The following is a 56,536-nucleotide window of genomic DNA, read 5'->3' as shown; positions in this document are numbered from 1 at the left end:
ACCGCGAGCACGCGGCGAACCGCGTCCGGATGATCCTTCAGGAACTGCTCGCGTACATTGAGAATACCCCATGTGTTGGCGTCGGGCTTGCGGAAGAACAACTTGGCGCCCTCCTCGACTTCGGCCTGCGCCATCATCGGATCGAGGCCCGCCCAGGCGTCGACGTCGCCGCGGATCAGCGCGGTCTTGCCGTCGGCGTGCTGCAGCAGCACCGGGGTGATGTCCTTTTCGGAGAGGCCGGCGCCGAGCAGCGCGCGCACCAGGAAGATGTGCGGATCGGTGCCGCGCGTCACCGCGACGCGCTTGCCCTTCAGATCGGCGATGCTGGCAATCTTGGAGTCCTTGCCGGTCACCAGCGCGGTCCATTCGGGGCGCGAATAGACATAGATCGACTTGATCGGATTACCGTTGATCTTGGCGACCAAAGCGGCCGAGCCCGCGCTCGATCCGAAGTCGATCGATCCGGCGTTGAGAAATTCGAGCGCCTTGTTGGAACCGGCCGACTGCACCCAGACGACGTTGACGCCGTCCTTGGCGAATTCCTTTTCCAGCAGGCCCTTCTGCTTGAGGATCATCGACACCGGGTTGTAGGTCGCCCAGTCGATGCGAATTTCCTTGAGCGGGTCGGCGGCGAAGGCCGCACCGGGAAGCAAGGTCGAGGCTGCAATAACAGCAGCAAACGCGCGTCGTGAAATCCTGGACATTCCCTGGTCTCCTCATATCCCCAAAAACTGTCTTTTATTTCAATGAGTTAAACCGCAAGGTCAACCAGAAAATAGCTGCCGCGAAAGCTGCGCCCTGAGAACAGGTTTGTCCAAAGCAACGCGAATCCAGCATAGAACTACTGTTGCCTCACAATCATCCGTGACAGCGTCTGCGCCGTCCGATATCGGGATAGATCATGGACAGCGTTGTGACCGAGGACCGCCCGGTGGCGGATGACCGTTTTGATACCGCGCGGATCACCGCCGCGATCGATGCGCTCGCCGAAAAAAATGCCGGCCGCGAGGACGTGTTCCGCTCGGCGATGGCGCAACTGCTGAAGGCCGAGTTGATCGCGGCGCGAAAAACCGCGCAAGCGGTGTTGCTGAAGGACCGTCACGGCCGCCGCTGCGCCGAGCGGCTGTGCTTCGTGCAGGACGAAATCATCCGCATTCTCTATTCCGCCGCCACGCGGCACCTCTATCGCTCGCATGTCCGATCGGGCGAAGAGCGCATGTCTGTCGTCGCCACCGGCGGTTACGGCCGCGGCCTGATGGCGCCGGAATCCGACATCGATCTGCTGTTCATCCTGCCCTACAAGCAAACCGCCTGGGGCGAGCAGGTCGCCGAGGCCATTCTCTATTGCCTGTGGGACATGGGGCTGAAGGTCGGCCACGCCACGCGTTCGGTCGATGAATCGGTCCGGCAGGCGCGCGGCGACATGACGATCCGCACCGCCATCCTCGAGACCCGGTTCCTGACCGGCGACCGGCCGCTCTACGACGAACTGGTCGCGCGCTTCGACAAGAACGTCGTGCAGGGCACCGCCGCGGAGTTCGTCACCGCCAAGCTCGCCGAGCGCGAGGAACGCCATCGCCGCGGCGGTCAGTCGCGCTATCTGGTCGAACCCAACGTCAAGGACGGCAAGGGTGGCCTCCGCGACCTGCACACGCTGTTCTGGATCGCGAAATATGTCTATCGCGTGCGCGAGACCGATGAACTGGTCGAGCGCGGCGTGTTCGACGCGCAGGAATACCGCACCTTCCGCCGCTGCGCCGACTTCCTGTGGTCGGTGCGCTGCAATTTGCATTTCGTCTCCGGCCGCGCCGAAGAGCGGCTGTCGTTCGACATGCAGCGCGAGATCGCGGTTCGTCTCGGCTATACCTCCCATCCCGGCATGCAGGATGTCGAGCGCTTCATGAAGCACTACTTCCTGGTCGCCAAGGACGTCGGCGACCTCACCGCGATCCTGTGCGCCAAGCTGGAGGACGAGCAGGCCAAGCCGGCGCCGGTCTTGAGCCGCGTGGTGGCGCGGTTCCGGCCCGGCATCAAGCGCCGCCGGGTGCCCGACAGCGACGACTTCATCATCGACAACAACCGCATCAATCTCGCCGCGCCCGACGTCTTCAAGCACGATCCGGTCAATCTGATCCGGATCTTCCGCCTCGCACAGAAGAACAACCTCGCCTTCCATCCCGACGCCATGCGCACGGTGACGCGCTCGCTGAAGCTGATCAACACCGGCTTAAGGGAAAATCCAGAAGCCAATCTTCTGTTCATGGAGATCCTGACGTCCGACAACGCCGAGACCGTGCTGCGGCGCATGAACGAGACCGGCGTGCTCGGTCACTTCATCCGCGCCTTCGGCAAGATCGTCTCGATGATGCAGTTCAACATGTACCACCATTACACGGTGGACGAGCACCTGATCCGCTGCGTCGGCTTCCTGCAGGACATCGAGCGCGGCGGCAACGACGAGTTCACCGTCGCCAGCGACCTGATGCGCAAAATCCGCCCCGAGCACCGCGCGGTGATCTACATCACCACGCTGCTGCACGACATCGCCAAGGGGCGGCCCGAGGACCATTCGATCGCCGGCGCCAAGGTGGCGCGGCGGCTGTGCCCGCGGCTCGGCTTCAACTCCGCCGATACCGAGACGGTAGCGTGGCTGATCGAAGAGCATCTGACCATGTCGACGGTGGCGCAGTCGCGCGACCTGTCGGACCGCAAGACGATCGAGAATTTCGCCGCCGTGGTGCAATCGGTCGAGCAGATGAAGCTCTTGACGATTCTCACCACCGCCGACATCCGTGGCGTCGGTCCCGGTGTCTGGAACGGCTGGAAGGCGCAATTGCTGCGCACGCTGTATTACGAAACCGAACCGGTGCTGACCGGCGGCTTCTCGGAAGTGAATCGCGCCCAGCGTATCGCGGTGGCGCAATCCGAATTCCGCGCCGCCTTCACCGAATGGCCGGAGCAGGAGCTCAACGCCTATATCGCGCGGCATTATCCGGCGTACTGGCTCAAGGTCGAACTGCCGCGCAAGATTCGCCACGCGCGTTTCCTGCGAGCCAGCGAACAGGCCGGCCACAAGCTTGCGATCAATGTCGGCTTCGACGAAGCGCGCGGCGTCACCGAGCTGACGATCCTGGCAACCGACCATCCCTGGCTGCTGTCGATCATCGCCGGCGCCTGCGCGTCGGCGGGCGCCAACATCGTCGACGCGCAGATCTACACCACCACCGACGGCCGCGCGCTCGACACCATCGCGATATCGAGGGAATACGACCGCGACGAAGACGAGGGACGCCGCGCCACGCGAATCGGCGAGATGATCGAGCAGGTGCTCGAGGGTAAATTGCGCCTGCCCGAAGTGGTGGCGCGCAAGGCGGCCGCGCGCGGCAAGGTGCGGCCCTTCGTGGTCGAGCCTGAGGTGACCATCAACAACCAGTGGTCGGACCGCTACACCGTGATCGAGGTGTCCGGCCTCGACCGCCCGGGCCTGCTGTACCAGCTGACGACGGCGATCTCGAAGCTCAACCTCAACATCGCCTCCGCCCATGTCGCGACCTTCGGCGAGCGCGCCCGCGACGTGTTCTACGTCACCGATCTGCTCGGTGCGCAGATCACCGCGCCGACGCGGCAGGCCGCGATCAAGAGCGCGCTGCTGCACCTGCTCGCAAGCGAGGACAACGCCGCCCAGCCGGCGGCGTAATCCGTCGCTCTTCTCTCAGAACTGCGTGATCGGCTCCAGCTTCTCGCCCTTGCGGAACGAGCGCAGCGGCGCGGTGTCGGTATAGACCCGCTCCTCGATGATCTTGCCATTCTTGATCCGGAACTTGTCGACGCCGCGCCATTCGAACCTTACGCCGTTGACGTTCCGCGTGGTCTGCCATTCGATGATCACTACGTCGCCGCGCGAGGTCCAGTCCAGCAATTGCCAGACGAAATCCGGCGCCGCCGCCGTCTGCACTTCCATCAGCCGGTCGAGTTCGTTGCCCGCCACGCGCCGGCCCACCAGCGGCGTATGCAGTGAGCCTTCGGGGTGCCAGAGATCGAGAAAGGCTTTTCCGTCCCGCGCCGCCCAGGCGGCGGCAAATCGCGTCACAAATTCCTGAATTTCTGCGTCCGTCATTGGTCGTCTCCGTGGTTGGAATGTGGGAGACGCTAGGGGCCGTGCATGAATCTGTCTGGCGGTTTACGGACGTGACATGTGAGGGCTGATCGGGTGGGCAAAGCGAAGCGTGCCCACCATTCACGACGACAACGCAAGATGGTGGGAACGGCGCAAGAGCGCCTTTGCCCACCCTACGTTCTCACTTTTTCAGCATTACCCCCTCATGCTCCAGCAACCACCGCTTCCGCTCAAGCCCACCGCCATACTTGACCAGCGCACCGTTGGCGCCGATCAGGCGATGACAGGGCACGACGACGCTGATCGGATTGGAGCCGTTGGCATGACCGACCGCACGCATGGCCTTTGGCGCGTTCAGCATCGCTGCCAGTGCGCCGTAGCTCATCGTTGTACCCGCCGGTATTTTCGGCAATGCGGTCCAGACCTTTTGCTGGAACGGCGTACCCGCGACGCGCCACTTGATTGCGTTGAGGCGATCGAGATCGCCTTTGAAATACGCCGTCAGCGCCGTCTTCAACTCTTTCGGTGACTGCGCCTCTTTCAGATCGACCGGACCATATTGCAGCCGCAGCAACTCCTTTATGCGCGGCCCGTGCTCTTCCCAATCCAGCGCACGCAGCAGACCGCCGGCATCGGTTACCAGCAACGCGGTTCCGATCGGCGTTTGCAGCCGGTCGAGATGGAAGGTTTCAGGCGGCTTCGCGCTCATCGATTTTTCCGGACAAGGCGGGATGCGGTACGCCCGCGGCCCACAGATGCAACGCCGCATAAGCGCGCCACGGCCGCCAGCGCTCGCTGCGAACAAGCAATTCCGCAGGCGACGGGCGGCGCCCTTCACTGTCGGTCATCGCGCGGAGTAAACCGATGTCGGCGGCGGGGAACGCATCGGGTTCGCGCAGTTCGCGCATGGCGATGTATTGCGCGGTCCATTCGCCAATTCCCGGCAGCGCCCTCAGTTTCACGATCGCATCCTCAAGGCTGGCGCCGCGGCTGAAGATCGCGGGATCGGCCGAGATCGCCTGCGCCAGCGAGGTCACCGCCATCGCCCGCGCACCTGATATCCCGAGCGTTGTCAGATCGGAACTCGCAATCCGCGCCGCAAAAGGAAACAGATGGCTGAGACCCTCGCTCTCCGTCATCGCAGGCGGCAGCGGCTCGCCAAAGGCCTGCACCAGTTTGCCGAGCAGTTTGGTCGCGGCAGGAACCGTGATCTGATGGCCGAAGATCGCCCGCACCGCGAGCTCAAAGCCGTCCCACGCCCCGGGGACGCGCAAGCCTGGCCGGGCCGCGACCAGCGGCGCTAGCACGGGATCGAGCGCGAGATGCGCTCCGATCGTATCGGGATCGGCGGCGAGATCGAACACCCGGCGCACCCGCGCGATGATCTGCGGCAAGACCGCCATGTCGGGAAAGCGAACGCGGACGTCGATCCGGTTCTTCGGCGCAGGCACGACGCTGATCACGCCGCACTTGCCGCCGATCGCAATCGTGCGGCGATAGCTATCGCCGGCGACGACCTCGACGCCGGGAATGGCGCGGGCGGCCAGGAACGACATCATCGCGTCCCAATCATAGGGCGGCCGGTACGGAAGACGAACCGACAGCGCGCCGGCCTCACGCCTGGTCTTGTCGCGGGAACGCCGCAATGCGGCCGGCGGACGCCCGAACAGCGCCAGGAAGGTTTCGTTGAAGCGGCGCACGCTGTTGAAGCCGGACGCCAGGGCGACCTCGGCCATCGGCAGCGACGTTTCGTGGATCAACTGCTTTGCAAGCAGCACCCGTCGGGTTTGGGCCACCGCAATCGGCGAAGCGCCGACATGCTGACGGAACAGCCGCCGCAATTGCCTCCCGCCGACGCCGAGCCGGCTGGCCAGGGTCTCGACATCATCGTCATCGAGCCCGCCGGATTCGATCAATGCCAGCGCGCGCGAAACCGTGTTGGAGCTGCCGCGCCAGAACGCGAGGTCAGGCGACACTTCCGGCCGGCAGCGCAGGCAGGGACGGAAGCCGGCCTCCTGGGCTGCGGCCGCCGAGGCATAGAACGACACGTTCTCGAATTTCGGGGTGCGCGCCGGACAGATCGGCCGGCAATAGATGCCGGTGGTTTTGACGCCAACAAAAAGCCGCCCGTCGAACCTGATATCCCGGGTCGAAATCGCGCGGTAGCAAGCGGTACGGTCCATATCCATCAGGAAATCATCCAATATCGTGCAGGGCAGGTCCCGCGCTTTGCGCGCGGATACCCGCTCAGTTCTCGAAAATCAGGCAAGTCGTGGTGCCGTGCGCGAGCAAACGTCCCTTGCTATCCGTGATGCGTCCTTCCGCGGTGCCGACCCGCCGGCCGCTGCTGAGCACGATGCCCTCGGCCCTGATCGTGCCGGTCTCGGACGTAATCGGTCGCACCAGCGAAATCTTGAACTCCAGCGTCGTCGAGCCCAGACCTTTCTCCAGGGTCGACTGAATGGCCAGCCCCATGCAGCTGTCGAGCAGCGTGGCCGAGAAGCCGCCATGCACGGTGCCGGCCGGGTTGAGGTGGTCGTCACTCGGTTCGGCGGTGATGACCACGCGCCCGCTCGCGGCTTCGGTGACATCGTAGCCCAGTGTGCGCGCGATCGTGTTGAGGGGCAGCGTGCCATCGGCGAGCCCCTGGACAAATTCCAGGCCACTCATTTCCTTGCGCCTGACGACACTGACGGTGCCGTATGTTCTGTCGGTACGCATTCCCATTGATTCTCCGCGCTGTCGCTCGATCGAAGCATCTGATATCGCGCCCCGCCTGTCTCGCGGTTTTCGGACCTCATCATTTTCTGCAAAATATCGGCACGCCGCAGCACTTTTCACGCTGAGCGTGCTAGCGTCCACCCGAATTCCGCTGTCGGTTTGGGCCGCCACATGATGCTTATCGCCAATTGTCTGGTCGCGGTGGTCGCCGCGCTGCATCTGTACTTTCTGGCGTTGGAGATGTTTCTTTGGGAAAAGCCGCTCGGCCTGAAGACTTTCCGCAATACGCCTGAGAAGGCGAAAGAGACAGCGGTGCTGGCCGCCAATCAGGGCCTTTATAACGGCTTCCTCGCCGCCGGCCTCGTCTGGGGCCTGATCCATCCAAACCCGGGCTTCGCGTTCCAGATCAAGGCATTCTTCCTGCTCTGTGTGATCGTGGCCGGTGCCTACGGCGCCGCGACCGTCAGCCGCCGGATCTTGTATGTACAGGCGGCGCCCGCGGCGCTCGCATTGATCCTGCTCTGGTTGGCGTAAAGTGCATTTGCCGGCGGTGTCTTCGGTATCCCGTGCGGGTTCCAATTGCCCGCATCGTCTCATTCCGGAACGCGACCAAGACTTGTGGATTCGTTTTGTGCAGTCCGCGTGGCTGCCTTCGGTTTAATCTCGATTGACCGGGACTTGCGATAGTCGACCTTTTCGCAAGCTCGCCTTGCATTGCAGCATCCGTTCCGCCACTATTGCAACCAGCGATGGCGTCCATCGGGTCATATTAAGTCCCAAGACAAGATCATCGGCTCAATCAACACATGAGGAAACGAACAATATGAAGAATGGTATTTTCCATTTGGTCACCGGCACGGCGCTCGCGATCGCCCTGTCGGCTTCGTCGGCCTACGCGCAGAAGAAATACGATACCGGCGCGACCGACACCGAAATCAAGATCGGCCAGACCGTGCCGTTCTCGGGCGCCTATTCCGTCTATGCCAATATCGGCAAGACGCAGGCCGCCTACATGAAGATGATCAACGACCAGGGCGGCATCAACGGCCGCAAGGTCAACCTGATCCAGTATGACGACGCCTACAGCCCGCCGAAGACGGTCGAGCAGATCCGCAAGCTCGTCGAGAGCGATGAAGTCCTCCTCACTTTCCAGGTCATCGGAACCGCGGCGAACGCCGCCGTGCAAAAGTATCTCAACGGCAAGAAGGTGCCGCAGCTGTTCGCCGCCACCGGCGCGTCGAAGTTCACCGATCCCAAGAACTTCCCCTGGACCATGGGCTACAACCCGAACTACTTCGTCGAGGGTCGCATCTACGGCACGTACATTCTGAAGGAACATCCGGATGCCAAGATCGGCATCCTCTACCAGAACGACGATCTGGGTAAGGACTATGTCAACGGCCTGAAGGCCGGTCTTGGCGACAAAGCGGCAAAGATGATTGTGGCCGAGGCTTCCTATGAAGTTTCCGACCCGACCATCGATTCGCAAGTGCTGAAGATCAAGGACGCCGGCGCGACCCTGTTCTACAGTGCCACGACGCCGAAGCAGGCGGCGCAGGCGATCCGGAAGATCCACGAACTCGCCTGGAAGCCGGTGCACATCCTCGACATCAACGCCAGTCCGGTCAGCGCCACGCTGCAGCCGGCGGGCCTCGAAGCGTCGAAGGGCGTGATCAGCGTTCAGTACGGCAAGGATCCGGCCGATCCGACCTGGAAGGGCGATCCGGGCCTGCAGAAGTATCTCGACTTCATGGCGAAGTACTTCCCGGAAGGCGACAAGATGAACACGGTCAATACCTATGGCTATTCGACCGCACAGCTGCTCGTGCAGGTGCTCAAACAGTGCGGCGACAACCTGACGCGTGAAAACGTGATGAAGCAGGCGGCCTCGTTGAAGGACGTCGTGCTCGACCTCGCCCTGCCGGGCATGAAGATCAACACCGGCCCCAACGATTACCGCGTCAACAAGCAGCTGCAGATGATGAAGTTCAATGGCGAGCGTTGGGAACTGTTCGGCCCGATCCTCGAGGACGCCGGCCCGGCGGGCTAGCCTCAACGTCCATCGATACGAACGATCGGCGGTCCCTCGGGGCCGCCGATTTGTTTTTTTAAGGGCAGTCGTCATTGCCGGGCTCGACCCGGCAATCCATCGTTCTTCATTTGAAGCTTCGCTTGATGGATGCGCGGGTCGTCTAAGCGCGAAGACGCGCTTCGCGCTTCTGCCCGCGCATGACAAGTGGTGCAAACGGCGCCCCAGCTACGGGATCTCCCCAAACGTCTTGCCAACCGGCAACACGGCGTGCCGGATCAGCCGCGAATCCTCGACCGCGGCCTGGCGATGTTTCACCGCTTCCCGATAAACGGGGTCGCGGATCATCTCGGCGAAGGCGGCGACACTTGGATATTCGGCGATGAAGCAATGATCCCAGCGCTCTTCCGCCGGCCCGATCAGCATCAGTTCGAACCGCCCCTGCCAGACGATCCGCCCGCCGAGCCGTTCGAACACTGGCCCGCTTTCCCGTCCATACGCCGCATAGGCTTCCGCGCCTGACGCCTTGCGCCCGTCGGGATAGGCAGCTTGTTCCCGCAGACGAACCAGATTGAGCATGTGGATCGGCCCCGGCCGGTCGTTGGCCCGAAATTGCGCGAACACTTCCTTGGTCGGATCGATGTGGCCCATGGCGGGGTCTCCCTGCTGATTCTGCTCTCTTTTTTTGACGCGTTTTCTACCGCAGATAAGTATACGCAATCTGCGTAAACTTGATTGCTATGCGAACCGGGATCCACTTCGCTTGAAAACGCTACGTTACCACGCGCCGCCGCACCTCCTAATCCCGCGTTAACCTCTCCGTAACCGACCCTTAAACTGCGGACGTTAGCTTGCGGCGGGCGGGATGTGAGCAGCGTTTGCGTATGGCGTGGGGACGGAAAAAGACCGGCGGCCGCAAGGAACCGCAATTCGGGCTCGCCGCCGCGCTGAGCGAATTGCGGCTGTCGCCGCAGGACCGCGTCGCTGTGAGCGACGACAGGCCGAAGAAATCATCAGCCAAGCGCAAACCCGAAAACGAAGACGACGAGCCGCCGCGCGAGCGCAAGCCACGCGCAGGCCGTAGCGGCGCCAAGCGCCAGTCGAAATCGCGTGGCGGATTCCGGATCGGACGCTTGTTCTATTGGGGCGCGGTGCTCGGTCTGTGGGCCGCGATTGCGGTCGTCGGCGTCGTGATCTGGGTCGGCGCGCATCTGCCGGCGATCCAGTCGCTGGCGATTCCGAAACGTCCGCCGACCATTCAGATCGTCGGCGTCGACGGCAGCGTGCTGGCCTCGCGCGGCGAAATGGCCGGCGCCAATGTCTCGCTGAAGGACTTGCCGCCCTACCTGCCGAAAGCCTTCATCGCCATCGAGGACCGTCGCTTCTATTCGCATTACGGCGTCGATCCGATCGGCATCGCGCGGGCGGCGGTCGCCAACGTCATGCATCGCGGCGTCTCGCAAGGCGGCTCGACACTGACCCAGCAGCTCGCGAAGAACCTGTTCCTGACCCAGGAACGCACCATCACGCGCAAGCTGCAGGAAGTGGAACTCGCGATCTGGCTGGAACGCAAGCATTCCAAATCGGAAATCCTCGAACTCTATCTCAACCGCGTCTACTTCGGCTCCGGCGCCTATGGCGTCGAGGCCGCGGCGCAGCGCTATTTCGGCAAGTCCGCCAAGAACGTCACGATCGCGGAAGCCGCGATGCTGGCGGGCCTCGTCAAGTCGCCGTCGCGGCTGGCGCCGAACCGCAATCCGGAAGGCGCGGAGCAGCGCGCCCAGATCGTGCTCGCGGCGATGGCCGATGCCAAGTTCATCACCGATGCGCAGGCGCAGGCCTCGATCGGCCATCCCTCCTACAATGTGAAACCGGTCGGCGCCGGCACCGTCAATTACGTCGCCGACTGGATCGGCGAAGTGCTTGACGATCTGATCGGCCAGATCGAACAGAGCATCGTGGTCGAGACCACGATCGACCCCAAACTGCAGAGCGTGGCGGAAGCCTCCATCATCGACGAACTCGCCGCGAAGAGCGTGAAGTTCAACGTCACCCAGGGCGCGCTGGTGGCGATGACGCCTGACGGCGCGGTGCGCGCCATGGTCGGGGGGAGGAACTATGCCGAGAGCCAATATAACCGCGCGGTTACCGCCAAGCGCCAGCCCGGCTCGGCCTTCAAGCCGTTCGTCTATCTCACCGCGATCGAAGCGGGATTGACGCCTGAAACGATCCGGCAGGATTCGCCGATCGATATCAAAGGCTGGCGGCCTGAGAACTACACCCATGAATATTTCGGGTCGGTGACGCTGACCCAGGCGCTTTCGATGTCGCTCAACACGGTGGCGGTGCGCCTCGGCATCGAAGTCGGGCCTAAGAGCGTGGTGCTGACCGCGCATCGGCTCGGCATTTCCTCAAAGCTGGACGCCAACGCCTCGATCGCGCTCGGCACCTCGGAAGTCTCCGTGCTCGAGCTGGTCGGCGCCTTTGCGCCATTTTCCAATGGCGGGCTCGGCGTTTCCCCGCATGTCGTGACCAAGATCCGCACCAATGAAGGCAAGGTGCTGTACAAGCGGCAGCCGGATCAGCTGAGCCAGGTGATCGAGCCGCGGCACGTCTCGATGATGAACACCATGATGCAGGAGACGCTGCTGTCGGGCACCGCGCGCAAGGCGGAGCTTCCGGGATGGATGGCCGCCGGCAAGACCGGCACCAGTCAGGATTTCCGCGACGCCTGGTTCATCGGCTATACCGCAAACCTCGTCACCGGCGTCTGGCTCGGCAATGACGACAATTCGCCGACCAAGAAGGCCACCGGCGGCGGCTTGCCGGTCGAGGTCTGGACCCGCTTCATGCGATCGGCCCATCAGGGCGTGCCGGTTGCGAACCTGCCGAAATCACAGGCCGGCGGCGGCGGCCTGCTGTCAAATCTGTTCCCCGCCTCGCAGGTCAGCGCGCCGCCGCAGCCATCGTATCAGCCATCGGCGCAAGCGCCGGTGCCGCTTGCACCGAACCCCTCGGGCGGCGGCTATCGCCAGCCACCGACCCGCACGTCGGCGCCGCCGCCGAATCCATCGGCACGCCCTGAGGCGGCCGCTGGACTGGATGGATGGCTGATGGACCGCGTGTTCGGCGGGAATCGCTAGACGCGGTGCGGCGGCTCAAGAACAAAAACTGCGGAAACAACCCCATGCACGGTAAGCACGTGCTTGTTTTTGCTCAGTCCTGAATCGCGTAGCTTTGTAGCCCGGATAGGGCCAACGGGTCGCGCGAAGCGCGCCCGATGACAGGCTCCACGCCATCCGGGATGAGCCCATCGGTTGCACGACCGTCCCGGATCTCGCTGCGCTTCATCCGGGGTACGATTGCCCGCGACTACCCTAATCCTCGACCCCGTAACGATGCAGATCGTTGCCGTGGGTGTCGAGCCAGGACTTGGCGCGCTCGACATGGCCGCAGACCTTCGCGACGACCCGCCAGAACCGCGGCGAATGGTTCATCTCAACCAGATGGGCGACTTCATGCGCAGCGAGATAGTCCAGCACAAAGGGCGGCGCGAGGATCAGCCGCCAGGAAAACGACAATGATCCGGCCGAAGTGCAGGAGCCCCAGCGGCTTGATTGATCGCGGATCGACACCCGCTTGACCCTGACGCCGAGTTCTTCCGCATAGGCCAATGATGCCTTGTGCAGATCCTTGCGCGCTTCACGCTTGAGGTAATCATGGACGCGGCGGTCCATGTGCTCGGCGCCGCCGGCGACACACAGAACCTTCTCGCCGCTGTCGCGGGTTTCGGTCCACACCGTGCCGCGCTCGCCGGCGCGATGCACGATGCGATGCGGAACACCGCGGAGCGGTACCACTGTGCCAGCATGAAACGGTGCGGCCTTCGGCAGGCGGCCGAGACGTGCGGCGATCCAGCCGCCATGAAGCTGCGCAAAGTCCTTTGCTTCCACCAGCGTGCCGCGCGGCGGCATGGTCAGGATCGCCTCGCGATCGGTCGGATGAATGCGTAACGTGTAGCGGCGCGCGCGGCGGTGCCGGCGCAGCCGAATCGCAAAGAATTGCGAGCCGTGTTTGACCAAAAGAGTCGCGGGTTCGGCGGGCCGCCGATAGAGGAGGGCGCGAGTAGCCATGTCTGACAGTCCGGGGGGCAAGAGTTCGCCCGGATTCTGCCATAACCGCTGCCACTCAAGCCGCCACTGAAACCGCTCGGCGCAAAAACAAATCATTTGCCCAATATACAGGGGCTGGACTCTATTCCGCCCCTACCGGCAGGGGCTGGAACCAAAAATTTTAGGTAGAATCATCGTTCATAATCAGGTCCAAGAGATGAGTCTGAACTCATCCCTTCAGGGACCTGCGAATCCGGATTCTTTAAATCAATTCAGCGGCTTACATGCGCCGCCGAATCGACGCCAGGATTGCCGTTACTCGGCAGCCCCAACCAATTTGTCTGATGCAGCGACCAATTTCGGCTTGGTATTGGCCGAAGACAGCATGAAATCGGAAATGCGCGGCACGATTTCGGAGCGGAACCGCGAACCATTGAACACACCGTAGTGCCCAACACCCTTTTGCACATAATGCACGCGGCGATGATCGGGAATCGATGTGCACAGCGAGTGCGTCGCTTCGGTTTGTCCAAGACCGGAAATGTCGTCGTTCTCGCCTTCGACCGTCATCAACGCGACGCGGCGGATTTTCGACGGATCAACCAGCTTGCCGCGATGGATCATCTCGCCCTTGGGCAGCGCATGCTTGACGAAAACGACGTCGACGGTCTGCAGGTAATATTCTGCGGTCAAATCCATCACCGCGAGATATTCGTCATAGAATTCGCGGTGCTTGTCGACCAGATCGCCGTCGCCCTTCACCAGATTGCTGAACAGCGCCTTGTGGGCGTCGGTGTGGCGATCGAGATTCATCGTGATGAAGCCCGAAAGCTGCAGGAAGCCTGGATAGACGTCGCGCATCACGCCGGGGTGCGGGAACGGCACCTTGGTGATGACGTGATTGCGGAACCATTCGATTCCGCGCTCGGCGGCGAGATTGTTCACGGAGGTCGGATTGCGACGGGTGTCGATCGGGCCGCCCATCAGCGTCATCGACAGCGGCACGAAGGGATCGTTGGCGGCTTCCATCACGGAAACCGCTGCGACCACCGGCACCGACGGCTGGCACACCGCGATGACATGCATGTTGCCGCCGAGCACGTGCAGCATCTCGATCACGTAGTCGACATAGTCATCGAGATCGAAACGGCCTTCCGCCAGCGGCACCATCCGCGCGTCGGACCAGTCGGTGATGTAGACTTCATGCGTCGGCAGGAAGGCTTCGACGGTGCCGCGCAGCAGGGTGGCGTAGTGACCGGACATCGGCGCCACGATCAGCACCCGCGGCTGCGGGCTGCGCAGCGGCCGCGTCAGCTTGCGATCGAAATACAGCAAGCGGCAAAACGGCTTTTCCCAGATCGAACGAACCTCGACCGGCGTGCGGACGCCGTTCACTTCGGTCGTGTCGAGGCCCCAATCGGGCTTGCCGTAACGGCGCGTGGTGCGCTCGAACAATTCGCAGGCCGCGGCGATCGATTTGCCGAATTCGGTGTGCGACCACGGATTGAGCGGGTTCTGAAACAGGATCTTCGTGGCATCCGTCACGGCGCGTGCCGGATTGAGCGACGCGTGGCCCATTTCGTACATCCAGTACATCGGCGTCGTAAGTGCCGGACTGCCTTCGGCCACCAGTGGCGGTGCTCCGCCAAACTCACCAATCGGCATTGAATTCTAGACCCCTGTTTTGCGCCGCAGCATAGTGCCGAATGCGCAATAACGCGTCAATGCACACCTCCGTATATATACGGAGCGAAACGGCCAAAAACCCCAGAAATACACGGGAATTTACGACTTATTCACCGCCGCCGAGCAGCGAGCCGTGGTGTTTAGCGCTGCGCAAAAGGGCAAGAAAGATCGCAAATGACGCGATAAACAGCACCGCGTTGATCGCGAGCGACCACACCATCAGGTCGGTCCGGAACACGTGGTCGATCAACAGCGCCCGCATGCCCTCGAACACGTAAGTCGGTGGCAGCGTCCAGGCGAGATATTGCAGCCAGACCGGCAGCACCGACACCGGATAATAGACGCAGGCGAGCGGCATCAGGCCGAACATCAGCGTCCAGACGATGCTCTCGGCGCCGAGGCCATTGCGCAGCACCAGACCCGACACGAAGATCCCGATCGACCAGCTGGTGAAGATCAGATTGCAGAAGAACGCGATCAACGGCAGGCCGATGGCGAAAAAATTGAAGTCGAAGCAGAACAGCGCCAGCAGCGTCATCGGGATCACGCCGATCGCAAGCCGGATCAGGCTCATCACCATCAGCGAGATCAGGAACTCGATCGGCTTCAGCGGGCTCATCATCAGATTGCCGAGGTTGCGCGCCCACATCTCCTCGAGGAACGAGATCGAAAAGCCGAGCTGGCCGCGGAACAGGATGTCCCACAGGATGACCGCGCCGATCAGCGAGCCGCCGGCCTGGGCGAAAAATCCCGACGTCTGCGAAATGTAATTCTGCAGGAAGCCCCAGGTGATGATCTGCAGCGCCGGCCAGTAGATCAGCTCCAGAAGCCGCGGCCAGGACGACATCAGTAAATACCAATAACGCAGCACCATCGCGTTGATGCGGTGTACCGAAATTCCGTGATGAATCGCGATCCCGCTCATGGCGTGCCTTCCCTCACCCGTCCGCGCGCGACGTCGAGGAACACTTCTTCCAATGTCGCGCGGTTGTAGCGCGCCATGATCTGATCGGGACTGTCGTCATCCTCGATCCGGCCGCGTTTCATGATGATGACGCGATCGCACAGCCGCTCCACTTCCAGCATGTTGTGCGATGCCAGCAATATCGTCGCATCATGTGTCTTGCGGTAATCCTGCAGATGCTGCCGCACCCAATCGGCCGTATCCGGGTCGAGCGAGGCCGTCGGCTCGTCCAGCAGCAACAGTTCGGGCTGATTGATCAGCGCTTTCGCGAGCGCAACGCGGGTCTTCTGGCCAGCGGAGAGTTTTCCGCTGGCGCGGTCTAGGAACTCCTCGAGATCAAGATCGGCGGCAAGCTGCGCGATGCGCTCGCGCAGGTTCTCCACCGCATAGAGCCGGCCGAAGATGGTGAGATTCTGCCGCACCGTGAGCCGCATCGGCATGTCGACATAGGGGCTTTCGAAATTCATCCGGCCCAGCACTTCGGCGCTTTGCTCGGGCATCGGATGTCCCAGCACCTGGATACGGCCCGACGTCGGCAGCACCAGACCCATGATCATCGCTATCGTCGTGGTCTTGCCGGCGCCGTTGCCGCCGAGCAGGCCGGTGATGCTGCCGCGCGCGATGCGAAACGAGACATTGTCCACCGCGCGGGTAGTCTTGTAGAGCTTGATCAGATGCGCGACCTCGATCGCGGCGGATCCTGCCGGACCGGCTGCGGGCGATTGCGCTGGCGTGGCGTCGCTATTGACCATTTCCACCCGTTCATTGAGCCATCAGGGCTGATAGCGCAAGGGTTCGGAATGCCTGGCGGCGGGCGGGCCTGCATGGTTCGAGACGCCGCTTTCGCGGCTCCTCACCATGAGGGGATAGTCTTTACCCTCATGGTGAGGAGCGCGGCAGCGCCGCGCGTCTCCGGACGACTGCATCGCCGAGCGAACCATGCAGGCCCCCGACCGGACGGAATGACTGCGCAAATTTGTGATCGCGGCGCTGCGCGGCTAAAGTTGCGGAATGACTGAAATTTCCGGCTCCGATTTTCGCCATCCACTCCGCCATGTCCGTCTCGATACGATATTGCGGCTGCGCTGGCTGGCGGCGCTCGGCCAGCTCACCGCGATCTTCATCGTGGCGCACGGGCTGGAGTTCGACGTTGCCATCATTCCTTGCGTCGCCATTGTCGGCCTCTCGGCGCTGGTCAATCTCGCGCTGCAGGTCGCGTTCAATCCGATGCAGCGGCTGGAACCGGTCTATGCGGCCGCCTTGCTTGCGCTCAACATCGTCGAACTTGCGGCGCTGCTGTTCCTCACCGGCGGGCTGCAAAATCCGTTCTCGTTCCTGTTCCTGGCCCCCGTCCTGATCTCGGCGACGGCGCTGCCGATCCGGCTGACCATTGCACTTGGTGTGCTCGCGGTCGCCTGCGCCTCCGCCCTGGTGTTTTTCCATCTGCCGCTGCCATGGGACAGCGAAGACCCGATGGTGCTGCCGCCGATCTACCTGTTCGGCGTCTGGCTCTCGATCCTGGTCGCGATCGGCGTCACCTCGCTCTATGCGTTCCAGGTCACCGAGGAGTCCCGGAAACTGTCTGACGCGCTGGCGGCCACTGAACTGGTGCTGACCCGCGAGCAGCACCTCACCCAGATCGACGGCCTTGCCGCCGCTGCGGCGCACGAGCTCGGCACGCCGCTGTCGACGATCTTCCTGATTTCGCGTGAACTCGAAAAGACGGTTGATGGCAACGAACAGCTCGCCGGCGACCTCAAAACCCTGCGCGAGCAGGCGCAACGCTGCCGTGAGATCCTGGCCAAGATCACCCAGCTCTCCTCCTCCGGCGCACCGTTCGATCGCATGCCGCTGTCGACGCTGATCGAGGAAACGGTTGCACCGCACCGCGATTTCGGCGTCGCCATCAAGGTGCGGCTAGCGGTCGCAGCAACGCGTGAGCCGGTCGGCGCCCGTAACCCCGCCATCCTCTATGGCGTTGGCAACATTCTGGAAAATGCGGTCGATTTCGCCCGGACCACGGTCGAGGTTAACGCCTGGTGGAACGCGGATACGGTCGAGATGATCATTTCCGACGACGGCCCGGGCATCGCCCCCGACATGCTGAAACGCATCGGCGAGCCCTATTTATCGCGGCGGCGCAGCACAGATGAGGACCAAGGCGCGCGCGCCGGCCTTGGGCTCGGCATCTTCATCGCCCGTACCCTGCTGGAGCGCACCGGCGCCAAGGTCTCGTTTACCAACCGGACCTTTCCCGATCACGGCGCTGTGGTACAAATCGTCTGGCCGCGCGAACGCTTCGAGGCGGACGACACGGCGCCGGAAACCGACTCCTGGAATGGTTCCAGCGACCGCGAATGACAGCCTGATCGACTATTGAGGGCCTTGGCAGCGCCGTCTGGTCACGCCATATCGTAGTTGTCTGTTTTGACGCGTTTTCTTCACGCGAACCGGTACCCACTTCGCTCGAAAACGCTATAGTGCACCATCAACCGGGGATACCCGATCTTGAACGCCATCACCGAACTGAACGACCTCACCGACCGCTCGCTCCTGATCGTCGAGGATGACAAGCCGTTTCTGGAGCGCCTGTCGCGCGCGATGGAAAGCCGCGGCTTCGCCGTGACGTCGTGCGATACCGTGTCCGACGGTCTCGCCCAGATCGGCCGTTCCGCGCCCGCTTTCGCCGTCGTGGATCTGCGGCTCGGCGATGGTAACGGGCTCGACGTGGTGTCGGCGCTGAAGCGCAAGCGCCCCGAGGCGCGCGCGATCGTGCTGACCGGTTATGGCAACATCGCCACCGCCGTCACGGCGGTGAAGATGGGCGCGGTCGACTATCTCTCGAAGCCCGCCGACGCCGACGACGTGGTCGCAGCGTTGCTAGCCAGCGGCACCGAGAAATCCGAACTGCCGGCGAACCCGATGTCGGCGGACCGCGTGCGCTGGGAACACATCCAGCGCATCTATGAAATGTGCAACCGCAACGTCTCGGAGACCGCGCGGCGCCTGAACATGCACCGCCGCACCCTGCAGCGCATTCTGGCCAAGCGCGCGCCGCGGTAACTGTCCTCCCCGAGATGTCGTCCCGGCCTTGAGCTCAGATGTGCAATTGCACATCGGGGGACCCATACTCCGCGGCGGTCATTGTTGCAGAAGGTCGCTAACGCCAGCGTTCTCACCGATGGGCCGCGGCGTATGGGTCCCGGCTCAAGGCCGGGACGACGTGGATGGGTTATCGCAAGCAAACACAACTTCGCGATCTCACCCTTCACGTTCTCCCGCCGTCGACGACATAGTGCTGACTGGTGCACGCGCTCGCTTCTTCCGAGGCCAGAAACACCACGACCCGGGAGATGTCGTCCGGATAGAGTTTGCGCTTGAGGCACTGCGCCTTCATCAGGTCGGCCTCGCCTTGCGGCGTAACCCATTTTTCGATCTGTCGCTCCGTCATGATCCAGCCGGGAACGATGGCGTTGACGCGGATATTCCAGACGCCGTAATCGCGCGCGAGCCCGCGTGTCAATCCAAGCACGGCCGACTTTGAAGCGGTGTACACCGGCATCCCGCCCTGCGCGGTCATCCAGGAGATCGATCCGAAATTGACGATCGCGCCGTCTTTTGCGGCTTGCATGTCCGGCAAGACGGCTTGAGCGGCAAAGAACTGGTGCTTCAGATTGACGGCAATTCTGTCATCCCAATATTCCGGCGTGACGCTCTCGACCGTATGCCGGTCATCATGCGCCGCGTTGTTGATCAACACGCGAATCGGCCCAAGGCTGGCCCTGATCTGATCGATCGCGGCACGCAAATGATCGATGTTGGTAACATCGCAATATTCATATCGGACTGCAAATCCCTGTGAAGCGAGTTCATCGACCAAACGCGTCGAAGGATCTCTGGCGATGTCGAGAAAGCCAACCTTGGCCTTCTGCCGCGCAAAGCCACGCACGATCGACGCGCCTATCCCCGATCCACCGCCGGTGACCAATACAGTTTTGCCCTCGAGATCTGGATAGATTGCAGCCATCAAATGATCCACCGTTGCTGGACGCGGGCGCCGATGCCGGATTCTATTTTGATTCCAGGGCCCGCTGCGCAGCGAGAGATAGACCACAACCGCCGGCGCTCGTCATCTCGGCGCAGCGCGCCAGCGGCCACATATCAGATTTGCGACACCACGGGTTTGCGCGAAGGCGCGAACGGTACTGATCAGCCGGCCGCTTCGAAGCGAACGTTTGCACCACCAATCCTGCCGCCTGCGCACAACCGCAACCCATGCCTTGAGCCGGCAAGCGGCTTGACAGTTGAAATGTTTCGCGCGCACATTCTTACACTAAGTAAGAATGACGACAGGGACGGAAATGCCGGAGCAGCCGAGAAGTCGGCGGCAGACGCGTGCGGCCATTCTGGGGCATCTGCTTCAGTCGGGCGGCATGTTTCGACCGCCTTTGGCCAAGGCCGTGCGCCTGTCCGAGGCGAGCCTGTCGCGCATCCTGTTCGATCTGAAGGCGGAGGGCCTGATCGAGGAAGTGAAACAGCCTGCGCCTTATTTCGGTGGCCCGACAGGTTTGGTATCTCTCGACAGCTCGGTAAGGCTGGCGGCCATCGAGCTGACCGGCCAGCGGCTGACCGTCGGGGTCGGCGGGCTTTCCGGCGAACTGCATTTTACCGAACGCCTGCCGCTGGCTAAATCGCCGACCGTCAAATCCGTCAGCCGGCTGTTTCACCAGGCGCTGCAATCGCTGCAGGACTGGACGCGGCAGCATCGGGTTCAGCTCTCGCAGATCGGCGTTTCGGTCCCGGGGCTTGGCCGATTGAGCGAGCTCGTCAATCCGATCATTCCGTGCGACGTCAAGCGCGTTCGCGGCATGCTTGCCGAGATGTTTGCGGACGTGCCGGTCGCGATCACCAATTCGGTCGTGGCGCATGCCACGTTTCATCGCTGCCGCACGGAAGATTATCCGTTTGCCGGGCCGCATCTGTTCGTCTTTGTCGGCCAGGGCGTGGGAGGCGCCTGGATGGACGACCCGATCGAAGCCGATGCTTTGCAGCCGGTCGAGCTCGGCCACATGGTGTTCGGCGATGGCGGCCCATCTTGTCGCTGCGGCCATCACGGCTGTGTCGAGGCCTATACGTCGCTTCCGGCCTTGGCCGGACTTCTCGGTGTTGGTGAGGCGGAATTGCTGCAGCTCGGCGACGAGTGGGTAAATGCGATCACGATCCCAGCCGGCGTGCGCCAGGAGTTGCGGCGCCGGCTGTTCCGGCTTGGCCTTGCAATCGGCAACACGCTGAACGTCAAGCCTTGTGCCGGCGTGGCCATCAGCGGCTGGCCGTCTGTTCTCGCGGAAGCAGATCGAAAGGCGCTGGTCGACGGGATCGATGCCTGCGTGATGGGCGGGCGAAAATTCGCCCAGGTGTCACTCGCTTTCGTGCCGCCTTCGAGCGGCAATGATCCGAATGCCGCACTGGCCTTTGCAGCCTGCTGTCTGGCCTGCCGCGGCGGCATGCCGGCCTCATCGGCGGAGGCCGCCTGACAAGCAATGAACGACGCGGCCAACGCGTCAAGGTTTTGAAACCGGGAGGAACGTACCATGCCAATGATCACAAGGCGTCGTCTGCTCGCTGGATCCGCAGCCGCGCTCGCGCTGCCGGCGTTCGCCCGCGCGCAAAGCGCGATCAAGCCGCGCCTGACCGCCATCTCGCAATGGTCTGCCGGCAGCGATGGGGCGGCGATCACGGCGCTCGGCAAGAAATTCGAGGAGAAGGGCGGGATTTGGCAGCACTCGCCCGTCCCCGGCTTCACCACCGAAATGATGAACAAGCTGCGTGCCCAGATCATGGCCGGCGATCCGCCGGCCTGTTCGCAGCTCAAGGGACCCGAGATTGCGGCCTGGTCGAAGATCGCCCCGACCGTGAGTCTCGATGAACTGGTCGCTGCGGCCGGCTACGAAAAGGTCGTTGCCCCGGACCTTGCGAAACTGCACAAGCCCGGTGGCAAGTGGATTGCGCTGCCGTTGCAGATCTACAGCACCAACATGCTGTTTCTGTCCAAGCGCGCGATGGACAAGGCCAAGGCCGACAAGATCCCCGTCACATGGGCAGACTTCAACGACCTGGCCGAAAAGATGAAAGCGGGCGGAGTTGCCTATCCCATCGCCAACGGCGGCACCCGCCCCGATGACGGGCAGAAATTCGAGGCCTCCCTGGCAGGCATCAGTCCCGCCGCATACCGCGCAGCCATCATGAACCTCGACAAGAAGGCCCTCGAGGGCCCCGAGATCAAGGCCGCCTTCGTCCAGGTGCGCAAGATCGCCGACTGGATGGACCCCAACGTCGGCGCCCAGCACTTTTCGACCAACCTGAAGCGCTTCGTCGACGGTGACATGGGCATGATGATCATGGGCGGGTGGGCGCAGGGTGTGTTGCGCAATGCCGGTTTCAAGTTCGAGGACTTCATGATTGCGCCCGGCCCCAGCGACAACGGCAAGCCGGTGTTCCTGTTGAATGCCGACGCGTTCATATTCTGGCAGCGCAAGGAGCCCGACCTGCAGGCCGGCCAGGCGCTGATGGCGCAACTCGTCATGGATCCCGCCATCCAGACCATGTATTCGCAGATCACGGGATCGATACCCGTGCGCACCGATGTTGATCTTTCCGGCGAAGGCTGGTCGGACGGTCAACGCCGAACCGCAGCAGCGCTGAAAGACGCGATCGCCAGCAATCAGGCGGTTCTCAGCGTCGCGCACAACATGGCACAGGAAAACGGCCTGACCGCTGCGTTGATCGACGTGATCACGGAGTATGTGAAGAACAAGACGATCAAGCCGGAGCAGGCGGTCACCCGCCTCGCCGAGGCCGTCGAGAGCGCGCGTTGAGAGACGCCGCGTCACCGCGAGCAGGGCGGACGACGACACCAGAAATGGTGCGCCGGCTGCCCGAGTATCTGACGATCTGGGTACCGCTGCTGTTGTCGGCCGCGCACCTCGTTTCGTTTTCGCTGTGGACCATCTGGATCTCATTCACGCCGTCCACGCTGGTCCCGGTGTCGGGCTGGGTCGGTTTGCGCAACTACACCTCGGTTTTGGCGTCGCGGAACTGGCAAATCGCCTTCGACAATCTGCTGCTGTTCGGCAGTGCGTTCGTGCTGCTCAGCCTGGTGACAGGTCTCACACTCGCGATCCTGCTCGATCAGCGCATTCGCGGCGAGAACGTACTGCGGTCCATCTTCCTCTACCCCCTGGCGGTATCGTTCGTGGTCACCGGCACGGTCTGGAGCTGGCTGCTCAATCCCGGCATCGGGATCCAGAAGCTCGTCCACGATTTCGGCTGGACTTCCTTCCGGTTCGATTGGCTGATCGACCGCGACATGGCGATCTGGACGATCGTCATCGCTGCGATCTGGCAATCCTCGGGCTTCGCCATGGCGCTCTTCCTCGCCGGCCTCAGGTCCGTCGATGCCGACCTGATCAAGGCGGCGCAGATCGACGGCGCCGGACCGGTCCGGATGTACCGGCGCGTCATCCTGCCGACGCTTTGGCCGATCACCATAACTGTCATCGTGATCCAGCTGCAGTTCGCCATTTCGACATTCGACCTCGTCCGCGCGCTGACCAACGGCGGCCCTGGAATCGCGACCCAGTTGCCGGCCCTTGTCGTCTACGACCTGATGTTCCAGCGCAACCTGCTCGGCCGGGGGGCGGCGGCGGCCGTGCTGATGTTGCTGATTCTTCTCTCGGTGCTTCTGCCGTACGCGGCGCGGCAATATCTCCAGCAACGTCGGGCCCCCCATGCGTGATCGAACCTTCGCGCCGAGCCGCATGCTGATTTATCTCGTCGTTTCGCTGATCGCGGCGGCGTGGCTCGTACCACTGATCGTCGTCGTGCTGAATTCGCTGCGCAGCAATGAGGAAATCGTCCAGACCTCGATGATCGGCTGGCCGCGGCAGTGGGCCTTTGGCAACTACCTCACAGCCTGGTCCGACTTCTGCGTGGCGCAGACCTGTGTCGGCATCCGCCCCTACATGTTGAACTCCGCGCTCGTCACCATTCCCGCGACGATCTTTTCCACCCTGCTTGGTGCGGTCGCCGGTTACGCGGTTTCGCTCTGGCGCTTTCGCGGCGACAACTGGATCTACGGCATCGTCACGCTGGGCATCTTCCTGCCGCAACAGATGCGCTTGCTGCCCTGGACCATCGTGTTGCGCGATACGGGCCTGATGAACACGCTAACGGGCCTGGTGCTGATCCACACGATCCAGGGACTCTCCTTTACCGTCCTGTTCTGCCGAAACTACTACGTTGCCATCCCGCAGGAGTTGATCAGGGCCGCGCGCATCGATGGCGCGGGGTTCTTTCGTATTTTCTGGCGCATCATTCTCCCACTCTCGCCGCCCATCCTGGTTGTCACCGTGATCTGGCAGTTCACGCATATCTGGAACGAGTTCCTCTATGGCGTGACATTCACGACCGGCCAACAGCAGCCGGTCACGGCTGCGCTGATCGCGCTCTCGGCCGCGGTCGCCGATATCCCGCATCATGGCGTGCAAAGCGCCGCGGTGATGATCGCGGCCCTGCCTACCCTGTTGATCTATCTGATCGGTGGCAAATACTTCGTACGCGGCCTTACCGCCGGCGCCGTGAAATGAAGGGGAAGTCATTGAAGGGGAAGTCATGGCAGCGTTGAGCATTCGTGCCCTGTCGAAGCGGTACGCCAATCTGGAAGTGTTGAAGGGGATCGACCTCGACATCGAGAGCGGTGAATTCACCGTGCTGGTCGGGCCATCCGGCTGCGGAAAATCCACCCTGCTCAACGTCGTGGCCGGGCTGGACCGTCCCAGCGCGGGGACCGTGGAAATCGGCGGACGGGTCGTCAACGACATCGCGCCGAAGGACCGCGACATCGCGATGGTGTTCCAGTCCTATGCGCTCTATCCGTCGATGACGGTGCGCCAGAACATCACCTTCGGCATGGAATGCCGCCATGTTCCGAAGGCGGAGCAGGAGAAGGCGCTGGCGAATGTCGCGCGGCTGCTGCAGATCGAGCCGTTGCTCGGCCGCAAGCCGTCGCAATTGTCCGGCGGCCAGCGCCAGCGCGTGGCGATGGGCCGCGCCCTGGTGCGCGATCCCCTGCTGTTCCTGTTCGACGAACCGCTCTCCAACCTCGACGCCAAACTGCGCGTCGAGATGCGGATGGAGATCAAGCGGCTGCACCAGCGCATCGGCGCCACCATCGTCTATGTCACCCACGACCAGATCGAGGCGATGACAATGGCGACGCGGATCGCGGTGATGCATCACGGCGAGGTTCAGCAATTCGCCGATCCGGATACGGTGTACCGCTATCCGGCCAATTTGTTCGTCGCCCGCTTCATGGGCTCGCCGCCCATGAACACGATGCCGGCGCGGCTGGTGGCTGATGATGGCGGGCCGGTGGTGGTGATCGGCGCCGGGCGGCCGGACGAGGTCCGCCTTCGCCCGCAGGGATACGACGCGGCCGCGGCCTTTGTCGACCGCGAAGTGGTGCTGGGCATCAGGCCGGAATGCATTGCCGAGGGCAGCCGCAGTTTTTCGGGCGCATCGGGCGCACCGATCGTCGTCCAGGCGCCGGTCGAGATGGTCGAGCCCACCGGCGCGGAGACCATTGTGTTGCTGCGGCTCGGCGGTGAGCAGGTGCTGGCGCGCATCTCGCCGGACATCAGGCCCGAGCCGGGGGCGCTTGCCGCCTTCGCGCTGGACACGCGTCGGATTTGCCTGTTTGACCCGGTGACGGAGCGTCTGATCGCATGACCCACGCCCTTTACCCTAGCCTTGCGGGTCGCGTCGTGTTGATCACCGGAGGCGCCAGCGGCATCGGCGCCGCGTTCGTCCGGGCATTCGCCGCACAAAAGGCCCGTGTCGCCTTCCTCGACATCGACGCCGCCGCCGGCGAAGCGTTGGTACGCGAGGTAACGGACGCATCCGGCTCGGCGCCGCTGTTCGTGCCTTGCGACTTGCTGGATATCGACGCCTTGCGCGCTGCAATGGAGCAGGTCCACGCCGCGCTCGGCGATACCGCGGTGCTGGTCAACAACGCCGCCAACGATCAGCGCCAGGTGCTTTCAGAGGTGACGCCTGAAGAATTCGACTGGTCGATCGCCGTCAACCTCAAGCACGTTTTCTTTGCCTCGCAGGCCGTGGTGCCGCAGATGCGGGCGCGAGGTGGCGGCTCGATTATCAACATGTCGTCCGTGGCATGGATGCGCGGCGCACCGGGGCTGCCGGTCTACGCGGCGGCAAAGGCGGCGATTGTCGGCTTCACCAATTCCCTGGCCCGGTCGGTTGGACCTGATCGCATTCGCGTCAACGCCATCGCACCCGGCATGGTGATCACCGAGCGCCAGCGCCGGCTGTGGTATCCTGACGAGCAGAAGATCGCCGAGCTACGCACGCGTCAGGATATTCCCGACGCGGTGACGCCCGACGACATCGCGCGCATGGCATTGTTTTTGGCGTCCGACGAAAGCAGCCGAATTACGCGCCAGTGCTTCACGGTCGATGGCGGCCTAGGTTAGCAGGAGACAAAGACATGGCAGGCATTCTTGAGCGCAAGGTGGCGCTGGTAACGGGCGGCGCTTCGGGCATCGGACGCGCGACGTCGCTGGCAATGGCGCGCGAGGGCGCGCGGGTGGCGGTGGCCGACCGCACCGAGGAGAACGCGGCCGGGACCGTCGCCCTGATCAATGCGGCCGGCGGTCAGGCGATTGCGATCGGCGGCGACGTCACCGCGGAAGCCGACGTTTCGGCGATGGTCGCGCGCACCGTGGCGGCCTATGGACGGATCGACTGCGCCTTCAACAATGCCGGCGTTGCCGGAGGATCGGTTGGCCCCGGACGCCAGTGCCTGCACGAACTCAGCCAGATCTCGTTCGACACCATGCTCGCGATCAACCTCACCGGCGTGTGGCTCTGCATGAAGCACGAGATCGTGCAGATGCTGGCGCAAGGCGGTGGCGGCGCCATCGTCAACACCGCCTCGATCGCCGGGCTGATCGGTCTGGCGACATCCGGGCACTATGTGGCGGCGAAGCACGGCGTGGTTGGGCTGACAGAGACCGCGGCGATCGAGTATGCGCAGGACGGCATCCGCGTGAACTGCGTCAATCCCGGCTATATCACAACACCCATGACCAGGGAGGTGGTGGAGACGCGGCTCGATGCCACGTTGGCGAAGGTGCCGATGAACCGCATGGGCGTGCCCGAGGAAATCGCGGAAGCCGTGGTCTGGATGTGTTCCGACAAGGCGTCGTTCATGACCGGCGCGTCGCAGGTGGTCGACGGCGGGTATTTCGCGGCGTAGCATCGCCGAAAATACGGGAGGCTTTGTTGAAAGTCTGGCAAGTCGAACGCGAGTGGTCGATCGACGCCTTGGAACTGGTCGATCGGCCGGAGCCCGAACCGGGCCCCGGCCAGGTCGTCGTCCGAATGCGTGCGGCATCGCTGAACTATCGCGACCTTCTGACCGTGACGGGCCAGGGCGGCGCCTACAGGCTTCCGCTGATCCCATTCTCCGACGGAGCCGGCGAGATTGCCGCCGTGGGGGCCGGCGTCAGCCGGGTCGCGGTCGGCGATCGTGTGTGCCCGATGTTCTTTCAATCCTGGTTCGACGGCGGGCCTTCAGCCAGCGGCCGCCGCCTCGCGCTTGGCGGAACGCGCCCGGGTGTGCTGCAGGAACTGCTGCTGCTTGACGCCGAAGGCGTCAGCCGCATTCCCGATCATTTGAGTTTTGTGGAGGCCGCCACGTTGCCATGCGCTGGGCTCACCGCCTGGCGGTCGCTGTTCGACGAATCCCATCTGCGGCCCGGTCAGACCGTCCTGGTGCAGGGCACCGGCGGGGTTTCGATTTTCGCGCTGCAGTTCGCCAAGCTGTCGGGCGCCACTGTGATCGTGACGTCGTCGAGCGACGAAAAACTCGAACGCGCGAAAGCGCTGGGCGCGGACCATACGATCAACTATCGCGCGGTCGCCGAATGGGGCAAGGCCGCCGCGAACTGGGCCGGCGGCGGCGTCGATCACGTCGTCGAAGTCGGCGGCAAGGACACTTTTGCGCAATCGATCGAGGCCGCGCGCGTCGGTGGCACCATCCTCGTGATCGGGGTGCTGTCCGGCTTTTCCCAGCAGATTTCGATCCCGAGTCTGTTCAGCAAGAATCTGCACGTGATCGGGCTCTCCGTCGGCAGCCGAAAAATGTTTGAAAACATGGCCGCGGCGATCGGGCAGAACCGCATGAAACCCGTGATCGACCGAACGCTCGGTTTCACCGAAGTGCCGGACGCGCTGCGGCTGATGCAGCAGGCCGGCCATTTCGGCAAGATCACGATCGCGTTTCCGTAAGCTGAGGATTTTGTCTCCGCGCGCGATGCGAAGCTTAGACGCTCGCCGCGAAGAGATCCCAGCGACCCGGAAGGCCTTTCAGTTCATGCGATCCGCGTTCGGAGAACTTCAGGCCCGCGCCGGCCACCAAGTCGGTGACGACTCTCGATACCAGAACCTCGCTGGGACCACATTCCCCCATGACGCGGGCCGCCGCGTGCACGGCGACGCCGCCGATATCACGACCTCTCATTTCGACCTCGCCGGTATGCAGCCCCGCGCGCAGCGGCAATCCAATCTGCTTGGCCGCCGTTTCGAATGCCAGGGCACATCGAACGGCGCGACCCGGTCCGTCGAACGTCGCCAGAATTCCATCGCCCGTGGTCTTGATCAAACTTCCGCGATGCTTCTCGATCATCTGCCTTGCGATTTGATCGTGGCTATCCAGCAATCTCCGCCATGTCTGGTCGCCCAATTCGGTGGCGCGGCGCGTCGATTCAACGATATCGGTGAAAAGAACGGTGGCTAACACCCGCTCAAGACTGTCCGATGAGCTTTCGCGGTGTCCCGTTACAAATTCTTCGACGTCACCAATCAGCGTATCCACATCACCGGTCCAGAATGCGTGATTGCCTCCTTCGTACTCGATGAATTTTGCAGCAGGTATCTGCGCTGCAAGATTGCGACCATGCTCAATGGGAACGAGGGTATCGCTGCGCCGATGAAGCACCAGCGTCGGCACGCGCACGCTGGGAAGAATCGGCCTGATGTCGATGAGGATATTCAACAGGCCGAACGCCTTGTAGGTTCCCGGACTTGCCGATAGCCGCTGGAACTTCGCAAACTGGGCAACGGCTTCGGGATCCGCTGCTTGATCGGGGATCAGCTGCTTGATCATGGCTCCGGTCCCCCAAAGCCTGACGCGTTCCAGGATCATTGCTTCCGTGGCGAATGCCTTCGGATAGCCGCCGAAGAGAATGAGATGCGACACCCGGTCGGGATGGGTGGCGGCAAACAGGGCGCTCATCGGGGCGCCTTCGGAGAAACCCCAAAGCACGGCTTGGCGTGATCCGATGTCGTCCATGATGGCACGAACGTCATCTATGCGCTGTTCAAGCGGCGGAGTGCCGGAAAGCCTGTCTGATAATCCCTGACCTCTTTTGTCGAATGTGACGACGCGTGCGAATGTCGAAAGGCGGCGCAAAAAGGCCGTGTATCCTGGAAGCTCGTGTGAAAATTCGACATGGGACACGATCCCGGGAACCATGAGAATGTCGATGGGGCCGCCGCCCATGGTCTGATATGCGATGTTTGTATCGCCGCTGAGCGCGTATCGCGTGGTAGGCAATACGAAGTCATTCATGGGTCCGCGCGCTGTTTATTGCAGTCCTCGGTCTTCTCGAAGGACGAACGGCATCGAGCTCGGCTCCGATCGTCGTCCTTTGCGTGCACCCGCCGGCTCACGCCGGCGGGCTTCTCCAATTGCACGGAATGCCTTTGCCCTTCACGCGGCGGTCTTTACCGCGCCAGTGGCGCCGATCTGTGCGAGCATCGTCAGCATGTCGAAATAGTGCGAGGCGCTCTTGGCCTTGCCACCCTCGACCTGGACGACCTGACAAGCCGGCACTTCGATCGGCTTGTTCGAAGGCGGAATGGTACCTGTTGGTGTCTGTAGCGGGCCCGTGTGCGTGCCTTTCCACACCAGCTCGAGAATCGCGGTGTCCCCGCTCGCGAACTCGCGCACGAATGTGGCTTTCGAATCGGGGAACGCCTTGGCCCACCCCTGCCAGGCCTCGATGATCTCGCCGGCGCCCGTGATGCGACGGTTCGTTCCCTTCTCGTCGTACACGGCGTTGGCAGCCAAGATGTCCTTGGCCTTGCTCCAGTCCTTTTCGTTGTATGCGATGACTGCGGCCTTTGCGATATCAATTGCATTCGCCATGATAATGCTCCTTGTGAGCCGGCGCCGATCGGCGCTGAGCATTGCAATCCCCCAGCACGCCAAATTCTAGCACGTTGAGGCGAACAGGCGAGCGAGAACCGGCCCTCCTAGTTTGAAATGCGGTGGCGCAATGTCCGCTGAAGGGAATAGCCGCTGTTGGACCCAAAGGGACATTGGACCCCACCCAAATATACTTCCTTCGACCGCCGACAACACCTTCCAAGCATCGGGCTTGGACAGATACACTTCCCCCGCATCCTGATCCTGGGAGGCGGGCATGAGACGGCGCGAGTTCATTGGGATAATCGGCGGCGTGGCCATGTCTCCAATCGCTGGGCGGGCGCAGCAGCCAGCGAAGATGAAGCGGCTCGCACTAGCTGACCCTGCGCTAAAGGTTGCCGACATGCGGATTGGAGGCGACCCGGGTTACACGTTGGGTCTTCAGGAACTCCAGCGCCTTGGTTATATCGAAGGTCAGAATTTGATCATCGACAGGTTTTCGGCTGACGGGACACGGGAATATGGCGACCTCGTAGCCAAAATCGTCAGCGCGCATCCAGACGTGATCTTTGCTTTGGGTACGTCGATCACACTCGCATTGAAAGCGGCGACTGGCACAATTCCCATCGTTGCCATCACTGGCGATCCGATTCGATTTGGAGTGGTATCCAGCCTGTCGCATCCGGGCGGAAACGTTACGGGGGTTAGCGTTGATGCTGGCGTTGAACTTTGGGGTAAGCGTCTTGAACTGCTTGCCGAAGCCATCCCAAAGGCTCGCAACGTGCTTTTCGTCTCAACGCAAGCGGGTTGGGAGGCTGCGGGCGGCAAGGAGACGCGGGAGGTAGCTCAAAGACTCGGTATTGCGTTAGCGCATGCGCCCGTGTCCACTCCGGTCACTGAACAGGCATACAGCGACGCTTTTCAAGCCATCCAGCGGGACCAAGCCGATGGACTTGTGATTGCAAATATTACTATCGCCTACGCTCATCGCTTTCTTCTCGTTAAACTCGCCCAGCAAATCGGTCTCCCGACGATGTTTGTTTTTCGCGAGCAGGTGGAAGCCGGAGGATTGATGTCTTATTCCATGGACCACAAGAACGCCATTCGGGTCGCTATTGCGCAGGTGGCTGAGATATTTCGCGGTGGCAAACCAAGCGAGATGCCGTATGTCCAAGGGACGCGATACGAGTTTGTGATTAACCTGAAGGCCGCAAAGGCAATAGGTCTCACGATTCCTCCGGCATTACTCGCCCGCGCCGACGAGGTGATCGAATAAAGTCGCCTATTGGCACTTTTTGGACATGGCTGATCTGGCGGGCGATGGCCGCTTCTGAGTGAAAAGCAGACATCGTTATTATTCGATTTGCGACTGGCCGCTCATGGCGCAAAGCAGTCGCTTCGCAAGCGAGCCGGGACAGTTGCGCAGGAGCATGCACTAAGATTTGAGTCGCCTCACAGCAGCCGGTCCTCTATGGATTGCCCATGTCTCGCCTCGTGTTTGCATTGATTGCTGTCGTCTTCTCACTCCTGCCGGTCGTCGCGCAGGCTGCGCCGGCTCATAAGCGGCCGGCGCCGCGCTGGCAGGGCTACGGCTTCCTGCCGGGCTATCATCAGCCGCCGAACAACAGCCGCCCGGCTTACACCCAGAGAGCTGCGGTTTTGCGCGCAGCGCGCCGCAACCAGCGGCCCTGGTATATCGATCCGGTGCCACGCTATTACGGGTACGATGGCGCCTGGCGCTATTTCGGCCGGCCGGGCTTTTACGGTGGCCGCTACAATGGCGGCAGTTTTGGCCCGTGCTGGACGCGGACGCCGGTCGGAGCGGTCTGGAACTGCGGCTGATCGAGCTGTTGCCTGACGACCCCGCCCGCTGCCGGTCAAGGGCCAGGGAATACACGTCCCCTGCCTTGAGTCGTCCACATTGACGATGGATAAGCAGCCGGATTATGGCGCTGGTTTATTGAACAATGGGCATTTGGGGGACAATGACGCGACGCGCCGTTGGCGGACTGGCCGCTGGCTTTCTGCTGCTGGCCGCGCCCGCGATGGCCGCCGAATCGCCGGCTGACCTGATCTCCGGCTTCCGCCTCAAGCATGGCCAGGTCCGCGTCGTGCGCGATGCAACCCTCGACCGCATCGCGATGGATCAGGCGCGGGCGATGGCGGCGAAGAATGAGCTCAGCCATGAGGTGCTCGGCCCGTTCACCAGGCGGGTCGCGCCGGCGGGTGCGGGCCGCGCCGCCGAGAACATTGCCTATGGATATGAGAGTTTCGAGAAGACGCTCGGCCAGTGGATCGACTCCTCCGGACACCGCAAGAACCTGCTCTTGCAAAATGCGTCACGCGTCGGGATCGCGAGCGCCAGGGATGCCAGCGGCAAGCGCACCTACTGGGCCATGGTGATCGCCGGCGATTACGAGCCGAAGCGGCCCAAGGGCAAGAACAAGAAAGAGACGGAGCCGCTTGTTGCTGTGAAACGTGACGCCGCTCCCGCATCCCGGCCAAAATCAAGCGACTGCCGCATCAAGATACTCAGCCTTTGCATTTGAGGCGGAGTGCGGCGGCTGACGGATAACACCCGCAAGCCAACATCGGCAAAAAGTCACCTGCGGCGAAATTGCACGCATGTCGAGGAACCCCACACAGCGTGCATCCTGCGTGTCGGCGGCCGTCGCGCTCCGGGTTCCCGCACCTTCGGCGCTGGAACGTTAGCCGTGCACCGCGATTGATCCCACTCTATCCGAAAAGGACAATCGAGATGGGTTGGATTTCACGGACGATCGGGCAAGGCCGGCGGGCGGCGCTTCTGGCGCTATCCGCCATCATCTTCCTTCCGGACAAGCTCGCTGCACAGGGAGTACCGGTTGAAACGGGATCGCATATACCGGTTGCGCTGTGGTTCGTCGGCGCCGTCGTTCTTGGCCTGGCGATAGCCTACGGCATCATGCGCAATCGGAGCCGGACCCGCGCCGAGAAGCAGATCACGGACCAGGCCACCAAGGATAATTACGCCGAAGAAGAGCGCGACCGGGTAAGGACGCACGGGAGGTGAAATAGAGGACGCCGACCTAGCCCCCTGCTGACGCGCAAACCGGCACCAAAGCAAGCGGAAGCGCGCTCCAGATCACGCCAATCGCGGACAGGAGCGCGAGCAGCAGCGTGGTCTTGCGGAGGAATGTTGCATCGGTTTGCTCCTCCGGCGCATCTTGCACGCGCCGTATTGAAACGGCGGCAAGCATCGCAAGGGCGCCAAGCGTCGCGATCGTAGCCGCCGCCCCCATCCACATCATCGCGCGACCAGAGCCGACCGGCGGCGTGCAGATCAGCGCCTCAGCGCCGTACAGCACAACAAGATGCAGGAACCACACGACTGGCCCAACCAGGAGCCACAGTAAATCTGCTAGAGACCGGGTTTGCGGCGCGCTCATGCGATCCTCGGAAAGCCGTGCACGAGCAGCAGGCCGAACAGGCCTTGCGCGACCGTGTAATGCCAAAGCAGCACGAGATTGTCGAAGACGACGCGGCGTCTGAGGTTGAGCATGCCGGCGAGGCTGCGCGCGATGGCGAAGCCCGCCATCACGACAAGCGTCAGCACGAGCTGGAATTGCAGGAACGACGCCATGTAGGCAAGCGCGCCATGTGCATCCGCGTCAGGGCGTAGCCCGGCTCGCCAATGCGACAGGACGTCGGCGCCGAGACTCCCGCCAAGCAACAGAACCGCAACGGCGATCGCGCCGATGAAGGCGACGCCGTTGCGTGACGGGAGAAAGCGACCCGCGAGGAGGATCAGGCCGCTGCTCGCGGCGAGCAGCGTCGCCGCGAGGATGGGCCACCATGACGGCGGCATTTGCCCCGGTTTCGGCCAGACCTGCGGCGAGACCGTCCAGAGGAAGAGATAGGAGAACACGAAAGACAGATAGAGCGATCCTGCGACTACCAGGAGCACGACCATCGCCCACCACGAATGCGAGCGCGGACCGCTGAGATAGGTCGAGACCTTGATGCCATGGCCGATCTCGGCCCGGGGCAACGGTGCTGGATCGCTGCTCCACATCCAGACCAGGATCATCAGAAGCGCGAGCGCACCGGAAACAAAGGCGAGCATCACGTATTTCACGGTGAGCAGCATGAAGAAGCCGGCCGTGAACACCGCGCCAAGCAGCGGCGGCCAGCCGTCACCGGGCAGGCGCTGCAGCGCTTCCGGTACGGCTTCGATCGGCGAGGTGATGATGGTTTCGCGCTGCCCCGTCACCGTGCCCGGCAGATAGTGGCGCCCCTCTTTCGATTGTTCCGACAGCCCCGGCTGATCCCATAACGGATCGCGGCTCGTCACCAGCGGAACGCTGCGCGGCCCGTAGACGTGGTTGTGCATCCATTCGAGCGAGGCGCCCTTCCACACGTCGCCGGCGGGATCTGATAGCGCCGGCCGCAGATTACGAACGAGATCGAGCAGGAAGACCAGCACGCCGGTCGCGAACAGAAATGCCCCGACGGTCGAGATCATGTTGAGCACGCCCCACTCCGCTACCGCCGGATAGGTGTAGACGCGGCGCGGCATGCCCATCAGCCCGGAGATGTGCATCGGAAAGAACGCGACGTTGAACCCGACGAACATCAGCGCGAACGTCACTTTCCCCAGGCGCTCCGAGAGCGGCCGACGGCTGAAGGCAGGCGCCCAGTAGTAGAAGGCGCCGAACAGCGGAAACACCATTCCGCCGACCAGCACGTAGTGGAAATGCGCGACCACGAAATAGGTGTCGTGAACCTGCCAGTCGAACGGCACCATCGCGACCATCACGCCGGTCAGCCCGCCGAGCGTGAAGATGAACAGAAATCCGAGCACGAACAGCGAGGGCGTCGTCAGTTGCATGCGGCCGGCTGCGATCGTCGCGATCCAGGCAAACACCTGAATGCCGCTCGGGATGGCGACCGCCATGCTGGCCGCCGAGAAGAAGCTCAGCGAAAGCGCCGGAATGCCCGTGGTGAACATATGATGCACCCACAGACCGAAGGAAAAGAAGCCGGTGGCGATCAGCGCGACGACGATCATGCGGTAGCCGACCAGCGGCGTGCGCGCCATCGTCGGCACGATCATCGACACCATGCCGGCGGCCGGAAGGAAGATGATGTAGACCTCCGGGTGGCCGAAGAACCAGAACAGATGCTGCCATAGCAGCGCGTCGCCGCCCTTCTGCGGCATGAAGAACGGCCAGCCGAACGCGCGCTCGAGTTCGAGCAGCATCGTTGCGAGTATCACGGCCGGAAACGCGAACGCGATCATCGCCGCGAAGATCAGCATGGTCCAGGCGAACATCGGCATGCGGTCAAGCGTCATGCCGGGCGCCCGCGTGCGCAGCACGCCGACGATCAGCTCGATCGCGCCTGCGATCGCGGAGATTTCGATGAATCCGATACCGAGCAGCCAGAAATCCGCACCCAGCCCGGGCGAATATTGCGCGCCGGTAAGCGGCGGATACATAAACCAGCCGCCCGACGGCGCGACATCGTAGAACAGCGTGCCGAAGAAGATCAGCCCGCCGACGAAGTAGGCCCAGAACGCAAACGCACTGAGGCGCGGAAACGGCAGATCGCGCGCGCCCAGCATTTGCGGCAGCAGCAGGATGCCCATCGCCTCGACCACCGGCACGGCGAACAGGAACATCATCACGGTGCCGTGCATCGTGAAGATCTGGTTGTAGGTCTCCGGCGACAGGAAGGTATTGCTCGGCACCGCGAGCTGAAGGCGCATCAGCAGCGCAAGGATTCCTGCCAGCAGGAAGAACAGGACCGCGGTACCAACGTAGAAATAGCCGACGACCGTGTTGTTGACCGCGGTGATGATCCGCCAGCCTTTTGGCCGTTCCCAGGCGGCCTCGAGCGCTTCCAGTTCCCCCTTGGGGCGCGGCAGCTTGTTCGGGTGGCCGGCGAGGCGCGCTTGTGAAGGCTCGCTCATCGCAGGCTCATGAGATAGCTGACCAGCGCGGTCTGCTCGGCGGGCGAGAAGATGCGAAATTCCGGCATGCGGTTACCCGGCTTGAGGTGCTGCCCGTCGCGAATGAAGCGCGCGAGATTGTCGGCCGTGAGCGGCAACGTGTCGATGGCGACAGAGCCGCGCGCCGCCAGATGCGTCAGGTCCGGACCGATCGCGCCCGCCGCGCCGGTGCCGCGCACCGCATGGCAAGTGCCGCAACCGGCCGCCATGAACAGGGATTGGCCGCGCCGCTCCACGTCGGTTGAGGCGGTAGCCGACGGCCCGGCCTCGCGCGCGAACCATGCCTCGTATTCGTCGCGCGGCATGGCAACGACGTTGAAACCCATCAGCGCGTGCGGGCCGCCGCAATATTCCGCGCATTGCCCGCGATAAACACCGGCACGTTCGGCGGTGAGCCGCAGGCGCGTAATCCTGCCGGGCAGCATGTCGACTTTGCCGCCGAGGCTTGGGACCCAGAAACTGTGGATCACGTCGGCCGCCTTGAGCGTGAAGTCGACCGGCTGTCCGACCGGAATTCGAATCTCATTGGCGCTCGTGGCCGGCGTTGGACCGTCGTAAACGACGCGCCACCACCATTGTTCGCCGGTCACCTCGATCCGCATGGCATCGTCTGTATGTCCGGTCTGGGCGCGCGTGAGCCAGACACCACAGAAGAGCAGGATCGTGAGCGTGACAACCGGCAAGGCAAGACCGAACACCATGATGGTGCGCTCGCGAGCGAGCGCCTCACGGATGTGCGGCGTGCCGCGTATGGCGAGCCAGAGCGTAGCGATAACCAGCGCAAGGATGACCGCGCCGAATGCGAACAATACCCAGGCAAGCGTGGCGATTTGGCCGGCCTGTGGGCCGTGCGGCGCAAGCACGGACTGAAGGGTGCCGCTCATCGCCGAGCTCCGGCATGCGCATCGACCGAAGCGTAGTATGCCCCGACGTCCTCGATCTGCCGATCGCTCAGCGCGCGGGCGATCGGCGCCATGATGGTTTCGGTCGCGGTAGCCGGCGCGAGGCCGTTCTTCCAGAGACGCAAGCGATTGAGCAGGTAGGCGAGATTTTGCCCGGCAAGGCGAGGATAGGTTTTCAATGCCTCCTGGCCATGGCAGCCGGCGCAGGCCGGGACTAGCGCTGCCGGATCGCCATTCTCCGCGAGAGCGCGGCCACGCGCGATTGCCGATGCATCCGTTGGTCTTTCCAGGGCGGCCAGCGGTTGAAGCGCCGCGTAATAGTCAGCCACGCGCCTGAAATCGTCGCCGGCAAGGGCGCGCGCGACCGGCTGCATGATCCCGCTGGCGCGCTGCGCACTCGCGTAAGTCTCGAGCGACGCGACGATGAATTCCGCCGGCTGGCCGTGCAGGATCGGAACGAGAGCGCTTGCGGGCCTTGCGTCGCCGGCGCCATGGCAGCGCGCGCAGGCGCCGACCGCGGGAGCCGTCGTCTCGCTCGTCGCCAAACTCTGGCCGCTCTGCGGCGGCACCGCCAGGCCTCCAAGCGCGAGTTCACGGTATTGCGCGGCGTCGAGGCCCGGCAGCCGGCGCAGGAACGCGGCGAGCGCCCACACTTCGTCGTCGCGCTGCTGCACCGACCACGCCGGCATGCCGGTGTATTTGATGCCGTGCTTGATGATCCAGAACAGCTCCCGGTCGCGCCACGGCCGCATGTTGGTCGCAAGATCGGGCGGCGGCGGCAGCATGGCCCGCGCGATCGGGCTGATCGGGACACCCGGAGCGCCATGACAATAGGCGCAGCCGCTGTGGAAATGCGCGGCTCCGAGCGTCACGAGATCGGCATTGCCGAGCGGCGGGACCTCGATGCCGATCGCGTGCGTCTTGACCGAATTGCGCATTGCGAACGTCAGCAACCATTCGGTCACCGCCCAGTGCCCGCGACTGGCCGCGACGCTGTAGAGACCCGACCACATGAACAGGAAACCAAGCAGCAACGCCGCCAACCCGGCCAACAGGATGAAGCGGATACGCAACTGCGGGGGGATGCGCATGCTAGCCGGCGGTTCGCTGGATCGGCGGCACCGCACGCGGCGGTTCGTCCGCGCCAATCAAATGAACCGTCATGACCACGGCCGCAACGAGATAGCTCAACGGACAGGCTGCGAGCATCAAGAGACCCGCGAGATGCTGGTCGTCAAGCCCGTGCGCGGCATGCGCTCCAGACCCGTAAAGCGCGCGCGGCGCGAACACCAGGAGCGCCGCGAGCAGGCAAAACAGCTTTGCGGTGAGCAGAAGGGCCGGAATGGCCTGCCAGCGGGAGGGACCGGACAACGAGAACAGCGACATCCAGAACGCCGTCGCGGCCAGCAACAGGGAGGCGTGCGATGCGATCATCGCACCCGGCACATGCGCGGCGACGTTCTGCACCACCGGCAAATGCCAGGCCCACAGCAGGGCGATCTGGGCAAAGGTCGCAGGCCACAGCAGGGATGCGCCCCGCAGGGCAACCTTCCACCGCGTAAGCCCGATCGCGGCCAGCAGGGGCGCGGCGACATTCATGACCAGGATATGTACCGCCATGTGCCGCGCGTGGGGACCAAATTCCATCAGGGCAGCGAGAACAGCGCCAACCCCGAGAACGCCAGAGCCGCTCGCGAGGAGAGCAAGGACCTGCGGAGATCGAGATTGCATGACCCCTCATGGCTGGAAAGCGCGGACCCAAAGCGACGCAACGAAGTCAACGGCGGAGGCATGAATTGGTTTCATGACAGATTGACCCGGGCCACGGTAGGATCGCCCGGTCAGTCGAAGGCGACGTCCATGGCAATTGGTATTCCCTCGCGTATCCGCCTCCGCTTCACGGCCGGAGTGGTTTCGGCGGTCTGCGCATTTCATGCCGCGCTTGCGGCGTCGGCGGCGTCGGACCAGGTGTCGCTCGGCGAACAGACGGTGCATTGGAGCACCGTCAAATATGCGACCGCCGGGGAGAACGGACTGGTCAAGGGCTCGGTCGACAACAACACCATCATCGATCGCACGTTCAAGGGCCGCGTGATCGAGAACCGTTATCTGAAGGTCGTGCTGCTGCCCGAATTCGGCGGGCGCATTCTTTCGATCATCTACAAGCCGACCGGCCATGAACAGCTGTATCGCACCGAAGTGGGTGTGCCCTACGGAATGGGCGAAGGCAATTTCTATTACGACTGGCTGATGGTGTATGGCGGCATCTTCCCCACCTTTCCGGATGCCGAGCACGGCAGGACGTGGCCAAAGCCGTGGGATTTCAGGGTTGTGAAAGAGAGTGCCGACGAAGTGACGGTGTCGATGTCGCTGACGGATAATTTCGAGTACCCGGCGGCACCGGAGAAATTCAGGAAGGGATCGAGCGGCATCGAAGCGACTTACTTTGTGACGCTGAAGGCCGATCGTGCCGCGGTCGATACGCGCCTGGTGCTGAAAAATCCAAACGACAAGACGATCCCGTATGAGTACTGGACCTGCACGACGCTGGCGCCGGGGTCGGATCCGAACAATCCCAAGACCACCGGCGGCGCCGAGATCATCGCGCCGATCGCAGCCTACCGCACGCCCGCCTGGTCGAAGAATATATCCGAGGGCGACGCGGGTGCCGGCGCGGGCACGAGCCGATTCGAAAAGCTGCGCTACTTCAGGAGCTGGCCGACCATGGGCATCGCCTATGCGGCGCCGGATATGCAGGGCGGCAATTTCTGGGGCGTGATCAACCACGACAACGAAGAAGGGATCATCCGCATCGCGGACAACACGATCACGCGCGGCCTGAAAATGTGGACGTGGGGATTTCCCTCGTTCACGAACGAAACCGACCAGCGCAAGGATCCGCACCCGGTGCGGCCTTACGTCGAGTTATGGGCGGGGGTGTCGGACGAGTTTTTCCACAGCGCCGAGTTTCCGGCGCGGAGCGAGGTGTCGATTCCGGAAACCTACAGTCCGACCGTCGGCATGAGCAACGTGACGCATGCCAACGCGAATATCCTGATCAATCTGGTCGCCGAGGCGTCCGGCGCCACCCTTCAGTTCTTCAGCATTGAACCTGGGACGCCGCTGCGCATCAGTATGAGACGCGGCGGCGCTGTCCTGTTCGACGATGCCGTGACGGCCGACCCGAAAAATGGAAATCGCATTTTTGCGCCGATTCCTGCAGGCAGCGGCGCCGAGCCGGTCCAGCTGACGATCAGGACCGCTGACGGCAAGGAGCTGATCGCGGCCACAGCCGGGGTGAAGTGACGCGGGAGGAGCCCGCGCCCTCTCCCGCTTGCAGGGCGAGATGGATACCGGCGATGTGAATCAGACACCTTCGACGCCAACCAGGCGCGCCGAACTGCAGGCGTCCCGGATGCTTTTCAATCCCTGATAGGTCGGACCGTCATAGAACGCCTCCCAGGCGGCGACGGAGGGAAATTCCAGCAGCACAATCCGGCGCGGCTCCCAATCCCCTTCATAGACCTTGTGGGGGCCGCCGCGCGCCAGATATCTGGCGCCGGCCGCCTCAAGCGCCGGCTTCACGCCCGACATGAACGCCTGGTATTGCGTGGCGTCCCTGATTTCGACATCGAAGATCACGTAAGCAGGCATTCCATTTTACTCCCTGTTTCGCGGGCAGCTTAGCGGCGAGCGCAGCGGTTCGAAAGGCGTGCGGACCCATGTCCGCATTTGCCTGGTTTCGCCGGTTTTGCTACCGCCTGCCGTCTGCTAACGAGTACGGCAGTGCCGGCATCTTCAAGTGCCGGCGTTCAGCAATGGAGGCGCGAGCAATGATTGAAACAATTGGCATCATCGGGGCGGGTACGATGGGTAACGGCATCGCGCAGGTCTGCGCCGCGGCGGGGCTGAAGGTGACGATGATCGACATCTCGGATGCCGCAGTGGCGCGGGGGATGGCGACGCTGACCGGCAGCCTGGAGCGCCTCGTCAACAAGCAGAAGATGACCGATGCCGACCGGCAGGCCGCGTTGGCGCGCATCACCTCGACGACGGACAATTCAAAGCTTGCCAATTGCGACCTCGTGATCGAGGCGGCAACCGAGCGGGAGGATTTGAAAATCAAGATCCTCAAGGACCTTTGCGCGACGCTGAATCCGCGCGCGATCGTCGCGACCAACACTTCCTCAATTTCGATCACCAAACTCGCTGCCGCGACCGACCGTCCGGACCGTTTCATCGGCATGCACTTCTTCAACCCGGTGCCGCTGATGGCGCTGCTGGAGTTGATCCGCGGTTTGCAGACGTCCGACGACACCCACGCCCTGGCTGAAGAATTTGCAAAGCGGGTCGGCAAGGTGCCGATCACGGCGAAAAACAGCCCGGGCTTTGCGGTCAACCGCATCCTGTGCCCGATGATCAACGAGGCGATCTTTGCGCTGCAGGAAGGCATCGCGACCGCCGAGGACCTCGACGCCGGCATGAAGCTCGGCTGCAACCATCCGATCGGCCCGCTGGCGCTGGCCGACATGGTCGGCCTCGACACCATGCTGTCGGTCATGGAGGTATTCTATGAAGGCTTCAACGACCCGAAATACCGGCCCGCGCCGCTGCTGAAGGAAATGGTCGCCGCCGGCCATCTCGGCCGCAAGACCGGCAAGGGATTTTATAATTACGGCAAGTCCGCGTAGAGCGGAGCTTCCTTTTCTTACCTCGCCCCGCTCTTGCGGGGAGAGGTCGGATCGCATCGTAGATGCGATCCGGGTGAGGGGCTACAGGTCCTTCAGTTAGCACCGCCGTTGCGGATAGAGCCCCTCACCCCAACCCTCTCCCCGCAAGAGCGGGGCGAGGTTCATCGCTAAAACTCCGAATGTCCCTGCGGATCGACCAGCCGGTTGATCCGTTGCGCCGCGGCCATCGCGAACCGCACCGTCATCAGTTTGCGGGTCGGCGCGGCCAGGCGATGCTCGGGCGCCTCGCAGTGCAGATGGGCGCCATAGGCATCGGCCACGATCAGGCCGGTGCCCTCAGGGAAAATCTCGCACGGCAGATCCTGCGTGAAGGCAAAGAACAGCCGGTCGCAATGCATCCGGTAGTCCTGCCATTTCTGGTCGGCGCGCAAATCCTCCACCGACGACTTGATCTCGACGATCCAGATCTCGCTTTTCTCGTTCAGCGCCACCAGATCGGCACGCCGCCCGGACGGCAAGGGCAACTCACTGATGCAGGAAAAACCCAGTGTTCGCAGCATCCTGGCGGTGCCGCGCGCGATTGCGAGCGCGGTCTCCGACTGGCGGCGGTCCGGCGGCGGTACGAGGCTGACCTGGCGGGCGGGCGATTCCATGCTCCCCAGCCTATCCGATTCCGCGGCGGTCGCCATCCAGGCAGCGGCGCGGAATGCGCCGCAAATTCGTACCCAAGGCGCCTTGATTTGGGCCACACGCCACCGCGAAGCCGAGGGAACCTGAGTTCCGAGGGACGGAACACATGGAGGAGAAACCATGAAGCAACGCTTCAGGGCTCACGGCATCACGCTTCGCTCACTCGCATTCGCTCTCGCTACGCTACCTCTTTCCGCCGGGACTGTCGCAGGCCATCGCCAAACCCACGGTCGAAGTTGCGTTCGTTCTGGACACCACCGGCTCGATGGGCGGCCTGATTGAAGGCGCCAAGCGCAAGATCTGGTCGATCGCGACCGCGATCGTCGATTCCAATCCCGACGCCGAGATCCGTATGGGCCTCGTGGCCTACCGCGACATCGGCGATGACTACGTGACCAGGAAGGTCGAACTCACGCGCGACATCCAGGACCTCTACACCAACCTCCTTGAGCTGAAGGCCCGTGGCGGCGGCGACTGGCCGGAAAGTGTCAACGAGGCGCTCGATGTCGCCGTCAACAAGATGCAATGGACCGACGGCGGCGATGTCAGGCGGATTGTGTTCCTGGTCGGCGACGCGCCGCCGCATATGGACTACGCGCAGGACACCAAATATTCGGTAACGCTGAAAGTGGCGAAGCAGAAGGACATCATCGTCAACGCGGTGCTCGCCGGCAACGCCACCGACACCGAGCGGGTATGGCGCGATATCGCCCAGAACGGCAATGGCCGCTTCATCCCGATCCCGCAGGATGGCGGCCAGGTGGTCGTGATCGAAACGCCTTATGATGAGGACATCATCATCCTGCAGCGGGAGATCAACGGCACCGTGATCCCCTATGGACCGCGGGCGACGCAGAAGCGCACCGAAGACAAGACTCTGCAATTGTCGAAGGTGGCAGCCGCAGCACCTTCGCAGGCCTCCGAGATGGCGAGCTTCATCAACAAGCGTTCCAAGGCAACGGCGGAAGCCGTCACCGGCGACGGCGACCTGGTCGCCGACGTCTCGGCCGGCCGCAGCAGCTTTTCCTCGATCAAGGAGGAAGACCTGCCCGACAATCTGCGCGCGATGAAGCCCGAGCAGCGCGTCGACGAAGTCAACAAGCAGATGAACCAGCGCAAGGCGCTTAACGAGAAACTCGGCGCATTGGTGGCGAAGCGCGACAAATATATCGCCGATGCGCGCGCCAAGGCACCGCCGAACGCGTCATCGTTCGACCGCGTGGTCGAAGATGCGCTGAAGGCGCAGATCAAGCGGTAAGGCCGGCACCATAACCCTTGGCGTGTCGTCGCGGCCTGGTGCCATCGCGCACCGGGCCGGGACGGCGGGCCCTGGGGCGGGATGCCGGCAACCGATCAGGCCCTGCCGAATCCTTTGGCCGAATCTTTTGCTTGGCGAGAGGCCAAAAATCGGCAATCTGCCGCCCATGACCCAGGAAAATCAGAACCAAAATGAAACTCCGCCGAAGGCCGGCGCGATGATCGTTCCGGTGACGCTGTTCGAGCAGAACTGCACCATCATCTGGCACGAACCTTCGAAGAAGGCCGTGGTGATCGACCCCGGCGGGGACGTGCCAAAAATCCAGGCCGCGATCCAGCAGACCGGCGTCACGGTCGAGAAGATCTGGCTGACCCACGGCCATATCGACCATGTCGGCGGTGCGGCCGAGTTGCGCGACGCGCTGGGCGTGAAGATCGAAGGGCCGCACATCGCCGACAAATATCTGCTCGACAATGTCGTATCGAGCGGCGAGCGTTTCGGCATGACCGGCGTGCGCAATTTCGGGCCCGACCGCTGGCTCGACGAGGGCGACCAGGTCTCGATCGGCGATCTCACCTTCAACATCCTGCACTGCCCCGGCCATTCTCCGGGCAGCGTGGTGTTCTACAACAAGGAATTGCGCTTCGCCCATGTCGGCGACGTCTTGTTCGCCGGTTCAGTCGGGCGCACCGACTTGCCCGGCGGCAGCCACGCCACGCTGATCAGTTCGATCAGGGAAAAGCTGCTGCCGCTCGGCGACGATGTCGGCTTCGTCTGCGGCCATGGCGCCGGCTCCAGCCTCGGCCAGGAGCGGATGACCAATCCGTTCCTCACCGGCGAGATGTGAGTCGCAATAACTGCTACTTCATTAGGCCCGCGGCGGTCAGCGCCCGCGTGATGACTTCGCCGACATCAATGCCGCGGCGGCGCGGAGACTGCGCCCGCTTGGCCTGGTGAACCCGCGTCGGGCGCGGCGACAACACCGTGGCCAGATCCGGTTCGGGTGCAGGCACCGGAACCGTCATCGCGATGACGCCGGCGCGTTCGCGCGAGATGCCCGTCGGGTCGACCGGAATGGCCTTGGAAACGGTCTTGGAAACGGCCTTTGAAGCCGCATGAGGCGCTGTCCTGGGTTGACGAATTTGGTCGGTCAGGCCGAAGAAATTCGCAATGTGATAGGACGACGAGATGCCTGCCTCGATCAGGAAGGCACCTTGCTCGCCATAACGCTCGTCATTGTCGGTCGCGCCAAGCGGCGTGCCATGGGCCATATCGGTGATGGTGTAGGATTCGACAACGGTCTCACCGTCGGCATTCCACCAGACCTGACGCGGATAGCCGTCGACGTCGCCCGTCGACATCGGCGCGAGCGGTAATTGATGCACATCGAGCCACTGCTTGACGATCTCATCGGCATTGCCCGGACTCACCGTGCGATCGGCGCTGCCGTGCCACACCGACAATTTCGGCCACGGCCCTTTATGCCTGGACGCGTTACGCACGAGGTCGCCCAATTCGGCCGCGGGACGCGACGGCGACTGCATCATGCCGCTCAACGCTTCACGCACATTGCCGGCAATGCCATATGGCAGGCCGGCGATGACGGCGCCGCCTGCGAACACGTCCGGATAGGTCGCGAGCATGACCGAGGTCATGGCGCCACCGGCGGAGAGCCCGGTCACATAGATGCGGCGTGAATCGATGTTGTGATCGCCGACCATGCGCGCGATCATTTGCCGGATCGACCCGGCTTCGCCGCCGTCGCGCGCAATGTCTTCCGGATTGAACCAGTTGAAACAGGTGTTGCCGTTGTTCGATGCCTGTTGTTCGGGCATCAACAATGCAAAGCCGTAGCGTTCCGCAACTGTCGACCAGCCGGCACCACGATCGTAGCCGGCCGCGGTCTGGCCGCAGCCATGCAGTACGACGACCAGCGCTGACGCGCGCGGAAGGTGCTCAGGTACGAATGAGAACATCCGGAGCGCGCCCGGATTCGAGCCGAAATCGTTAATTTCGACCAGAGGGCTGTGCACAATGCTCCGGCCATACCCCGACAAGCCATTGAAGGCGCTCAGCTTGGGAAGATGGCGGAGAAACTCGACGTTCTTGGTAAGGGACAACTGGCAGCTCCTGGAGGTGATCATCCGTACAACGTCACCTCAACCAGATAGTTGCTGCAGTGCAAAATAAAAAGGCCGTGCACTGTCATTCCCCAAATTTGAATTTTCGTTATCGACGTTAATTTGTCATCCATAGTCGCGCCGCATCCATGTCAGGAATGCGGCACATGCCATGATCGACAAAGCGAACAGCGCGCACGCGGCCAGCAGCGCTAGGCGCGCCGCGCCTGCCGCTTCAATCGCAAAGAACACGGCGCCGATGGCAGCAACGCCCGCGGCATTGGCGATCTGCGCCGTGGTGCCGTACATGCCGGAGCCCGCGCCGGCGCTCGAAGGTTTTACGGTCGAGAGCACCGCGCTCGACAACGGCGCCATCACCAATCCCTGGCCGTAGCCGAAGATCGTCAGCACCAACGCCAACACAATAGCGGAAGGCGCGCTGACCCATTCGATCACGGCCACCAGCGTAGCAAGGCCCGCGAGTTGCACCGCGCAGCCTTCGATCAGTACCCGCGTGCCGCGATGCCTTGCGCGCGCACCGCTGTGGCGCGAAGCGATCACAAAGGTCAGCGCCAGCGGGATGAAGACGAGCCCGGCCTGCAGCGGCGGAATATGCAACGAATTCTGCATGAACATGGTCATGACCAGATAGAACGACAGATTGGCAAAGAAGAAAAAGAACACCGCCGCCAGCCCGCGCATGAACGCAACATCCGACAACAGCGAAAGATCGATCAGCGGCATGCCGCCGTTTCGCGCGACGGCGCGTTCGAGCCGTGGGAATGCGGCGATGATGGCGGCACCCGCCGCCATCACCAGCCACACCCATGGCGACCAGTGCAGATCATGGCCGAACAGCAGCGGACCGATCAGGCACAGCAAGCCCGCGAACAGCACGATCGCACCGGGAATATCCAGCCGCGTGCCGGCGCGGCGTGGCGCCACCGGCATCAGCTTCACAGCGGCGGCAATGATGATGGCGCCGGACGGTACGTTGACGAAGAACACCGCACGCCAGCCGAGGCCGGCGAGATCTGATGTCACCAGAATGCCGCCGAGAAGAAAACCGGCAGCTCCCGCCAGCCCCAGCACGATGCCGTAGATGGCAAAGGCGCGGTCGCGCGAGCTGTCGGCAAACAGCAGATGAATGGTCGCAAGCACCTGCGGCACCATCAGCGCCGCGGTGGCGCCCTGCGCCAACCGCGCCAGGATGAGTTCGGGGCCAGATTGCGCCAGCCCGCACCACAGCGAGGTGACGGTGAAGCCGAACACGCCTGATATGAACACGTTGCGCGTGCCGTGGATGTCGCCAAGCCGGCCGCCGGTAACCACCAGCGTGGCGTAGGCGATCAGATAGACCGCGATCACGGCCTCGATCTGCGCCGTGCTCGCCTGCAGTTCGCCCGCGATGGTCGGGATCGCGACGTTGACGATGAAGGCGTCTACCCCGAACATGAATTGGGCGGAGACCACGATCGCGAGCACCCACCAGCGGCGCGAGGAATCGACGGAGTTATCGAAGGAGTTTGTGACGATCTGATGCATCGACGGCGGCCTTGTCCGAAATCTGTTGCACGCATCCGTTACAGCTTTCGGTCATGCGAGCGATTACCCCGGAGGTAAGCGTCCGGCGAATTTGGCCCGATTGCTGCATGGCGATCGAGGCTTCCTGCAGCTTTTTCAGGCGCTTGCGCGTTCGGGACGGCCTAGATGTACGACTATGACATGCTGGTGATCGGATCCGGCCCTTCCGGGCGCCGCGCCGCCGTGCAATTCGCCAAGCTCGGCAAATCGGTTCTGGTGGTAGAAAAAGGCCGCCGGGTCGGCGGCGTTTCCGTCCATACCGGCACCATCCCCTCCAAAACCCTGCGCGAGACCGTGCTCAATTTGTCCGGCTGGCGCGAGCGCGGCTTTTACGGTCGCTCCTACCGGGTCAAACAGGACATCGCCGCCCAGGACCTGATCGTGCGGCTGCAGAAGACGCTCGATCACGAGGTCGAGGTGCTCGAACATCAGTTCAGCCGCAATCTGGTGCGGACCGCCGCCGGCGAGGGCCGCTTTGTCGGGCCGCACCAGATCGAGATAACAGCCACGAACGGCGAAGCCAAAACCGTGTCCGCCGCCCACATCCTGATCGCCTGCGGCACGCGGCCGTTTCGCCCCGATTACGTGCCGTTCGACAGCAAGACGGTGTTCGATTCGGACGAGATCATCGACCTGCCGAAGCTGCCGCGCAGCCTCACTGTGATCGGCGCCGGCGTGATCGGGGTCGAATACGCCACCATCTTCTCGGCACTCGACGTCGCCGTGACCTTGATCGAACCACGGCCGACGTTTCTCGATTTCATCGACAAGGAACTGATCGAGGAATTCATGCACGAATTGCGCGACCGCAACGTCGCGCTGCGGCTCGGCTCGGCGGTAAATTCGATCGAGCACCACGCCGGCGGCGGCATCCAGACCAAGCTCGCCGATGGCCGCGTCGTGATGTCGGAGATGCTGCTGTTCGCGGCGGGACGCGTCGGCGCCACCGACCGGCTCAATCTCGGCTCGGCCGGGATCGAGGTCGATCATCGCGGCCGCATCACGGTCGATCCTTTGACGCTGCAAACCTGCGTGCCGCATATCTACGCCGCCGGCGATGTGATCGGATTTCCGAGCCTGGCCTCGACCTCGATGGAGCAGGGCCGGGTCGCAGCCTGCCATGCGCTCGGCATGGAGCCATTGGCGCCGCCGGAATTCTTCCCCTACGGCATCTATTCGGTGCCGGAGATTTCGACCACCGGGCTGACGGAAGAAGAGGTGCGGACGCGCGGCATCCCCTATGAGGTCGGCGTCGCGCGCTTTCGCGAGACATCGCGCGGCCACATCATGGGGCTGAACAGCGGCATGATGAAGATGATCTTCTCGACCAAGACCCGCCGCCTGCTCGGCGTGCACATCCTCGGCGAAGGCGCCACCGAGCTGATCCATATCGGCCAGGCCGTGCTCAACCTCAAAGGCACGATCGATTATTTCATCCAGAACACGTTTAACTACCCGACGCTGGCGGAGGCGTACAAGATCGCCGGGCTCGATGCGTGGAACAGGATGGCAAGGTAGATACGAAGCACTCTCCTCGTCATTGCGAGGAGCGAAGCGACGAAGCAATCCATTCTTTCTTTGTGCGGCGCGATGAATTGCTTCGCTACGCTCGCAATGACGGTCGTGGCTCCTTCCGTCATCGCCTCATTTACCTCACACGTGCTCGGCGAGCTCATTTCCGCATGAACGCGAATCCCTTTGTGCGCGACCAAGCAGCGACGCTGCCGTTTCGCCAAGGGATAATCCATGAAATTCGCATCGAAGCTGCTCCTTCCATTGATGGCCGGGGCGCTGGTCGTTTCATTCACCGACGACGCATCGGCAACAAAACCGTGGCCGCCGGGCGTCGGGACGCCGGTCCCGATTGCCGAAGAGGGACAAACCCCGCCCCCGCGCGCGCCCCGGCAGATCTTTCCGGAAAAGCGGGTCCAGCCGCTGACGCCCGAGATCGAAGCGTCGCTCGTTCCAAAGGATAGTTTCAAGGAATGCGATGTCTGCCCCGAGATGGTGGTGGTGCCGAAGGGCTCGTTCATGATGGGCACGCCCGCGGACGAGCCGGACCGCTTCAAGGGCGAAGACCCGGTTCATCGTGTCGGTTTTGCAAAACCGTTCGCGGTCGGCCGCTTCACCATTTCGTTCGACGAATAGAACGCCTGTCTCGCCGACGGCGGCTGCGGCCGCGACAAGGGCGACGACAAGGGTTTTGGCCGCGGCCGCATGCCGGCGCAGGGCATCAACTTCATCGCCGCGAAATCCTATCTGGCTTGGCTGTCGAAGAAAGTCGGCCGCACCTACCGGCTGCCGAGCGAATCCGAGCGCGAATATTTCACCCGCGCCGGCACCTCGACGCCGTTCTGGTTCGGCAGCACCATCACCGCACAGGACGCTAACTACAAGGCATCGATCCCCTATGGCGCCGGGCCGCGCGGAGCGGACAGCAAGGGGCCCGTGGTGGTGGATTCCTGTCCGCCCAACCCGTTCGGCCTGTATCAGGTGCACGGCAACGTGTTCGAATGGACCGAGGACTGCTTCAACAAGCGCTACAACGAAGACACCCCGGTCGACGGCTCACCCTGGCTCGAAGGCAATTGCGAGCGGCGCATGCTGCGCGGCGGCACCTGGGACTGGATGGCCAACATGGTTCGCGCGGGATACCGCGAAAACGGCATCGTGAACGGCGGCGGCTACAGCTTTCGCGTGGTGCGATCGCTGAACGTGCCGGTGCAGTAAGGCAAGGAGCGGCCATGAAATAACAGGCGACGCCGCTGAGTACGGCGCCGCCTGCGGGGCAACTCATTCATTGGAAGCAAGACCCCGGCTCGACCGCCACAGAAGGACCGGGACCTTCGCGTTCTATTCTGGAATGCTGCTGACAGACCTAATCAAAGTTCCTTAAGCCTTGGTGCACCGGGTTCCGTAGAAATACGATGACTCAGGCAGCCGATCTCATCTTGTCCCGGCTAACGAAAACAAGCCCAAACCATCGCGCAATTCATCGAAGGTGGATTGAGTTATCGCGCGCGCCCTAGACGTGCCGGAACGCAACACATCGAGCACGTAGCCGAGATCATTGGACACAGCCTGGCGACGTTCGCGGATCGGCTTCAGCAGCTCTTGCAACACGTCTTCAAGGCGGCGCTTGACCGTCACGTCGCCGAGCCCCCCGCGTCGATACCGCGCTTTCAGTTCATCAACGGAGGCGTGGTCGGTGTCGAACGCATCAAGGTATGCAAAGACAACATTGCCTTCAACGACCCCGGGATCGGATGCGCGCAAGTGATTCGGGTCCGTGTACATGCGATTTACAAAAGCCCTGATCTCGTTGGGCGAGGCTGAAAGCGAAATCGCATTCCCCTGGGATTTGCTCATTTTCGTTTTTCCATCGGCGCCGGGAAGTCGTCCCGTTGACGGAATGAGCGCCTTTGCCTCCACCAACAGCTCACGCCCGACCTGCCGGTTGATCCGGCGAACGATTTCATTCGTCTGTTCGATCATCGGAGCTTGATCCAACCCCACCGGCACGACCGTCGCCTTGAATGCCGTGATGTCTGCGGCCTGCGCCACCGGATAGCACAGGAAGCCCGCCGGAATGTCCCGCTCAAAGCCCCGCATCTGAATTTCATCCTTGATCGTCGGATTGCGCTCCAACCGGGCCACGGAAACAAAATTGAGATACAGCTGGGCAAGTTCGGCAAGCGCGGGCAATGCGGATTGCACGCAAATTGTCGTTTCGTCCGGATCGATGCCGACGGCAAGGTAATCGAGGGCCACCTCCAATACGTTGCTGCGCACTTTTTCGGGGTCGTCGATATTGTCCGTCAACGCTTGTGCATCGGCCAGCAAAACAAACTGCCGATGCGTGCGCTGAAGCGCAACCCGATTTCTCAGGGAGCCCGCATAGTGGCCAAGGTGAAGGGGACCGGTGGTGCGATCACCGGTGAGAATGATTGGTCGCACAGTCTCGACAAGCATATGGCTTCTCCTGAATGGAGCCGCCGCGATTGGAGACTTGCCGGAAGACGACCTTGGCTCACCCGATCACGGCGGCGAAGGTCGTTGAAAAAATAACGCCGTGCCGCTCCCTAGAAGGAGCGCCACCAAAGTGCCTTGAGCTGAATGCATTTGGGCGTCATATGCCTAGCATGCCATCGAAGGCTGCCCTCGGCAAGGCGATACTTGGCGACGCCTATCCCAAGATCTGCCGATGCGCACTTCGGATCATCGTCGCCAAAACCTATCCATGCACAGGCTCCAGCGACCCGGTAAGCGACGCGCGCTGCGACAGCTCGATCCAGTTGCCGTCGGGATCGCGGACCATCGATATCCGCGCCGTGGTCCCGAGCGTCACCGGCGCGCGGGCTTCGCGGCCGCCATGGGCCACCACATGGGCGTGCTCGCGATCGACCTCGAAGACCTGGAACGTAATGTAGCGCCAGCCCTTGCCTTCGAAGGCGGCATCGTGCGGCGCGTCGGCGGCGGGCTCGACGATCAGCACCGTATCGCCCGCCAGAAACGTCAGAACACCATCGGCGCCAGCAGGCTCGCCTGACGGCAGTCCCAACGCTTCGGTGTAGAAACGGCGATGCGCCTCAACGTCGCGCACGCCGAGGCGAATGCCGATGCGCTCGATGCCGTACATGCCGCGTGGCACCAGCACGACACGGTTGCCTTCGGGATCGGCCATCGGCTGCGGCGCGGTCAGGCCATCACGTGCGATCAGCAGCTCACGATAGCCCGACGGCGGATTGTCCGGCAGCGGTTCATAGACCTGATTGATCTTCAGGACCGAGCCGCAGAGATCGTGGCGATGCTGCTTGTAGCCGCGGCGGATCGGCTGCGTGTAATCGAACGGCAGCCCGATCTCGTTCTGCCAGAACGCGAGCGCTGATGGCGCGTGGTTGGTGGCAAAGCCGATGTCGATGTGGGGTTTCGCCAGATTCATTGGATGAGACCGCGATTCATGGTGATCCCTGCGCAAGCAGGAATCCTGATAATTCCGGCCGACGGTATGTCAGCCAAACTTGCGCGACAACCATGCGCCAGCGGCGGGCTTGGAGGATTGCCTTGCCCTGCCCCACCCCGTAGTTTGGAGCTGAGCAATTCCAAAGCACAATAAATCCGGAGAGAAAACCCCATGGCGCGCCTCAAATTCGGAGCCTTTCTCGCCCCGCATCATCCGATCGGCGAGAATCCGCTGCTGCAATTCCGCCGCGACCTGGACTTCGTCGAGCAGATCGACTCGCTCGGCTTCGACGAGTTCTGGTGCGGCGAGCACCATTCCTCGGGCTGGGAGATGATCGCCTCGCCGGAAATGTTCCTGGCCGCCGCCGGCGAGCGCACCAAGCGTATCAAGCTCGGCACCGGCGTGGTGTCGCTGCCCTATCACCATCCCTACAATGTCGCGCAGCGCATGGTGCAGCTCGACTGGATGACCGGCGGCCGTGCCATCTTCGGCTCCGGTCCGGGCGCGCTGGCCTCCGACGCGCATACGCTCGGCATCGATCCGATGACGCAGCGCGACCGCCAGGACGAAGCGATCGCGGTGATCCGCCGGCTGTTCAAAGGCGAGCGCGTCACCGCCAAGAGCGACTGGTTTCAGATGAACGACGCCGCGCTGCAATTGCTGCCGCTTCAGGAAGAGATGCCGTTCGTGGTGGCGTCGCAGATTTCGCCTTCGGGCATGACGCTGGCGGGCAAGTACGGCATCGGCATCATCTCGCTGGGTTCGATGTCGACGCAGGGCCTGATGGCGCTGCCGACGCAATGGGGCTTTGCCGAGGACGCCGCCAAGAAGGCCGGCACCACCGTAAGCCGCGCCGACTGGCGCGTACTCTTGAGCTGGCACATCGCCGAGACCCGCGAACAAGCCTATCGCGAGGCCGGCCAGGGGCTGATGAAGTGGCACAACGAATATAATGTCGGCACACTGCAGCGGCCGGGCCTCGAGCCGTTCAAGTCACCCGAGGACGCGCTTGAGAAAACCGCGGGCGGCGAAGCCGCCGCTTCCACCATCGGCACGCCTGACGATTTGATCAAGACCATCAAGAACCTGATGGCGGTTTCCGGCGGCGTCGGCACCATCGTCGGCTTCGTGCATGACTGGGCCAATCCGGAAAACACCCGACGCAGCTGGGACATGGTGGCGCGCTACGTGATCCCGGAGATCAACGGCTACGTTAAGGGACTGCGCGAGTCGCAGAAATTCCTGGTCGAGAACCGCGCGGTGTTCGAGCGCGCGGGGCAAGCCGTGATGGCCAAGATCATGGAAAACGACAAGGCCGCCGCGGCGCTTGCGGTCACCGGCCCCGGCCGGGTCGCGATCCCCACGATCAATGCGCCGGACCTGCAGAAGGAAGCCGCCAAGCGCAAGGCGTAATCTTCAGCGTTGTTCTCGCCGTCATTGAGCCAACGGGTCGCGCGAATGCGCGCCCCGATGACAGTCTCCGCGACGACCTGTCCGCCGTAGCTCAACGAGCGAAGGCGGAAGCAATCCATTCTTTCTCCGAGCCGAGAGATGGATCGCTTCGCTTCGCTCGCAATGACGAGGCCATCATCGATGTCCCCGTCGAAGAATGGCCTGCGGCTTTGTGGCGCGGGTTGGTGAGCCGGCACGCCGCCCGGAGCTACCGGCTTTGCATCGACACAACAAAGCGTTACTTTCCAGCCTTGGTTATGCCGATGATCCCACATAATGGGCCAGTGCCGAACCGGAGCAATTGCCATGTCGATGCAGCATGTGGCTTCCCCCGTGCTTCCCTTCACACCGCCGAAGCGTAATTCACTCAAGCACATACCTGGCGACGAGGGCTGGCCGGTGATCGGCAAGACGCTGGAGGTGCTCGCCGACCCCAAGGGACAGGTCGAGCGGATGCATGCCAAATATGGCCCGGTCTATCGCAGCCATGTGTTCGGCGAGACCAGCATCAACCTGCTCGGCCCCGAGGCCAACGAACTGTTGCTGTTCGACAAGGACAAGCAATTTTCCTCCACCCATGGCTGGGGTCCGATCCTGGGCCGGCTGTTTCCGCGCGGGCTGATGCTGCTGGACTTCGAGGAACATCGCTTGCACCGCCGTGCGCTGTCGGTTGCGTTCAAGTCGGGACCGATGAAATCCTACCTCACGGATCTCGACCGCGGCATTGCCGTGCGCGTCAAGCAGTGGAAGGCGCAACCCGGCGAGATGCTGGTGTATCCCGCGATGAAGCAGCTCACGCTCGATCTGGCGGCAACATCGTTTCTCGGCGCCGAGATCGGTCCCGAGGTGGACGAGATCACGCGCGCCTTCGTCGACATGGTGGCGGCGGCCGTGGCACCGATCCGGCGCCCGCTGCCGTTCACGCAGATGGGCCGCGGCGTCGCGGGGCGCAAGCGGATCGTGGCCTATTTCTCCGAGCAGATTCCGATCCGCCGCGCGCGGGGCGGCGGCGACGATCTGTTCTCGCAGCTTTGCCAGGCCACCCATGAGGACGGCGCGCTGCTGTCGACCCAGGACGTCATCGATCATATGAGTTTCCTGATGATGGCGGCGCATGACACGCTGACGTCGTCGTTGACCTCCTTCGTCGGCGAGCTTGCCGCGCATCCGGAATGGCAGGCGCGGCTGCGCGAGGAAGTCAAAGGGCTCGGCATCGAGGCCAACGACCCCTCCAGCATCGACAATCTCGAGAAAATGCCGCTGAGCGAGATGGCGTTCAAGGAGGCGTTGCGGAAGAAGCCGCCGGTGCCCTCGATGCCGCGCCGCGCGGTCCGCGATTTCACCTTCAAGGGCTATGCGATTCCGGCCGGCACCCTGGTCGGCGTCAATCCGCTGTTCACCCATCACATGGCGGATATCTGGCCCGATCCGGACAAATTCGATCCGATGCGTTTCACCGACGAAGCGCAGCGTGATCGCCATCGCTTCGCCTGGGTGCCGTTCGGCGGCGGCGCACATATGTGCCTCGGGCTGCATTTTGCCTATATGCAGGCGAAATGCTTTGCACGGCATTTCCTGCAAAATCTCAGCGTCTCGCTGGAGCCCGGCTACAAGCCGGACTGGCAGATGTGGCCGATTCCCAAACCGCGGGATGGATTGAAGGTCGTGCTGAAGGCGGTGTGAGGCTTCGCCTGCTGTCATTGCCGGGCTTGCGGCAATCCATCAATCTTGGGGTGATTCTTTTTAGATGGATGCGCGGGTCAAGCCCGCGCATGACAAGTCGATTTCTACTCCACAAACGTCGTGAGCTGCGCGCCTTCGTCGGCCACAAACACCGCGATCAATTCCGCCGGCTCGGTCATGCTGGCATTGGCCGAGACCAGGTGCACGGCACCGGGCGGCTCGAAGAACGACTGGCCCACCTTGAACGTCTCGACCACGCCGCCGGCGAGCTGCGAGCGGATTTCGCCCTTGGTGACATAGGCGGTGACGGAGCCCGCATGCCGGTGCGCGCGGGTGAACCCGCCGGGCCCGTAGAACACGCGCACGATCGTCACCCTCTTGCCCGGCACGTTCGGCAGCGCGTACGAGCCGATCGGCTCGACGGTATCGAGCGTTGAGCCCGAAGGCGCGCTGCTGGCACATAGCGGCTCGATGATCGCCGAGATCGCATCCATCGTGGATGGCAGCGTCTTTCCGATCACGAAGGCACAGGCGAGACCAGCGATCACGGCGAGATAAAACGGCCGCCCCTGCGGGCTGGCGGGTGACAAACCAAGTGTTGCAGACATTCATCTTCTCCTTCCACTATCTCGTCGTCATTGCGAGCGCAGCGAAGCAAGCCATTCTTTCCCATTGTGGCGCGATGGATTGCTTCGCTTCGCTCGCAATGACGGCAAAGTCCCCTATCCCTGATCGAATGCCTTGCGCAGCGCGACATAGCCCTGCTGCTGCTGGGTCCAGTTGCGGCCGCCGGTGATGGCGCCGTCGACGACGAGATCGTGGCCGTTGATGAAAGAGGATTCGTCGCTTGCGAGGAACACCGCGGCATGCGCGATATCCTCGGGCAATCCGGCGCGCGGGATCGGCTGCGCGGTCTTGTAGACCTCACGCATCACGCTCGGGGTCTTTTCGGCGGCTTCCACCGAAAGACCCAGCGCCTTGCCGAAGATCCCGGTCGCGATGGCACCCGGCGAGATCGAATTGACGCGGATGTTGGATTCGCCGAGCTCCATCGCCGTGCATTTGGTGAGATGGATGACGGCGGCCTTGGCCGCGCCGTAGACCATCGATGACGAGAAGCCGGCAAGTCTGCCTGCGATACTGCCATTGTTGATGATGCTGCCGGAGCCCTGCTGGCGCATCTGGGGTGCTGCGTGCTTCATGCCGAGCATCACGCTGCGCACCAACGTCGCCATCGCCGCATCGAAGCGATCGACCTCGAGGCCTTCGATGCCGCCGGTCT

At 62.9% G+C, this 56,536-nt stretch carries 50 protein-coding genes and 2 pseudogenes (2 of these 52 running past the window's edge); 26 read left to right on the top strand and 26 right to left on the bottom strand.

Annotated features, from left to right (window positions below; all coding sequences use genetic code 11):
• A protein-coding gene (locus JQ558_RS11550) for an aliphatic sulfonate ABC transporter substrate-binding protein (RefSeq protein ID WP_212274293.1) crosses the window boundary here: on the bottom strand, positions 1 to 704 show its 5' portion. It extends 271 nt beyond the left edge of the window; the window shows 704 of its 975 coding nt (coding positions 1–704); the start codon lies at positions 702 to 704; the stop codon falls past the left edge of the window.
• A gap of 197 nt (positions 705 to 901) precedes the next feature.
• Here JQ558_RS11550 and JQ558_RS11545 point away from each other — a divergent pair, with 197 nt between their 5' ends.
• Positions 902 to 3,697 carry a [protein-PII] uridylyltransferase gene (locus JQ558_RS11545; protein WP_212293701.1) on the top strand — a complete coding sequence of 932 codons (2,796 nt, stop codon included), beginning with the start codon at positions 902 to 904 and terminating at the stop codon, positions 3,695 to 3,697.
• A gap of 15 nt (positions 3,698 to 3,712) precedes the next feature.
• Here the strand turns inward: JQ558_RS11545 and JQ558_RS11540 are convergent, their stop codons facing one another.
• The 4 genes from JQ558_RS11540 to JQ558_RS11520 all read right to left on the bottom strand — a co-directional run bounded on the left by JQ558_RS11540 (position 3,713) and on the right by JQ558_RS11520 (position 6,838).
• Positions 3,713 to 4,117 carry a nuclear transport factor 2 family protein gene (locus tag JQ558_RS11540; protein ID WP_212293700.1) on the bottom strand — a complete coding sequence of 135 codons (405 nt, stop codon included), beginning with the start codon at positions 4,115 to 4,117 and terminating at the stop codon, positions 3,713 to 3,715.
• A 181-nt stretch (positions 4,118 to 4,298) separates the two neighbouring features.
• Positions 4,299 to 4,826 (bottom strand): methylated-DNA--[protein]-cysteine S-methyltransferase, encoded by a 528-nt coding sequence (locus JQ558_RS11535; RefSeq protein WP_212293699.1) that lies wholly within the window; start codon positions 4,824 to 4,826, stop codon positions 4,299 to 4,301.
• The gene (locus JQ558_RS37200) at positions 4,807 to 6,306 is read right to left on the bottom strand and encodes an AlkA N-terminal domain-containing protein (protein WP_249142427.1); all 1,500 of its coding nucleotides are present in this window, start codon (positions 6,304 to 6,306) and stop codon (positions 4,807 to 4,809) included. The genes JQ558_RS11535 and JQ558_RS37200 overlap by 20 nt, the downstream gene beginning before the upstream one ends.
• 58 nt (positions 6,307 to 6,364) lie before the next feature.
• Positions 6,365 to 6,838: a PaaI family thioesterase gene (locus JQ558_RS11520; RefSeq protein WP_212293698.1), complete on the bottom strand. Its 474-nt coding sequence runs from the start codon at positions 6,836 to 6,838 to the stop codon at positions 6,365 to 6,367.
• A 171-nt stretch (positions 6,839 to 7,009) separates the two neighbouring features.
• Between JQ558_RS11520 and JQ558_RS11515 the strand changes: the two genes are divergently transcribed.
• Complete coding sequence (locus JQ558_RS11515) at positions 7,010 to 7,372, top strand: DUF1304 domain-containing protein (RefSeq protein WP_212293728.1); 363 nt, start codon at positions 7,010 to 7,012, stop codon at positions 7,370 to 7,372.
• A gap of 289 nt (positions 7,373 to 7,661) precedes the next feature.
• Entirely contained in the window at positions 7,662 to 8,888 is a 1,227-nt protein-coding gene (locus tag JQ558_RS11510) for an ABC transporter substrate-binding protein (protein ID WP_212207124.1), read from the top strand.
• A 207-nt stretch (positions 8,889 to 9,095) separates the two neighbouring features.
• Here JQ558_RS11510 and JQ558_RS11505 read toward each other — a convergent pair whose 3' ends face one another.
• Positions 9,096 to 9,518 (bottom strand): DUF1330 domain-containing protein, encoded by a 423-nt coding sequence (locus JQ558_RS11505; RefSeq protein WP_212207123.1) that lies wholly within the window; start codon positions 9,516 to 9,518, stop codon positions 9,096 to 9,098.
• A 233-nt stretch (positions 9,519 to 9,751) separates the two neighbouring features.
• Here JQ558_RS11505 and JQ558_RS11500 point away from each other — a divergent pair, with 233 nt between their 5' ends.
• Positions 9,752 to 12,010: a penicillin-binding protein 1A gene (locus tag JQ558_RS11500; RefSeq protein WP_212293727.1), complete on the top strand. Its 2,259-nt coding sequence runs from the start codon at positions 9,752 to 9,754 to the stop codon at positions 12,008 to 12,010.
• 234 nt (positions 12,011 to 12,244) lie between these two features.
• Here the strand turns inward: JQ558_RS11500 and JQ558_RS11495 are convergent, their stop codons facing one another.
• The 4 genes from JQ558_RS11495 to JQ558_RS11480 form a co-directional block, all read right to left on the bottom strand.
• Positions 12,245 to 13,096: a M48 family metallopeptidase gene (locus JQ558_RS11495; protein WP_212293697.1), complete on the bottom strand. Its 852-nt coding sequence runs from the start codon at positions 13,094 to 13,096 to the stop codon at positions 12,245 to 12,247.
• Positions 13,097 to 13,294: 198 nt separating this feature from the next.
• The gene (locus JQ558_RS11490) at positions 13,295 to 14,644 is read right to left on the bottom strand and encodes a polyhydroxyalkanoate depolymerase (protein WP_212207121.1); all 1,350 of its coding nucleotides are present in this window, start codon (positions 14,642 to 14,644) and stop codon (positions 13,295 to 13,297) included.
• 127 nt (positions 14,645 to 14,771) lie between these two features.
• The gene (locus JQ558_RS11485; protein ID WP_212293696.1) at positions 14,772 to 15,590 is read right to left on the bottom strand and encodes an ABC transporter permease; all 819 of its coding nucleotides are present in this window, start codon (positions 15,588 to 15,590) and stop codon (positions 14,772 to 14,774) included.
• Positions 15,587 to 16,381, bottom strand: coding sequence for an ABC transporter ATP-binding protein (locus JQ558_RS11480; protein ID WP_212274297.1), 795 nt, complete (start codon positions 16,379 to 16,381; stop codon positions 15,587 to 15,589). Before JQ558_RS11480 ends, JQ558_RS11485 begins: the two co-directional genes overlap by 4 nt.
• 259 nt (positions 16,382 to 16,640) lie before the next feature.
• Here JQ558_RS11480 and JQ558_RS11475 point away from each other — a divergent pair, with 259 nt between their 5' ends.
• Entirely contained in the window at positions 16,641 to 17,990 is a 1,350-nt protein-coding gene (locus tag JQ558_RS11475; protein ID WP_212207118.1) for an ActS/PrrB/RegB family redox-sensitive histidine kinase, read from the top strand.
• 147 nt (positions 17,991 to 18,137) lie between these two features.
• Positions 18,138 to 18,692, top strand: a complete 555-nt coding sequence (locus JQ558_RS11470) for an ActR/PrrA/RegA family redox response regulator transcription factor (protein WP_192736382.1) — start codon at positions 18,138 to 18,140, stop codon at positions 18,690 to 18,692.
• Between the two features lie 205 nt (positions 18,693 to 18,897).
• Here JQ558_RS11470 and JQ558_RS11465 read toward each other — a convergent pair whose 3' ends face one another.
• Entirely contained in the window at positions 18,898 to 19,656 is a 759-nt protein-coding gene (locus JQ558_RS11465) for an SDR family NAD(P)-dependent oxidoreductase (RefSeq protein WP_283814168.1), read from the bottom strand.
• 334 nt (positions 19,657 to 19,990) lie between these two features.
• On the opposite strand from JQ558_RS11465, the gene JQ558_RS11460 reads away from it, so the two are divergent.
• From JQ558_RS11460 to JQ558_RS11425, 8 genes are read left to right on the top strand one after another with little or no spacing between them, the layout of a single operon-like run.
• Positions 19,991 to 21,163 (top strand): ROK family transcriptional regulator, encoded by a 1,173-nt coding sequence (locus tag JQ558_RS11460; protein WP_212207177.1) that lies wholly within the window; start codon positions 19,991 to 19,993, stop codon positions 21,161 to 21,163.
• Between the two features lie 57 nt (positions 21,164 to 21,220).
• Positions 21,221 to 22,504: an ABC transporter substrate-binding protein gene (locus JQ558_RS11455; RefSeq protein WP_212293694.1), complete on the top strand. Its 1,284-nt coding sequence runs from the start codon at positions 21,221 to 21,223 to the stop codon at positions 22,502 to 22,504.
• A gap of 44 nt (positions 22,505 to 22,548) precedes the next feature.
• Positions 22,549 to 23,424, top strand: coding sequence for a carbohydrate ABC transporter permease (locus tag JQ558_RS11450; protein ID WP_212293693.1), 876 nt, complete (start codon positions 22,549 to 22,551; stop codon positions 23,422 to 23,424).
• Positions 23,417 to 24,274 carry a carbohydrate ABC transporter permease gene (locus JQ558_RS11445; RefSeq protein ID WP_212207114.1) on the top strand — a complete coding sequence of 286 codons (858 nt, stop codon included), beginning with the start codon at positions 23,417 to 23,419 and terminating at the stop codon, positions 24,272 to 24,274. The genes JQ558_RS11450 and JQ558_RS11445 overlap by 8 nt, the downstream gene beginning before the upstream one ends.
• Before the next feature lie 25 nt (positions 24,275 to 24,299).
• Positions 24,300 to 25,415 carry an ABC transporter ATP-binding protein gene (locus JQ558_RS11440; RefSeq protein WP_212293692.1) on the top strand — a complete coding sequence of 372 codons (1,116 nt, stop codon included), beginning with the start codon at positions 24,300 to 24,302 and terminating at the stop codon, positions 25,413 to 25,415.
• Entirely contained in the window at positions 25,412 to 26,179 is a 768-nt protein-coding gene (locus tag JQ558_RS11435; RefSeq protein ID WP_212293691.1) for an SDR family NAD(P)-dependent oxidoreductase, read from the top strand. The genes JQ558_RS11440 and JQ558_RS11435 overlap by 4 nt, the downstream gene beginning before the upstream one ends.
• Before the next feature lie 14 nt (positions 26,180 to 26,193).
• Entirely contained in the window at positions 26,194 to 26,964 is a 771-nt protein-coding gene (locus tag JQ558_RS11430) for a glucose 1-dehydrogenase (protein WP_212293690.1), read from the top strand.
• A 26-nt stretch (positions 26,965 to 26,990) separates the two neighbouring features.
• Positions 26,991 to 27,998 carry an NAD(P)-dependent alcohol dehydrogenase gene (locus JQ558_RS11425; RefSeq protein WP_212293689.1) on the top strand — a complete coding sequence of 336 codons (1,008 nt, stop codon included), beginning with the start codon at positions 26,991 to 26,993 and terminating at the stop codon, positions 27,996 to 27,998.
• A 34-nt stretch (positions 27,999 to 28,032) separates the two neighbouring features.
• Here JQ558_RS11425 and JQ558_RS11420 read toward each other — a convergent pair whose 3' ends face one another.
• Positions 28,033 to 29,340, bottom strand: a complete 1,308-nt coding sequence (locus tag JQ558_RS11420; RefSeq protein ID WP_212207109.1) for an adenylate/guanylate cyclase domain-containing protein — start codon at positions 29,338 to 29,340, stop codon at positions 28,033 to 28,035.
• 141 nt (positions 29,341 to 29,481) lie between these two features.
• The gene (locus tag JQ558_RS11415; RefSeq protein WP_212274306.1) at positions 29,482 to 29,961 is read right to left on the bottom strand and encodes an ester cyclase; all 480 of its coding nucleotides are present in this window, start codon (positions 29,959 to 29,961) and stop codon (positions 29,482 to 29,484) included.
• 235 nt (positions 29,962 to 30,196) lie between these two features.
• Here JQ558_RS11415 and JQ558_RS11410 point away from each other — a divergent pair, with 235 nt between their 5' ends.
• From JQ558_RS11410 to JQ558_RS11395, 4 genes are all read left to right on the top strand, one after another.
• Positions 30,197 to 31,195: an ABC transporter substrate-binding protein gene (locus tag JQ558_RS11410; RefSeq protein ID WP_212293688.1), complete on the top strand. Its 999-nt coding sequence runs from the start codon at positions 30,197 to 30,199 to the stop codon at positions 31,193 to 31,195.
• Between the two features lie 206 nt (positions 31,196 to 31,401).
• Complete coding sequence (locus JQ558_RS11405; RefSeq protein WP_212207106.1) at positions 31,402 to 31,761, top strand: hypothetical protein; 360 nt, start codon at positions 31,402 to 31,404, stop codon at positions 31,759 to 31,761.
• A gap of 125 nt (positions 31,762 to 31,886) precedes the next feature.
• Positions 31,887 to 32,468 (top strand): CAP domain-containing protein, encoded by a 582-nt coding sequence (locus tag JQ558_RS11400; protein ID WP_212207105.1) that lies wholly within the window; start codon positions 31,887 to 31,889, stop codon positions 32,466 to 32,468.
• Between the two features lie 209 nt (positions 32,469 to 32,677).
• Positions 32,678 to 32,971, top strand: a complete 294-nt coding sequence (locus tag JQ558_RS11395) for a hypothetical protein (RefSeq protein ID WP_212293730.1) — start codon at positions 32,678 to 32,680, stop codon at positions 32,969 to 32,971.
• Positions 32,972 to 32,987: 16 nt separating this feature from the next.
• Here the strand turns inward: JQ558_RS11395 and JQ558_RS11390 are convergent, their stop codons facing one another.
• Genes JQ558_RS11390 through JQ558_RS11370 form a run of 5 tightly spaced genes read right to left on the bottom strand, consistent with a single transcriptional unit; the run spans position 32,988 to position 38,433 of the window.
• Positions 32,988 to 33,347, bottom strand: a complete 360-nt coding sequence (locus tag JQ558_RS11390; RefSeq protein WP_212293687.1) for a hypothetical protein — start codon at positions 33,345 to 33,347, stop codon at positions 32,988 to 32,990.
• Positions 33,344 to 35,872, bottom strand: coding sequence for a cytochrome c oxidase subunit I (gene ctaD / locus JQ558_RS11385; protein ID WP_212293686.1), 2,529 nt, complete (start codon positions 35,870 to 35,872; stop codon positions 33,344 to 33,346). The genes JQ558_RS11390 and ctaD overlap by 4 nt, the downstream gene beginning before the upstream one ends.
• Positions 35,869 to 36,795 carry a cytochrome c oxidase subunit II gene (coxB, locus tag JQ558_RS11380; protein ID WP_212274310.1) on the bottom strand — a complete coding sequence of 309 codons (927 nt, stop codon included), beginning with the start codon at positions 36,793 to 36,795 and terminating at the stop codon, positions 35,869 to 35,871. Before coxB ends, ctaD begins: the two co-directional genes overlap by 4 nt.
• Positions 36,792 to 37,904, bottom strand: a complete 1,113-nt coding sequence (locus tag JQ558_RS11375) for a c-type cytochrome (protein WP_212274311.1) — start codon at positions 37,902 to 37,904, stop codon at positions 36,792 to 36,794. The genes coxB and JQ558_RS11375 overlap by 4 nt, the downstream gene beginning before the upstream one ends.
• 1 nt (position 37,905) lies before the next feature.
• Positions 37,906 to 38,433, bottom strand: a complete 528-nt coding sequence (locus JQ558_RS11370; protein WP_212207100.1) for a cytochrome c oxidase assembly protein — start codon at positions 38,431 to 38,433, stop codon at positions 37,906 to 37,908.
• Positions 38,434 to 38,673: 240 nt separating this feature from the next.
• Here JQ558_RS11370 and JQ558_RS11365 point away from each other — a divergent pair, with 240 nt between their 5' ends.
• Entirely contained in the window at positions 38,674 to 40,119 is a 1,446-nt protein-coding gene (locus tag JQ558_RS11365; RefSeq protein ID WP_212293685.1) for a DUF5107 domain-containing protein, read from the top strand.
• Between the two features lie 60 nt (positions 40,120 to 40,179).
• Here JQ558_RS11365 and JQ558_RS11360 read toward each other — a convergent pair whose 3' ends face one another.
• Positions 40,180 to 40,467, bottom strand: coding sequence for a DUF1330 domain-containing protein (locus tag JQ558_RS11360; protein WP_212293684.1), 288 nt, complete (start codon positions 40,465 to 40,467; stop codon positions 40,180 to 40,182).
• Positions 40,468 to 40,646: 179 nt separating this feature from the next.
• Between JQ558_RS11360 and JQ558_RS11355 the strand changes: the two genes are divergently transcribed.
• Positions 40,647 to 41,504, top strand: a complete 858-nt coding sequence (locus JQ558_RS11355) for a 3-hydroxybutyryl-CoA dehydrogenase (RefSeq protein ID WP_212293683.1) — start codon at positions 40,647 to 40,649, stop codon at positions 41,502 to 41,504.
• 167 nt (positions 41,505 to 41,671) lie between these two features.
• Here JQ558_RS11355 and JQ558_RS11350 read toward each other — a convergent pair whose 3' ends face one another.
• On the bottom strand, positions 41,672 to 42,157 hold the full coding sequence (locus tag JQ558_RS11350) for an MmcB family DNA repair protein (protein WP_192736364.1): 486 nt from the start codon (positions 42,155 to 42,157) through the stop codon (positions 41,672 to 41,674).
• Between the two features lie 157 nt (positions 42,158 to 42,314).
• Here JQ558_RS11350 and JQ558_RS11345 point away from each other — a divergent pair.
• Together JQ558_RS11345 and JQ558_RS11340 are read left to right on the top strand one after the other, a co-directional pair.
• Positions 42,315 to 43,452 (top strand): annotated as a pseudogene (locus tag JQ558_RS11345) (vWA domain-containing protein).
• A 166-nt stretch (positions 43,453 to 43,618) separates the two neighbouring features.
• The gene (locus JQ558_RS11340; RefSeq protein WP_212293681.1) at positions 43,619 to 44,299 is read left to right on the top strand and encodes an MBL fold metallo-hydrolase; all 681 of its coding nucleotides are present in this window, start codon (positions 43,619 to 43,621) and stop codon (positions 44,297 to 44,299) included.
• 13 nt (positions 44,300 to 44,312) lie between these two features.
• On the opposite strand, the gene JQ558_RS11335 is transcribed toward JQ558_RS11340, so the two are convergent.
• Both JQ558_RS11335 and JQ558_RS11330 read right to left on the bottom strand, forming a co-directional pair.
• Positions 44,313 to 45,572 (bottom strand): PHB depolymerase family esterase, encoded by a 1,260-nt coding sequence (locus tag JQ558_RS11335; RefSeq protein WP_212293680.1) that lies wholly within the window; start codon positions 45,570 to 45,572, stop codon positions 44,313 to 44,315.
• A gap of 126 nt (positions 45,573 to 45,698) precedes the next feature.
• Positions 45,699 to 47,117, bottom strand: a complete 1,419-nt coding sequence (locus JQ558_RS11330; protein ID WP_212293679.1) for an MFS transporter — start codon at positions 47,115 to 47,117, stop codon at positions 45,699 to 45,701.
• Positions 47,118 to 47,282: 165 nt separating this feature from the next.
• Between JQ558_RS11330 and sthA the strand changes: the two genes are divergently transcribed.
• Positions 47,283 to 48,674, top strand: coding sequence for a Si-specific NAD(P)(+) transhydrogenase (gene sthA / locus JQ558_RS11325; protein WP_212293678.1), 1,392 nt, complete (start codon positions 47,283 to 47,285; stop codon positions 48,672 to 48,674).
• Between the two features lie 228 nt (positions 48,675 to 48,902).
• A pseudogene (locus JQ558_RS11315) lies at positions 48,903 to 49,886 on the top strand (formylglycine-generating enzyme family protein).
• A 216-nt stretch (positions 49,887 to 50,102) separates the two neighbouring features.
• Here JQ558_RS11315 and trpS read toward each other — a convergent pair.
• Together trpS and JQ558_RS11305 are read right to left on the bottom strand one after the other, a co-directional pair.
• Complete coding sequence (gene trpS / locus JQ558_RS11310; RefSeq protein WP_212293675.1) at positions 50,103 to 51,128, bottom strand: tryptophan--tRNA ligase; 1,026 nt, start codon at positions 51,126 to 51,128, stop codon at positions 50,103 to 50,105.
• A 262-nt stretch (positions 51,129 to 51,390) separates the two neighbouring features.
• Positions 51,391 to 52,098, bottom strand: coding sequence for a VOC family protein (locus tag JQ558_RS11305; RefSeq protein WP_212293674.1), 708 nt, complete (start codon positions 52,096 to 52,098; stop codon positions 51,391 to 51,393).
• A gap of 192 nt (positions 52,099 to 52,290) precedes the next feature.
• Here JQ558_RS11305 and JQ558_RS11300 point away from each other — a divergent pair, with 192 nt between their 5' ends.
• Positions 52,291 to 53,532 carry an LLM class flavin-dependent oxidoreductase gene (locus JQ558_RS11300; protein ID WP_212293673.1) on the top strand — a complete coding sequence of 414 codons (1,242 nt, stop codon included), beginning with the start codon at positions 52,291 to 52,293 and terminating at the stop codon, positions 53,530 to 53,532.
• Between the two features lie 345 nt (positions 53,533 to 53,877).
• A complete protein-coding gene (locus JQ558_RS11295; RefSeq protein ID WP_212293672.1) occupies positions 53,878 to 55,254 on the top strand; it encodes a cytochrome P450 in 1,377 nt (458 codons plus the stop codon).
• 104 nt (positions 55,255 to 55,358) lie between these two features.
• On the opposite strand, the gene JQ558_RS11290 is transcribed toward JQ558_RS11295, so the two are convergent.
• Together JQ558_RS11290 and JQ558_RS11285 are read right to left on the bottom strand one after the other, a co-directional pair.
• A complete protein-coding gene (locus tag JQ558_RS11290; protein ID WP_212207087.1) occupies positions 55,359 to 55,862 on the bottom strand; it encodes a cupin domain-containing protein in 504 nt (167 codons plus the stop codon).
• 114 nt (positions 55,863 to 55,976) lie between these two features.
• Positions 55,977 to 56,536: the 3' portion of an SDR family NAD(P)-dependent oxidoreductase gene (locus JQ558_RS11285; RefSeq protein ID WP_212293671.1), read on the bottom strand. 277 nt of this gene lie beyond the right edge of the window; the window shows 560 of its 837 coding nt (coding positions 278–837); its start codon lies beyond the right edge, outside the window; the stop codon is at positions 55,977 to 55,979.

The sequence above is a fragment of the Bradyrhizobium sp. AUGA SZCCT0160 genome, assembly GCF_018130105.1.
Lineage (GTDB): Bacteria > Pseudomonadota > Alphaproteobacteria > Rhizobiales > Xanthobacteraceae > Bradyrhizobium.
Note: the sequence above shows the minus strand (reverse complement) of the source record. Positions and strands in the feature narration are given on the sequence as shown.

Excerpts from the sequence above, each read along its gene's own strand:
- JQ558_RS11545 (WP_212293701.1), top strand. The coding sequence starts at position 902 with ATGGACAGCGTTGTGACCGAGGACCGCCCGGTGGCGGATGACCGTTTT.
- JQ558_RS11540 (WP_212293700.1), bottom strand. The coding sequence starts at position 4,117 with ATGACGGACGCAGAAATTCAGGAATTTGTGACGCGATTTGCCGCCGCC.
- JQ558_RS11535 (WP_212293699.1), bottom strand. The coding sequence starts at position 4,826 with ATGAGCGCGAAGCCGCCTGAAACCTTCCATCTCGACCGGCTGCAAACG.
- JQ558_RS37200 (WP_249142427.1), bottom strand. The coding sequence starts at position 6,306 with ATGGATATGGACCGTACCGCTTGCTACCGCGCGATTTCGACCCGGGAT.
- JQ558_RS11520 (WP_212293698.1), bottom strand. The coding sequence starts at position 6,838 with ATGCGTACCGACAGAACATACGGCACCGTCAGTGTCGTCAGGCGCAAG.
- JQ558_RS11515 (WP_212293728.1), top strand. The coding sequence starts at position 7,010 with ATGATGCTTATCGCCAATTGTCTGGTCGCGGTGGTCGCCGCGCTGCAT.
- JQ558_RS11510 (WP_212207124.1), top strand. The coding sequence starts at position 7,662 with ATGAAGAATGGTATTTTCCATTTGGTCACCGGCACGGCGCTCGCGATC.
- JQ558_RS11505 (WP_212207123.1), bottom strand. The coding sequence starts at position 9,518 with ATGGGCCACATCGATCCGACCAAGGAAGTGTTCGCGCAATTTCGGGCC.
- JQ558_RS11500 (WP_212293727.1), top strand. The coding sequence starts at position 9,752 with ATGGCGTGGGGACGGAAAAAGACCGGCGGCCGCAAGGAACCGCAATTC.
- JQ558_RS11495 (WP_212293697.1), bottom strand. The coding sequence starts at position 13,096 with ATGATTTGTTTTTGCGCCGAGCGGTTTCAGTGGCGGCTTGAGTGGCAG.
- JQ558_RS11490 (WP_212207121.1), bottom strand. The coding sequence starts at position 14,644 with ATGCCGATTGGTGAGTTTGGCGGAGCACCGCCACTGGTGGCCGAAGGC.
- JQ558_RS11485 (WP_212293696.1), bottom strand. The coding sequence starts at position 15,590 with ATGAGCGGGATCGCGATTCATCACGGAATTTCGGTACACCGCATCAAC.
- JQ558_RS11480 (WP_212274297.1), bottom strand. The coding sequence starts at position 16,381 with ATGGTCAATAGCGACGCCACGCCAGCGCAATCGCCCGCAGCCGGTCCG.
- JQ558_RS11475 (WP_212207118.1), top strand. The coding sequence starts at position 16,641 with ATGACTGAAATTTCCGGCTCCGATTTTCGCCATCCACTCCGCCATGTC.
- JQ558_RS11465 (WP_283814168.1), bottom strand. The coding sequence starts at position 19,656 with ATGGCTGCAATCTATCCAGATCTCGAGGGCAAAACTGTATTGGTCACC.
- JQ558_RS11460 (WP_212207177.1), top strand. The coding sequence starts at position 19,991 with ATGCCGGAGCAGCCGAGAAGTCGGCGGCAGACGCGTGCGGCCATTCTG.
- JQ558_RS11455 (WP_212293694.1), top strand. The coding sequence starts at position 21,221 with ATGCCAATGATCACAAGGCGTCGTCTGCTCGCTGGATCCGCAGCCGCG.
- JQ558_RS11450 (WP_212293693.1), top strand. The coding sequence starts at position 22,549 with ATGGTGCGCCGGCTGCCCGAGTATCTGACGATCTGGGTACCGCTGCTG.
- JQ558_RS11445 (WP_212207114.1), top strand. The coding sequence starts at position 23,417 with ATGCGTGATCGAACCTTCGCGCCGAGCCGCATGCTGATTTATCTCGTC.
- JQ558_RS11440 (WP_212293692.1), top strand. The coding sequence starts at position 24,300 with ATGGCAGCGTTGAGCATTCGTGCCCTGTCGAAGCGGTACGCCAATCTG.
- JQ558_RS11435 (WP_212293691.1), top strand. The coding sequence starts at position 25,412 with ATGACCCACGCCCTTTACCCTAGCCTTGCGGGTCGCGTCGTGTTGATC.
- JQ558_RS11430 (WP_212293690.1), top strand. The coding sequence starts at position 26,194 with ATGGCAGGCATTCTTGAGCGCAAGGTGGCGCTGGTAACGGGCGGCGCT.
- JQ558_RS11420 (WP_212207109.1), bottom strand. The coding sequence starts at position 29,340 with ATGAATGACTTCGTATTGCCTACCACGCGATACGCGCTCAGCGGCGAT.
- JQ558_RS11415 (WP_212274306.1), bottom strand. The coding sequence starts at position 29,961 with ATGCTCAGCGCCGATCGGCGCCGGCTCACAAGGAGCATTATCATGGCG.
- JQ558_RS11410 (WP_212293688.1), top strand. The coding sequence starts at position 30,197 with ATGAGACGGCGCGAGTTCATTGGGATAATCGGCGGCGTGGCCATGTCT.
- JQ558_RS11405 (WP_212207106.1), top strand. The coding sequence starts at position 31,402 with ATGTCTCGCCTCGTGTTTGCATTGATTGCTGTCGTCTTCTCACTCCTG.
- JQ558_RS11400 (WP_212207105.1), top strand. The coding sequence starts at position 31,887 with ATGGGCATTTGGGGGACAATGACGCGACGCGCCGTTGGCGGACTGGCC.
- JQ558_RS11395 (WP_212293730.1), top strand. The coding sequence starts at position 32,678 with ATGGGTTGGATTTCACGGACGATCGGGCAAGGCCGGCGGGCGGCGCTT.
- JQ558_RS11390 (WP_212293687.1), bottom strand. The coding sequence starts at position 33,347 with ATGAGCGCGCCGCAAACCCGGTCTCTAGCAGATTTACTGTGGCTCCTG.
- ctaD (WP_212293686.1), bottom strand. The coding sequence starts at position 35,872 with ATGAGCGAGCCTTCACAAGCGCGCCTCGCCGGCCACCCGAACAAGCTG.
- coxB (WP_212274310.1), bottom strand. The coding sequence starts at position 36,795 with ATGAGCGGCACCCTTCAGTCCGTGCTTGCGCCGCACGGCCCACAGGCC.
- JQ558_RS11375 (WP_212274311.1), bottom strand. The coding sequence starts at position 37,904 with ATGCGCATCCCCCCGCAGTTGCGTATCCGCTTCATCCTGTTGGCCGGG.
- JQ558_RS11370 (WP_212207100.1), bottom strand. The coding sequence starts at position 38,433 with ATGGCGGTACATATCCTGGTCATGAATGTCGCCGCGCCCCTGCTGGCC.
- JQ558_RS11365 (WP_212293685.1), top strand. The coding sequence starts at position 38,674 with ATGGCAATTGGTATTCCCTCGCGTATCCGCCTCCGCTTCACGGCCGGA.
- JQ558_RS11360 (WP_212293684.1), bottom strand. The coding sequence starts at position 40,467 with ATGCCTGCTTACGTGATCTTCGATGTCGAAATCAGGGACGCCACGCAA.
- JQ558_RS11355 (WP_212293683.1), top strand. The coding sequence starts at position 40,647 with ATGATTGAAACAATTGGCATCATCGGGGCGGGTACGATGGGTAACGGC.
- JQ558_RS11350 (WP_192736364.1), bottom strand. The coding sequence starts at position 42,157 with ATGGAATCGCCCGCCCGCCAGGTCAGCCTCGTACCGCCGCCGGACCGC.
- JQ558_RS11340 (WP_212293681.1), top strand. The coding sequence starts at position 43,619 with ATGACCCAGGAAAATCAGAACCAAAATGAAACTCCGCCGAAGGCCGGC.
- JQ558_RS11330 (WP_212293679.1), bottom strand. The coding sequence starts at position 47,117 with ATGCATCAGATCGTCACAAACTCCTTCGATAACTCCGTCGATTCCTCG.
- sthA (WP_212293678.1), top strand. The coding sequence starts at position 47,283 with ATGTACGACTATGACATGCTGGTGATCGGATCCGGCCCTTCCGGGCGC.
- trpS (WP_212293675.1), bottom strand. The coding sequence starts at position 51,128 with ATGCTTGTCGAGACTGTGCGACCAATCATTCTCACCGGTGATCGCACC.
- JQ558_RS11305 (WP_212293674.1), bottom strand. The coding sequence starts at position 52,098 with ATGAATCTGGCGAAACCCCACATCGACATCGGCTTTGCCACCAACCAC.
- JQ558_RS11300 (WP_212293673.1), top strand. The coding sequence starts at position 52,291 with ATGGCGCGCCTCAAATTCGGAGCCTTTCTCGCCCCGCATCATCCGATC.
- JQ558_RS11295 (WP_212293672.1), top strand. The coding sequence starts at position 53,878 with ATGTCGATGCAGCATGTGGCTTCCCCCGTGCTTCCCTTCACACCGCCG.
- JQ558_RS11290 (WP_212207087.1), bottom strand. The coding sequence starts at position 55,862 with ATGTCTGCAACACTTGGTTTGTCACCCGCCAGCCCGCAGGGGCGGCCG.